The following is a 57,671-nucleotide window of genomic DNA, read 5'->3' on the forward strand; positions in this document are numbered from 1 at the left end:
TACGAGCTGATCCGTTCCATGGACGGAGCAAGCGAGCTCATGGCTTTGTGCGCGCTTTTGCACCACGAGCGCCTGGATGGGACGGGATATCCGGAGCGCAGGCGAAAGGACGCCATCCCGTTCGAATGCCAGATCATCAGTGTGGCAGACGTATTCGATGCCATCTGCACCGATCGGGTGTACAGGCGAGGCACCTCGCCTTTTGAAGCTGCGTCCGTCCTGTGGGAACAGGCCTGCCTTGGCAAGCTCAATCCTGCCATCGTCTCCCCGTTCATCCATTACATCGTCATGCTGTACGTCGGCTCCCGAGCCGTTTTGAACAGCGGCGAGGATGTAGAGATTATCATGATCCATACTGATGAGCCGATTCGCCCGCTCGTGCGTCGCGGGGAGGAGTATCTCGACCTGCGGCTCCACCGCAGCCTGCACATCCAGAAAATGATCGGCTGAACATAATAATCCCCCTGCACCCGTCAACCGGGCCAGGGGGATTTTCGTTTTCTACAGTTTGACTACATTGGCTGCTTGTGGGCCGCGATCGCCTTCCACAATGTCAAATTCTACGGCCTGGCCTTCTTCCAGCGTACGAAAGCCATCGGACTGAATGGCCGAGAAGTGGACGAACACGTCGTCGCCGTCCTCCCGCTCGATAAATCCAAACCCTTTTTCTGCGTTAAACCATTTAACTTTGCCTTGCATGAAACAGCACAACCCTTTCTTTTGCAAAAAATTAGGATAAGTATCCTGCGTGGTTCGTTTCTAGTTTACCCAAAATCCAGATCCCCATTCCCTTTATTTGGGGGAATATCGTTTCTCCAGGCCTCTGACGACGACGCGCGAGAGGAACAAGGTCAGGACCAGATAGATGGCACCGGCGGTCAGGTACGGAGGATAGCGCTCGAATGTGTTTTTCGCTACGCTGAAAGCCGCATAGCCCAGCTCCGGTGTCGAGATGATCGCCAGCAAGGAAGAATCTTTGAGAAGTGCGATAAACTCGTTCCCCAGCGCAGGAAGCATTCGCATAAACGCTTGGGGAATGACGATCAGCCTCATCCCCATCCCTTTCGTCATGCCCAGCGAGCGAGCCGCCTCCATCTGCCCGGGATCGATCGACTGGATCCCTGCTCGGAAAATTTCCGCGATATACGCCGCTGCGTTCAACGTCAAGGACACAAAGCCGGAAAAGATGGCTTCCGGTACCTTCGCCTCGGGAAAAAACAGCCCCCAGATGCCGGGAATGACGGCAGTATGGATCAGCAGGATTTGCAGAAACAAAGGGGTGCCGCGGAACAGCTCGACGTAAATGGCCGCCGGCACCTTGAAGTAAACCCTGTCCGACATCTTCCCCAGCCCGATGAACAACCCCAGGATGGTCCCGCAGACGACAGCGACAGTGGTCAGGAGAATCGTATTTTGTACGCCTCGAATAAATAATTCCTGATATTGCGAGATAACGCCCCAGTTCAAGCCCATACCTCCTCTCCAGCTGATGTCTGCGCACAAGGAACGGGCACGCCATTAGACGTACCCGCCCTGCGCATTGCCACTGCCCTTATTGACCGAAATACTTGTCGTTGATTTCCTTCAGCTTGCCGTTTTCCTTGATGGTTTTCAGCCCCTGGTTGATTTTGTTCAGCAGTTCGGTATTGCCCTTTTTCACGATGATCCCGTAGTGCTCGACTTCGAAGGTATCGTCTTTTACCAGCTTGAATTTCTTGTCCTTCACTTTTTTCGCGTAGTCTTGCAGCACAGCATTGTCCGCTACGACAGCGTCCACGCGCCCGATAAAGAAGTCGTCGACAGCAGACGGCGTATCGTCATAGCCCTTGAGTCCTTCATATGTGTCTCCAAACGCTTTTTTCACGACCTGCTCGCCGGTCGTCGCAGACTGTACCCCGATCTTCTTGCCCTTCAGCTCAGCCAGCTTGGTGACCGGCGAATCCTCCGGCAGAAGGATCAGCTGATTGGCATCGAAGTAGGAATCGGAGAAATCGTATTTCTGCTTCCGCTCCTCCGTGATCGTCACTGCGGAAATCCCCAAGTCGACATTGCCTTTGTCGAGGCCGTCAAACAGTGGATCCCACCCGGTGTTTTTGACCTCGATCTTGAAGCCGGCGGCATCTGCTACCGCCTGGACTACTTCGATGTCAAAGCCGGTGATTTTGTCCCCCTCCATTTTTTCAAAAGGAGGATAAGCTGCGTCCGTTCCCACTACGAAAACTTTGTCCCCAGCCCCGGCTCCCGATCCAGACCCGCCTCCCGAGGCTTGCTGACCGCCCGAACCACAGGCCGAGACCATCAGTCCGACCCCTACGGTCAACGCTAACGTTGCCAGCCACTTTTTCCCGATCTTCACCTGAAAAACCCCCTTGTTTCTATCTCTGTTTCTTGATTTGTCCCCAGCGATGTCCACATCCCGATCGCCTGTTTCTTGCGTTCTCCACAAGATTATCCACAATATCCACATGGAGTTGTGCACAAGCTGGGCACGACAATTTCCCTCTCGTTTCACGGCCTTTTGATCCGGGACGCGGACCAGTGACCTGCACCGAGGCGAAAAATTGCCTGAAAAAAAGAAAGATTCCTGTCAGATATACTTCTCTCTGATACACAGGAATCCTTCTTTGGAACTAAATTATTTGCAGAAAAATATGAATTATTCTTTTTCCGCTAAAATGATAATCTCAACTCTCCGATTCCGCGAGCGGTTCTCCTCGTTGGAATTATCCACGAGTGGCTTGTATTCGCCCAATCCCGCCACGGTAAATCGCGAGGAAGGTAAAGTGTATTCATCAACCATTTCCCGCATTACCGCAATAGCGCGCCCCGTCGAGAGCTCCCAGTTCGTTTTGTACGGACTGTGGGCGATAGGGACGTCGTCCGTATACCCTTCGATCCGCACCCGGTTGCCAAAGCGCTTGAGCACCCCCGCTACCGTCCCGACGACTTGCTTGCCTTGCGCTCTCAGCTCCGCCGAACCGCTCGCGAACAGGATGCTGACCGGCAGCCGAATTCTCAGCCCTTCTTCGGTCTCTTCAAAATCGAGGTTCAATTCGGCCAATGCGGAGGAAAGCTGTGTCCGTACGGTTTCCATATCGCGCTCAGCCGCATCCGTGTCCACCGACCCGATCGGCGGAGCCGGCTTGGCGGTTGGCACATCGGGCTGCTCGCTCTGTGTCCCCGCCAGCGAGTTTTTCTTCGCCTCCAGCTCATGCACTTCCCGCTGCAGCTCCAGCTTTTGCAGATTCAACAGGTCCAGGCTTTCATGGACTTGCTGCAGCGTCGCCTGCTGCTGTGCCGTTTCTTTTTTGGCCTCTTCCCGCTCGACCTGGATATTGGCCTTCTGCGACGCCGCAATAATCACCACAATGACAAACAACAGCGTTATCAGGTCGCTATAGCTGAGCAGCCAGCTTTTTTCCAGCTCCTTTTCATCGTACAGGCGGTCATCAAGCATAGCGATCCTGCCTTTCAATCGTTCCTTTCACGCTGCCCGCCTCTTTGATCAGCACCAGCTTCTGATCGCCCGGCAGGAACGAGTTCAGTTTTTCGAACAACAGGCGCGGCGTCTCCATCCGCTGCAAGCCGACGCACCCTTCGATAAACAGGCGCTTTTCAAACATTTCCCGGTCATACAGATCCATCAGCCGGTAGTAGCACGGCAGCGCGAACAGGTTGGCCAGGAGCGCTCCGTACAGCGTCGCAACGACGGCTGCACTCAAGCTGTGACCCGTCACCGTAAAGTCGGAGAGCGATTTCAAGACCCCGGTCATCCCGAGCAACGTCCCCACGAGCCCCATCCCCGGCGCCAGCAAGCTGATCAGCCGAAAAAAGCCTGCGGACTGCTGGTAGCGGTACTGCTCGCCTTTCAGCTCGTTTTCCAGGATGAGGCGCAGCTCGTCCTCCGGCACGCCTTCGATCGCCAGAAGGCTGCCGCGCTGGACGAACGAGTCCTTCTCGTTCTGCAGCTCCTTTTCGAGCGCGATATATCCCTGTTCCTTTTGAACGAGCGCATAATAGTAGAAGCGCTTGATCGTCTCCTCGACGTTGCTCTCGCGCCCGTGGATCAACAGCCGGGCGATCTTTTTCAGATCGAGATGCTTGCGCTTGATCGCGTAGGAAATCACGACGGCGAGCGCGACCAGCTCGATGGCTGTCGGGTTCAGCAGATCGGCGAGGCTGCCGTTCAGGTAGACCGCGTGGATGAAGATGAGGAGGACGGCTCCTACCAGGAGGAGAGAGCGGCGTTTTGTGGTCTGAAAAACATTCATAACTATTGGTCAACCCCTGCATGATTAGTAAGTACCCAAACTTTTTACTCTATTCCTACTCCTGATACTATCCGATAACAGAGTTATAGGGAAAGAGGTGAAATCATGAATATCAATCAGCTTCATCAAGCTATCAACCTCAGTTTGCAAAAGCAGGTGCAAGATGCAGCAGCCACCCAGGCTGCGGTAATGCTGCAGGACTTCGCTCAGACGCAATCCAACATCAGAGCTGCTGAAGCGCCTCACCCTACTCTAGGAAAAACCATTGACATCCTTACCTAAAAAAACGGTCGAGAAATCGACCGTTTTTTCATGATTATTTTTTTTGGTCAAAGAATGAGCTGAAGTAGGCAATATTCGAGTAATGGTTATACTTCTTCACCGTATTTTTCGTACTCGTGATACTGCCGATTTTTTCACCCAATGTCTCTTTTCTGCCGTTCATTACCGGCTCCAGACGCTGATCAATGGCATATGCCTTGGCAATGTAGTTTCTCTTCTGGTCCTCAGACAGGGCCGTGCCACGATCGATGAGCTCTGATAGCTGATCCATTGTTTGTTGCCTCTCATCAAGCAAGCGAGACCATTCGTCAGGCTCCGAGTTTTCATCTAAAACGGATGATTCAAGTGCTACCGTTTGATCCAAGATCGTTTGCAACAGGGCTTCCAGTTGGTTGTTCTCCACTCTAGTCACACCCTGCATCTCAACCCTGCTGTTTTGCGAGTTTCATCGCTTCTTTCCAAGTATCCCGGAATTGGATAAACAGATCCTCAACTTCATTCAAGATTTCGGTACTCTTTTTGAGGTTGGCTTCAATTAAACGGCGCATCATGTACTCATACATTGTCATAAATTGCTTCGAGATGGGAATGTCTCTATTCAATGTAATGATGAGTTCATTCAAAATGTCCTGAACACGAATATTGGCTTCGTGAGCTTGAGCAAATTGTCTCTCGCCTATGGAGTTTTTTGCCTGTCTGATAAATTTAATGGCGCCATTATACAGCATTAAGGTAAGTTCAGATGGGGTCGCTGTAGTCACTTGATTGTTTTGATAAGTTTTCGCAGGATTTTGTATCATAGACTCATAGCTCCCTTCTTCTTTTTATTGCATGAGATTCGCAAACCAGCCGCCCTGTGAGTTAAACTTGGAAATGGCAGTTTCCATTGCGGTGTACTGTTTCCAATATCGATTCTCAATTTTTGCCAATCGGTCTTCCCATGTATCAATATCCAAATCCAGCTTTTTTAAATTTAACCCGATTGTACTTGTGTCAGCTGTGGAGCCCGATCCACTGCTGCCCGCCTTTTCAGTAATTTGCTTCATGGAATCGTTAATTTGGCTATAGAGACGCTCAAAAACCCCGGATTGCTGGAATTTTTGTTCGGGAGTAGTTGCAGAGCTGCCCGGTAGTTTCGTCAATAATTGAATAACCTCATCGGGATTCGTGGTTAATGCCTCTCTCAGTTTGTCCTCATCCACGTACAGCTTTCCTTTTTCGTAGTAATTCTTCGTGGTGATACCAATTTTACTCATATTATCGTACTTCGTAAGTCCAGGAACGGACGTATTAAAGCTACTACGCATAGAGGATACTGCAGAACTTAGAATAGAATCTCTCCGGAGAATTCCACTTTTCGCTTTATCTTCCCATTTTGAAATCTGGTCATCTGTCATATCAGAACGCTCTGAATCGATGAGCGGTTGATAACTCTTATAAACATCTTCTGTTAGCTTTTTATTGATCGTGTCAATTACAGAATTGTATTTGTCAATAAATTCTTTGATTGACGAAACCATAGAGTCCACGTCAGTGGTAACTGAAATGCTCACTGGCGAATTGGCAGCAGTTAATTGCTTTGCAGAGAACTGCATATTGTCGTAAGTAAAATTGTTGCTTGAAATTTTGAGGGTAGCTCCGTTGATAATCACTTCCCCCTCAACTAGATCTTTCCCTTTCGAAACACCTGATGCTGCAACTGTCGTGTCAATGGCACCAATACCTAAATTGTTGCTTCCACTCACATTGCCAATGGTGAAGTTACTCGCATCACCGGTCGACGTAGAAGTAAACACAATTTGATTGTTAAAGAAGCTTGCTTTTACTCCGGTCGTTCCGGATTTTTCATTGATGTCACTAATCACTTTTTCCACAGTATCTCCGCTAGAGACTGTAAAACTTGCCTCTTTTCCATCCACTCCGGAGTTAATAGAGAATGAAAAATCGGATCCTACTGTGCTAGAAGTGCTTGAAATGCCGCCTGATGTTTTAAAGACTGCAGAAGCCCCGGTGGCCGGCTCCGCAAGCTTGTTCACAGAAACCGTATAGGAAGAGAAAGAGGGTTTCCCACTCGACTTTACGCTTACGTAGGCATCTGAGCTTGAGGTAACTGCCTTTTTATTCGTATAGAACGATTCATACCGAAGATCACTTGCCTTCGTTCTTAGATCGAGTAACAACGTATTTATTTCTCGATAGGCAGTTTGCTGCCATTCTTGTTTCTGCTTCGTACGCTGCAATTTATAGAGCGGTGCACTTTCGGCTTTCATCAATTCCTTTACAATCTTCTCCGTGTCAAGCCCGGAAGCCATACCGCTAAAGCGGATTTGTGACATAATCGATTCCTCCTATCTCTTTTCATCTAAAAGCAAGCCATTCATCTCGTACATCTTGGCAACAATATCCAGCATTTTTTTCTGCGGGATTTCTCTTACCACTTCATTGGTCACATTATTGAGGACCTGTACATAGTACTCATTGAGTTTTTCGTGAAGTTGGAACTTGAGATGGGTAGAATTTGCATCGAGCCACTTGTTAATAGCCTCAACACTTTTCTCTAATTCTTTCTTCGTAACCGGTTTTTCTCCTGTGTTCTCAACGCTTGTTCGCCCAGTGCCGCCGGGAATTTCAGGACTTTCGGAAACATTTTTCTGTAAGTCGTTCGTGTTCATTCCTCTTCCCACAGTGTTAATTGCGTGATAGACCATTTTCCTTTCCCCCTAGCCGTTTATCCTTACCATTAGTATCGGCATGGCAAGAACATGGGTTTATAAGGAAATCACCAATTAGGGTCACTTTGAATTTCTTGCCCATAACGATAATGGAAACAATGCTGCGGCTTCCCTTCTCCACGCTTCTTTACTTTGGAGATCACCTTTTCTTTCACAAACCTCGTACAGTTTAGGGAAAATGGAATACTTGGTCTGTATCTTCAAGGCCTGGCGATACATGTTTTCGGCATCATCATCTCGACGTGCATTCCTACAAAAGTCTCCCAACAATTCAAGAATTTCTGCGTCGTTTTTTCCCTTTTGTCCGTTTTGGATTAAGAGTTCAATAGCTATTTCACCAAAATTATATTGATAGAGTCTTGTTGCTAACTCTACTTGAACTGTTCGTGACCCGTTTTGGAGGAATCCAATGACATATTCAAAAATATCGAATTCCTGTAACCTCATTAAATGGTTGGCAATATTAAGTAGAAGATTCTCCAAATCCGAGGTTAGAATTTCCTGATTTTCACTTTCTCTAAATACTATCCTGCTCAATACCTGCCATTCTCTAGCTGACAAATTGAAAGTGGGCTTGATTAAATCAAAAAGTTCTTTTTTGGGGAGGAGAAAGCTTAGTAATAGTACGTCGATTTTGTTCTCTTCGTGGATAGAAGCGAGATCGATCCATTCCCGTGCAGCATCACCATAATGCTTTGAGTATAGTTTGGCTGTTGCAATAATATTTCTATCAACTTTGGCTTGGAAACGTTCCAAATAAAAAGCCAGTAATGGATGTCTTGTATTATAAAGAACTTTTAAAAGATTAATCGCATCCTCTGCATTTCTTTGAGGGAAAATCTTTTCTAGTTCGTCTATAATTTGTTGGTCGGTATAATAGGACATCTCAAATACGGAAATAGCAATAGCGAGAGAGGCAAGAGAGTCTTTCCTCATTTCCAGTACTTTAGAAGCGTGGAAGAGTGCATTTTGCTTGTTTCCCTGCTTCAATTCTATATCCGTCAATCTGATGTGAGCCAGATAACTACCTACCCCTTCAATTGTCTGGCCTATTGTCAGATCCCCCAACTCGAGGCATTTTTGATAGACCAGGACCGCATCTGGCAGATACCCCATCTCTTCATAAAGCCTGCCTTGCATAAAATGCAAGTCTGTCACACTAGGGAATGTTTCAATTGCTTCTCGTATCAAAGTAAGGGCATCCTCAAATCTTTTTAAATGCAGGAGTGCTTCTGACATGCTATATAACAAATCGGTTAAATAAACCTTATCTTTACTTAGGTAATATGACTTTTTAAAATACTCAAAGGCCTTTTTGTAATTTTGCTCAACCATGTAGTGGACACCCATGTTATACAAATTATATCCACTTGGATTTGCTTCTACCTCTTTGATTAACAATTTGTAGTTTCGCTCAATTTTATTTTTATCCACCATGACTTCAGTTTTGTAACCTTCATGATGGATGAGCGATTTTCCGACGCCTGATATTAGGCTGGGTTCATCAATGCCTATATGTTCGTGAATTTTCCCGAAATAAGAGAGGCCTATATGATTTTTAAAAAGGCGAATCGCAGGATGATACCTAACTGCACCATTTGAAGCATAGTTTTTGATTTGAAGAGAATAGTAGTCCTTCCCTGATTGAAGATCCGCCTGTAAATCCGCTTGTTCGTCTAAATACTCGTCCGCATCCAACACTAAAATATAATCGCCTGTTGCATGGCCTAGCGCATAATTTCGTGCCGCAGCAAAATCGTGTACCCACTCAAAATGATAAACATTCGCACCGTAATTTTTCGCTATTTCTACCGTAGAATCAGTTGAACCGGTATCGACAATAATCATTTCATCAACCTTAGATCGTGCCATTTCCAAGCACTTACCGAGATACTTTTCTTCATTTTTGACGATCATACAAAGGGAAATAGAATAGCTCTTCATCACAGGTTTCCTTTCATCCATAAGAGGTTCTTAGAATTATTCTTGAAAGGGACTACTATTAATATAATTTTGATGTCCTATTTAATTTAACGACCTTATCCCCTTTGTCTCCTTATTACTTCAAAGGAAATCGTTCTACGTACTCTATGTTTCATTTGTTCTCAGCTCAACCATGTTTTCGCCAAGTATTTGTCTGATTAATGGACTCTCTTGGAACACTTTATTTCTTTGAACGAGTTCAAGAAAAATGGAAGTCGCTTCTTCTACACGTCCGATGGATACATAGTAATTTCCTATTCCGTAATCGTAACTGTCTATGTTTTTTAATGCTTTTATATAATAAATCAACGATTGATACTGTGCCGAGATAGTCAGATGCCAAATACGAAGGAATTCTTCTAAACCGTTGTAGTGTAAAAACAAGAATTCCTCCTTATCAATTTGATTTATATTTTCATCAAATTGAACATCTTCCGGGCTAAATAAGTTATTTGTTAGAACGGATGCAAAAACATAATTTTTAAAAATAAAGGGTAGCTTTGACTTTCTATATGCTTTTTGGATAAGCTCATAAAACTGTCTGGAATCCTCAGTACCATATGAAAGGGCTATCAAAGCTTCTATAATTGGGCTTTCTTGTTTCAAAAGAACTTCCTTCCAATTTTCTCTTAACTCGCTTCTAACCTTTTCTCTATTTTGTAGCTGATTTTGAGTAGTTATTTCTGTAATAAGATGTCTTGCTCTTGTGTCCCATGTATTCTCTTTAATAAACTGCCCAATCTCGGCATTAGAAATCTTCCGATCAATCAGTTCATTTAAATGACCATTAAAACTATCCAGGTTATCACTAATTCTGATAAAGTCGATATTATAAGCAAGTTCGGGCATATTTGTTGCGACTACGGGCAGACCACTTAATACGTATTCATACATTTTTATCGGATCGCAATTCACAATTAAATCCAGATCGTCTTTAAAAGGTATAATTCCAACCCTCATATTCTGCAAATAATTTTTCAATTGGCTGTGTTCTTTAATACCCAAAACAAAAAGGTTTTCCTCTTTTTCGGCCAGCATGCCTTCTTTTACCGGCCCTATTACAACAAATGATTTATTACGATTGGACCTTACTAGATGGTAGAAGAGATCTTCATCAAACCAGCTTTCGACTGCACCAACATAGCACACTCTTGGATGAGGGATGTTTTTTATATCATCCGGAATCACATTCATATCAACATGGCTAAAATCATCGATATTGACTGCATTCTTTGACAGTATTACCCTGTCGTTGTGTAACGATTTGGATAAATACAATGCTGAGCTTGTTGTGGTAATAAGATTTGCTCTTTCCACAAGCTCAGTTTCGTAATGTCTATCTATTTTGCTACTCCAAAATGAGTGCTCAATATCTCCATGATCATCGACGCACTCGTAAATGACTTTAAAATTTCCTGATAGCTTATTAATAGTAGTAATTTGTGACGGAAAATAACAAAGAAAAACGATTTCTTCATTTGAAGAAGTATCAAGTATTTCTTGCAGTATCTCCCTATAATTTCCTAACTGAAAAATATCTTGTTTAAAATACAAGATAGGAGTGTAAATATTCACCAACCCATGCTTCCTGAGGTTTTCTCTGCTAATTACCAACAAATCATTTGTACTAACGTTTGCTTCTTCAACATCATCTCTAACAACAACGGGAGGTTGGATATAATCCACATTGAAACCTTGTCTCATCAATGCCCTTGCCATATGATGAGGCCTTTGGAGCATTTTTCCCCATGGACAAGATGACAGGAGAACAAATCTCATTTTCTTTTCAGAAATATTGCAGCCCAGTTTGAATAGTATACTTTCAATTTCTTTTTTTTCTTGCTCGTCTTTGCTTTGACTATACAAGGTCCGATAAAGGTTTCCCGCAGTAGCGGTCTCACCTTTTCTTTCGTATAGGTAAGCTAAGTTAAAAAGCGTGTCACCATTTTGATCGCCAAGTTCTATACAACGCCATAGTAACTGTTCTGCAGTTTCTAATTGGTTTTGTTCAATTAGCACAATGGATTTCATGTTTAATATATCAACATCATTTTTAATACTGGTCTCATATTCTTCCATCAAAGATAAAGCTTTTTCAAACTCCTTATTTTTTATTAATCCAAGTAATCCGCTCTTAAAATGCTCTTTATATAATTCTATTTCGTTTATAGTATTCATCTATATATTCCGTCCTTTTTCTGTTCCTCTAAATGGATAGGCCTTTTTGAATTTAAAAGGAAGGCTTATTTTTCTCCCACGCTACACAACAAATACCCTTCCATCAGCCTTTTTTCATTGTCCGGAAGTGAATGGTAGAAACTTCGCATAAAACTCGCAGCCAATTGAAACTCTGAAAAGGATCCAAATTGATCCACAGAAACATCAAATCCAACGGAATATTCACTCAGAAAAGCCAACCCTACTTCTTCAAATTGATTTTTTAGCGTTATAACGGGCTGTTCATAACCGTATGGCCAACGGTTTGAACTTTCCAAAATCCATTTCCAACAACGATATAATAAAGATTTGGCATTGGGATTTAATGTGATAACACGTCCGCCTGGTTTACATATTCTTTTCAATTCTCTTAGGATCAAGACCTGATCCTCAAATGAAAAATGCTCCAACACCCCAGAATTAAAAACAACGTCATATGTATCATTTTCAATATCCATTGAGCGAATATCGTTACAATAAAATTTTGCAGGGATATCATGCCGGTCAAACATACGTTTCATCTTCTGAATTGAATTCTCGCTATAGTCGACTAACGTTACGGTTGCACCAAGTTTTGCCAGCTGAAAACTAGAAGTACCTGTCCCTGCCCCCGCTTCAAGAATTTTTGCCCCTTGTATAGGAACGTTCATGTTTTCTATGACAGCATCAACTACGCATTTAAAAAATACGTTTTCGTCAATTTCATTTTCCTTTGCCCACATCTCATCCCAAATTTCTTTTCCGCCATCCCGGCTTACTTGACTCACTTGAAGTCCCTCCCAGGTAATATCAATATAGCGCTTCTGTTGCCACCTATTACAAGAAAGCATGAACGGGGTGGCTGTTTTTTATCTTATCGGAATCCATTCCTATTAAGTGAAGTTAATTTAACGGTTCCTTTATTATTGGTCCTTTGTTACTAGTCATTTTCTATTTTAATTTGATTGAGGGATATTAAGTCTTCTTAACCTAATTGCTGCTGGCCCATAATCGTGTTGGCTTGACATTTTATAACACGCTATCGCGTCCTGAATCTTTCCGACAACTTCATAGAACACTCCTAAATTGTAGTAGGCTAAAAAGCTCCCTGTGCCTATCACGCTGTCATATTTATCTGTTTCCCCAATACTTAAACATTTTCTAAAGGATTCTTCAATCCAATAAATTTGACTAGGGTCGGTTAAACCACCCTTTATCAGATAATTCATAGTAAAAAGTCCACGGGCAAAATGGAAATCCGGATAATCATCGAGGATAGGACTGCATTCTTTAATTACTTGATCACAAACTTTAAAGTGATCCGTTTCAATCAACAAATAAATGTAATCAACTGCAAAAACCGGAAAGTACCCCTCTGATCCATTCAGAAATTTATATGCCTTGTTAAAATAGGTGAAAGCCATTTCTCGTTTTTTTGCACGCTTATATTCTTTCGCCAATTGATAAATGATATATGGATTTTCAGAATCGATCGTGTATTCCTCTTGAAGCAGACTGATATTTCGCTGTGCTTTTTCTTCATTATGAGTAAGATAACCATCGTGATTCACGATGATTGGCAAGCGATAATGCGGCAAATCGGATACAATTTGCTCATGAATCCTGCCAGAATATCGAACATCTCTCGGAAATAATCGCGACACGTATGCAAAGGAACTTTTTTGCTCACCATTATCAATATACTTACTAACTATTTTTAATCTACCAATACCATGATAATTCTCTATAAAATTTCTTATTTCTCCCTTATTTTGTTCAGGCAAGAACTCGTCCGCATCCAGAACTAGGCACCAATCTCCCGTTGCCTGATTTAATGAAAAATTTCGGGCATCAGCAAAACTGTTATTCCATTTATAACTAAATACTTTTGCATCATGCTTTAACGCAATTTCCTTTGTAAGATCTGTTGAACCTGTATCTACAATTACAATTTCATCAATGATATCTTTTACGCTTTTAATACACCTTGCTAAATGCTTCATTTCATTTTTTACAATCATTGCAAGCGATATTTTTTTCACAGAACATCTCCTCACTTACTTTGTAGTTTAGCTACAATCATTTTTGCGCGTTGTGCGGCTGGAAGAAGTTGAGGATGATAAATAGAGCCCTGATCCAATATTGCTGCAGCTTTCGTAATTTCAGAGCGGGAAATATACAACTTACTTAGCTCTGGATAAAATGCAAAAACTTGAGGGTAAGCTTCTGCCCCCATCTCATATACTGCAATTCCTTGTTCAATCTTCCCCTGGGCAAGAAATATTTCCCCTAATTTAAAAATCGCTTTGTAACTCCCCGTTCCGTGATCCGACCAATACTTTATCGTGTCTCCTAACATCAGAGCATGCTCAAACATTTCAATGGCCTGATCATAATCGGACTGACTTTGTAAAAGAAGTCCTTTGATGTACCAAATGTCCGTGTAATCAGGATATAGTGTAATAGCCTCCTGGCATATATTGTGCCCTTCAATAATTTGACTTTCTTCTAAATAACAAACAGCCAAGTTCCTAAGTAGCCTCGAAAAATAAGCGTTGCTTCGGTTTGATAGTTCGTAGCTTCTCTGAAAACAATTCAGTGCTTTCCTTTTATCGCTGTCAACAAGATACTCCATCCCCATGTTGAACCAATGAAATCCATCATTCGGATTTTCTTTTAACTCTTTTTCTAGTAAAGCAACGTTTCTCTCGAATTTACTTTTTCTATTTCTGACCTCTTCAAGGTAGCCATGATGAATGATTTCGGCCTCTATTTGCTTGATCTTGACTTCTCTTCCTTCGAAGAGAACTTGCTCATGAATTTTTCCTTGAAATCGATTTTCCGGGAGATTTCTAAATATCCTCATCACATTTAGCCTTGAAACGTCTGACGGGTTGTCTTCACTTCCTAATAAATTTAACAGTTTTAAGACATAGATGTCTGAGTCGTATGGATGAATCAATTCACCTAGATGCTTTTGGTCAGGCGTCTTTAATTCCTCATCAGCATCTATAAAGAAAATCCAATCTCCAGTTGCTTTGTCGAGGGAGTAATTTCTTGCCGCACTAAAATCATTTATCCAATTAAATTTGTAGACATTGACCTCAAATGCTTTCATAATTTCGAGGGTCCGATCAGTAGAACCTGTGTCTACAACAATAATTTCATCAACTTTCCCTTGAAGGCTGGACAAACATCTTTCGATACATTCTTCCTCATTTTTAACAATTAAGCATGCTGATATCTTGTCCATTTTACCCCTCTTTTCTAATCCGGCATGTAACCTAAAATGACAAAAGAGACCTTTGTCAACCAAAGGTCTCTTTTCTTGACTACAAAATTAGCGGAGCAACTGAAGAACACCTTGAGGAACTTGGTTTGCTTGAGCAAGCATCGCTTGGGAAGCTTGAACCAAAATGTTATTTTTGGTGTAAGCCATTTGTTCTTTCGCCATATCTACGTCACGAATACGGGACTCAGCAGCGGTCAGGTTCTCAGAAGTAATGTTCAGGTTGTTAATGGTGTTTTCCAGACGGTTTTGGTTAGCCCCGAGGTAAGAGCGAGCCGCAGATACGCTGTCAATCAATTTCACAACGTCAGTCAATGCACTGCGAGCACCAGCTTGGGTAGACATATCGATTGCTTGGATAGAAGCAGCGATAGCGGAAATGCTGAAGGATGCTCCCGTAAGATCGAGTTTTTGAGAAGCCTCTTGGCCAACTTGCAGGGAGATAGTAGTGTTGCTACCATCCAACAGATTGATTCCGTTGAATTTCGTGTTGTTTTTGATGTTATCTACTTCATCAGCCAGTGTATTCACTTCATCTTGAACACGAGTCAAATCAGTTGTATTGTAGGTTCCGTTAGCCGCTTGAGTAGCCAATTCTTTAATGCGAACCAGCATATCGTTTACAGTTTGCAAGGAACCTTCAGCTGTTTGGACCAAGGAAATACCATCTTGAGAGTTACGCGCTGCCTGATCCAAACCACGGATTTGTGCTCTCATTTTTTCGGAAATGGAGAGACCAGCAGCATCATCAGCTGCACGGTTGATACGGTAACCAGAGGACAGCTTCTCAATGTTTTTAGACAGGTTGCCAGTGTTTACACCCATTTGACGGTGCGTGTTTTGAGCAGAAATATTGTGGTTAATAATCATCTAGTATTCCTCCTTGATTAGATCGGCCACGTCCATGTGGCTACGAATTAATTGGCTTGGGATTGAGAAACAATCGCGCGCTTGCGTCTCTTACCCTTACACTATTTTTATCGGAGTTACTATTCTATTTGTTTAGTCCTTTTTCTCTAAAAATGGAGTTTTCTTATCAAAATGTGACAAAAAGAAACCTTCCGCTCATTTTACTTTGTCGGAAGGTGTTTCATTCATTAGTTTTTTCATCTCTACCCAGTCAAGCTTCGATTGCGAAGCTACCTCATTCTCTTCCTTAATCGCCAGATAAATTTCTTTCCTGTGCACTTCAACATTACGGGGAGCCTCTATCCCAATGCGTACCTGGTCTCCCTCAACAGAGATAATTTTTATTTCAATTGTGTCGTTGATCATGATCGATTCATTTTTTTTTCGAGAGAGTACTAACACATGAACATCCCCTATCCTTTGGCCGCGGCTTGTTTCGCAAACAACGGTTGACGGATTGAATAGATTTCCTCTTGAAGGATTACTTGCTTACTCATGCGGTTCGACAGATTTATGACGATTGGCGCTTTTAAATTTACGGTTACCTGGTCACTTTCTCTTATCGTCACAATGTTAAATACGGCAACCGATGTTTCCTCATCGATTCTCAGTGCATTTTTAATGGATGGGGAAAGATTGAATTGATAATCCGGAAAAAAAGAAAAAGGGTTTATTACCCAAAAACTTACATTACTGTCTTCAACAGATTGTAGTACATAAAATGGACTATCTTCTTCTTGTATAAGCTGAAAAAACTGCAGTTGAGAAAACCCCGGGATTCCGTCTTCAAAAAACAGTTTGCCCAATTCTATTTGTTGACTTGCATTCATGTTTTCCCCTCACTTACATCATTCGATCAAAATAGCCGCCTACTACTTCAATCTTTAAGCTGTTGTATTGTAACATATACGGTTCGACTTTACCTGGGGTATAAGTATGTTCCGGCGCTTTTGTCACGGGATCCATCCTCATTCCATTTCGCTTTACATCAATTATTGCAGGTTTCAGCTGGATATTGACATCAACACCGTCATCGTTGGACGGAGAAGGTGGGGTATAGCTTCCTTCCAAAACTCGCATTCCCTTTTCTCTACCAATCTCGGCAATCGCATTTTCTTTCGTATAAATTTTCATGAGGCGGTCGCCTTCCTGGCACTTGTCGGATATGGCTTGCAACCATTGCTCTTGAGCGTAAGCCACATTTTTATCGCTAAATTGCATGGAAGTCATAATCCCAATATTGGCTCTGGCTTTACTAGAGTCAATAGTAAGCTCCGTTTTTGCCTGCTCGATACGCAGATCCGCTGGCACCTGACGCAGATTCAACTCTGCATGTGGCTGCTTTATCTCTTGTACTGGCTTTTGGATTTTCAATCCCAACCTTGCAAATGTGCTTTCCATTCGAAGCTGTGGAATCTGCATCAGGCACCCTCCTTATCATCGTTATCTGAGAAAATCAAGCAATGTGGGCTGGATAATACGTGCACCCGCGCCTAGAGCCGCATTGTGTACGCTCTCCTGCTCTTTTAAATTGGTCATAACTTTAGCCATATCTGCATCTTCATTCTTTGACATCAGATCTGAGATACTGACCTCTTGTGTATCCAAACGATCCGCTATCAGTTCAACACGATTTACGCTTGCCCCTAACGCTGACCGTTGGGCAAGCAATTGGTTATATTGTTGGTCGATTTGTATCTGGAACTGTGTTGCCGTCCGACCACTGTTCAATTCATTCAGGATGTTATCAATTACCTTAAACATATTGTTATTGTTATCTGGATAGTTAAAGATATTTTGAGCATTTACGTTTGAAGTCACAAAGATCCCTTGGCTCACCTCTAAATTAATGGGTGAACTGTTTGTACTAACAAAGTCACCCTTCCCGTTATTGGCAGTAGGGTCGTATGGAGCCTTATTGGTATCAGTACCGGAAAAAATATACTTTCCATTAACCTGTTGATTTGCCAACGTTCCCAAATGATTTTTTAACTCTTGGATTTCTGATCCCATTGTTTTCAAGTCTTGAGCGGAAACTGCACCGTCTCCAGAGTAAACCAACAATTCCTTAATACGTTTTATCACATTCCCGACTTCATCCATCGTGCTATCCGTCATATCCATCCAAGACTGCGCTTCATCCACATTTCGCTTATATTGATCATTCTCCATCAAGGAAGAACGGTAAAACATCCCCCGAGCTGCCACAACCGGATCGTCGGAGGGCTTGCTGATTTTTTTCCCCGACGACAGCTGCTGCTGCAGGTTGTCCATATTGCCCATCGATTTATGCAAATTGCGAAGCATATTGTTGTTCAGCATGTTTTGGGTTACGCGTACTGACACGACCTATCCCTCCTATTAGAGGCCAACACGGCCCATGCCGTTGATGACTTTGTCCAAGATTTCGTCCATGCTTGTCATGACGCGGGCGGATGCGCTGTACGCATGCTGGTATTTCACCATTTCCGCCATCTCGTCATCGATGGATACGCCGGAGACCGACTGGCGCTGGTTGTCTACGGTACCGACCAGCATTTCCGCATTCGCCTGGTTGCGTGTCGCTTCCTGGGCATCGACGCCCAATTGGCTAATGGTGTAGCGGTAGTAGTTGTCGAGCGTAGAACTCTCGGCCAGGTCGTTTGGCCCTGTACCTGCTGCGATTACCTTGAATTTGATCGAGGCAATGGCAAGTGCAGCTTCGTTGTTCCCGACAGGAGTGGAGCCGGCTTCCGGCTTCGCGGCAGCGATGGCGTCCAAGCTCTTCAGGATTTCCGGATTGATGGCAATCGTAGCTGCTCCTTTCGGGTAGCCTCCGTTGGCTGTCTGCGTGCTGGAATCTACGAAGAAAGGCAAGCCTTGAGCCGTGCCGTTGTTGATGTCCGCCAGGCTGACGCCGGTACGATGCACATCGTTGATTTCCTTGGTCAGGTTGACAGCCAAAACGTCCAGCCGTTTCAACATGTTCGGCAAAATTTGGTCGCGCGATTCCAAGGTTCCGGCCATGTATCCTGTGGTCGGGGTAAATGCTGCTCCGCCCAATGTGAGCTCGCTCAAGCCCGTTGTCGGGTTTTGCTGGGTGGCAAAAGGCTGGGAGGTCATGCCGTTTACGAAATCCCGGCCTTCGATAGTGACGTTGACCATGCCGTTCGTCGATTGCGTCGCTTTGATGTCGACCAGCTTGGAGAGCTTGTCCAGCAGAACATCCCGTTGATCGTACAAGTCATTCGGCTGATAGCCGTGCGGAACGATATTGGCGATCTGGTTGTTCAAGCTGGCGATCTGTTGTCCCAGTGAATTGATCTCCAGCGCCTTGACGTTGACGACGTTGTCCAGGTCGCTCTGCACTTCCTGCAAATGCTTGTAAGTGGTATTGAAGGTATCGGCGACAGCCTTGCTGCGTTCCCTTACAACCGCACGAGCGGAAGTGTCCGTCGGGTCCTTCGCCAAGTCCTGCCATGCCTGCCACATCTGGTCCATGACCTTTTGCAGGCCGGTATCGGAAGGCTCGTTCATAATGCCCTCCATTTTCTCCAACGTCTCCAGGCGAGCATCCCAGTAGCCTTGACGCTTGTACTCGTTGCGGTATTGAATATCGAGAAACTCTTCGCGCAAGCGCTGAATGCTGTCAGCCTGTACCCCTGTACCGAGCAAGCCTGGCTCGACACTCGTATACATCCCCACGTATGGCAAACCGGTCGTCGTCTCCATGTTCACACGCTGGCGGCTATACCCCTCTGTATTTGCATTGGAAATGTTGTGCCCTGTCGTATTGAGAGCGGACTGTTGCGCAAACAGTCCGCGTTTGCTTACTTCAATGCCATGAAAGGTAGAACGCATGTCTACACCTCTTTACGCTTTTTTATTGAAAAAAGTCCGACTTGCCTGACGATACCCTTCCGAGGTCGGGTTGCCGTAAATGAACTCGTCCTCGGGCGTATCGGTGATCAGGTCGAGCGTCATGTTGACAAAAGAAAGGGATTGCCTAAGCAACTGCTGATTCAGCTCGTTTGCATCTCGCAGTTCGAAAACAATCCGGCTTAGTTCATTTCGGAGGGCAGTCAGCCTTCTCTTCTCTTCCGCACTGATCGTCAACTTGATCAATTCTGCCAGTGTGCCATCCTGCAGGGTGAAGCCTTTTTCGGCTGTCAGCTCTCTCACTACACTCAGACGGGCTGTCTCCGCTGCCGTGATGCCCTTCACCAGCTTTTGCTCCTGGCGGGTAATCGCCACCAGCTCATCGACGTTGCCTTTGATCAGCACGTCTTTCTTTTGCACAGCCAAGGTGTAGAGGGCTTTGTGGAGCTGGATCAAGTTGTCGAGCAGTTCGTAGAGCATCTCCATTTTCGTCATGTTTCTCCCTCGTCTTCCCTAGAGAGCTTGTTTACCGGTTTTTCCAAAAAGACAGGAATTTCTCCGCGATCTTTTCGCTAGGTACCCGGTAGGTCCCTTCCTCTACCTGCTTTTTCAGCAGATCCACTTTCTCCCGTCGCTGCGGGGAATCCGGATCTTCCACTTGCTTCAGCATTTCCATTGCCTCCGGGGAGATGTTGACCTCGTCTTTTCCCATCGCAATCTTTCCTGCCTTGCCTACCTGGGCATTGCCCGTCTTGTTGTAAGCATTCATCATTCCGATTCGATTGGGTTCATGAATCCGCATGTGAAAACCATCCTCTCAAGCCACCGGATGTGAGTATTGTCTGTAACAAAAACCGATGATACTTCTTAGTAGTATCATCGGCAATTTTCAAATCCGGGATTAGGTTTTTTCGGGAAAACTATTCGTCAACATTTTCCTTTCTTCGATAAACTGCGGCAGCCATGTCGACCCCGCCGTCCTGTTTGAGCCGCTCTTCGACTTCGAGCTGCTGCGTAATCTCGTGCTTGAGTCCTTTGATGCACGATTCGCACAGATTTCCCGTCCGGATGATGAAGCCGCAGCTCTCGCACGGATACCCGAGATTCGGGTTCCCGGCCACCGAAATGCGTCCTTCTTTGATAAACTTCGTGATTTGCTTGATGCTGACACCCGTCGCTTCGCTCACCTGATGAATGTTGGATCCGCGATTTTCCCGTTTACGCAAATAACGCGCGCAACGCTCATATTCTTGTTCCACTTCCTGATAGCACTTCTGACAGATGTCGCGAACGGCTTGTACAAAAAGTGCATCACAACGTGAACAGTTTGCCAGTTTGCCCAAAGACATAATGACACCCCTTTAGTCTCCCTACATATTCCAACCGTACCTAGCTCGTTATGTTGTCCATGATAACCCAATTTTTTCTACCTGACTACCGATAGATCGTCAAGGAATAGATGCTGCCCCGCGTCCCTGCATGTTCCCTGATCGTATGTGCGCAAGAGCGCAAAGTCGATCCCGTCGTATAAATATCATCCAGCAATAGGACTCGGTACCAGCCCGAGGCGTTTCCCTTCAGGCTCTCGCCCGCCCAGGAAAAGGCGTCCGCCATGCTGCTCTCACGGGCGGATCGTCCAGCCTGCTTGCTCAGCTTCTCCGTCATTTTCGTCCGGAGCAGCAACGAGCGAACAGGAACCCCAATCCGGTCGCCCAGACGCCGAGCGAGCAGATCTACCTGATTGAATCCTCTCTCCCGCAAACGCTGCTGGTGCAATGGCACCGCCTGTATGCAGTCAAACCGTATCCCTTTGTAGTGACGGTGGACAGCTATCGTCAAAAGCTGGGCGTAAAAGGAAGCCAGTCGTTCTTCCCCGCGATATTTGTACGTGCCAAGCAGATCTTTTCCCCATTCATTATATCGGAGCAAACTGCGGTTGCTTTGAAGCGTTTCCGCCGGTATTTTTTGACAATCCGGACACAACTCACCTGTCTTGCCGTCCCGTCCGCACTGCGGGCAAATCGTATCCCCGATTAGCGGCAGCTTTTCCAGACAAGCTGTGCACAAAGGAAGGGCTTCAACAGATCGGTACATGACGGGGTAGCAGGCTGCGGTGGCTAGACGATGCGCCAGGCCTCGTACGATAGCCTCCCGCATGCGCGAGGCTGCTCGGCCGCCGCATCCGACGCATGAATCTACTCTCATGCCTGCTGCCCCCTTGCGCGAAGCAAATCGGCCAGCTGATTCATCCGCCTGATTTGGCGGACCGCCGCTCGCGGCGAAGCAGCGCGATCCGCCTGCAAATACAGCACGGTGCCTGCCGGATCGTCAGCAGACCTCCCTACCCGTCCGGCGATCTGCACAAGCGATGCCTCATCAAAAACCGGGGCCTCTGCGCCGATCACGGCTACATCGCTCCGCGGGATGGTCACTCCCCGCTCCAGGATCGTGGTCGTCACCATGAGCCGATAGCGTTTTTCCCGGAATGCGCGGACTTTTTCTTCGCGCATCGGATCCGCCGCATGCACCCCCGCCACGGATGGAGCTGCATCCGGAAAAAACGAGGCCAGGTAGTACACGACCCTGTCCACGTCTTCAATGCGAGGGACAAACAAAAACAGCTGACGCTCTGATTCCAGGCAGCGCCGAACGAGCTCCAGGAGCGCTGTGATTGGTCTGCCTGTCCGCAGCCTCTTATGCAGCCCCTGGACTGTGACTACCTGCGGGACAGGCAAAGCATGCCCATGGTAGCGGCCTGGCAGCAGAACATGCGTGGCGGACTTCAGCATCGGTCGCGCGAAGAGCGGGCTGAGCATCCCCGTCGTTTTGACGACCAAGCTCTTCCTCAGATAGCGCGGGGGTGTCGCACTCAGATAGAGCAGCTTCTCTCCCCGCTGCACAGCCCTTGCCACCGCTCTGTAGAGCATCGGGTTGTTGTGATAGGGAAAAGCGTCCGCCTCGTCGAGTACAACCAGGGGAAACCGCTGATAGTACCGCATGACCTGATGGGTAGTCGCGATGGTGATCTGCGCATCTTCCCACTTCTCGGGGCTGGAGCCGTGCACCGCGATGACGCGGGCGTGAGGAAAAACGCGCTGAATGCGCGGAGCCAGCTCCAGCACCACATCTTTGCGGGGAGTCGCGATCAGAACTCGCCCGCCTGCAGACAAAGCCTCTGCTATTGACGGGAATAACAGCTCCGTTTTCCCAGCGCCACACACCGCCCAGATCAAAAATTGAGACAAGCCGGGACGTCCGGCGGCGACAAACCTTCTCGCCTGTTCTGCCGCTACCGCTTGCGCTGGGGAGTAGCTGCCGTTCCAGTCCAGGGTGGCAGCCAGACGCGCCTCTACTTGTTCTCCTGCCGAAAGCAGGGGAGCCGGTACCAAAAGGTATGGCGTGCAGCACTTGCTCCTGCCCATTCCGAGACAAGCGGTGCAATAGGCGCAGCCTTGCCCGCACGTATGGCAGACGGTCAGCTCCATCGTCCTCCGACCGCTGCCGCAGCGCTCGCAAAACAGGTCGAGCCTCCTGCGCCAGCCTTTCGCAACGGAAAGACATACTCCGGGCCGCCACTCTGCCCTCTCCCCCAGCACCATCCGCTGCAGCATCGCCATTAAATCAGGCTCTTCTATCGCTACGTCCTGTTTTCCCAACAACGTCACAAGCTCTTCCCAGAGAAGAGCGCGACCCGCAAGAAGCTCCCGAATCGACGTGTCTGCAGTGGGACTATCGGCAAGCGGGGCTGACTCCGGCCAAAGCTCACCCGATCGACAGGCACGTACAGCCCCTTCCCCGTCTTCCCAGGTAAACCAGGTGCGACCAAGCGGCTTTGCAGAGCCGGCCTCGCACGCATATAGCGCGTTCGCCTCCCGCACCCTCGCTACCGCCAGCTGCCTCAGCTCTGACAGCCCCTCTTCGCTCCACGGCTGCGAAGACGCCCGCCGCTCCTGCAGGCGCGCATTCACTGCTTCCCTGAGTGAAAAGACGAGTGCGAGCGAGGGGCTCCTCCCGATGACGTGCAAACGGCAGCCTTCCCGCTCCCGCCAAAATGATTGGTCTACCGCAAAACAAGGCGTGACGTAGGCCTGCGCCGGCATAGCCGTCGTTTCGCCGGTTTTGATATACAGCAAATACTCTCGCACGCGCGATCCCTCCCGGACGTGTTCTCTTGCCCTCAGTGTGCAAAAAGAAAGGGAGGTCCCGCAAATATTTCACCTGCTGTTAGAAAACCTGGCTACGCCATGCCTTTTGGCGAAGCCGCGGTACCCAAAGGGCACAAGTCTCGCTATCTCACTGTGTTCGAAGTCTCGCTATGTACCCAAAGGGCACAAGTCTCGCTATCTCACTGTGTTCGAAGTCTCGCTATGTTGCCCTTATACTGGATAGGAATTTTATCAATTCCTATCTGTGCAAAGAAAAAAGAGCGCCAGATGATCGCGCTCTTCCTCATTTTGGATCCTCGAAAGACGCGCTCAAGACGGCGCTCCTTTCGTTTCTTGCCGCAAGTCGATGACAATCCCGGGGGGTTCCGGCTCATCCTGACTCTCTTCCCGGAAAGGAAGGAAGTACGGATCGCGTTCATAGACACTCGCTATTTTTCTCGTGTCATCGGTGGAGCCTGAATCGACCAACGATATGCGAATAGGCTTGCCACTCCAATAAGAACGGAACAGCAGTCGCCGCACGACCGCCTCCAGTACTTGTTCGGAATCGCGGACCAACAACCGGTAATGCTCTAGCGGCGGTTCGGCGCTGCTGCTCATCCGATCTGCCCATTTGTCAGCCAGCATCACGAGTAAAGAGGAGCAGCCATATGCCGCAAGCAGCCATACAAGGATCTCTTCCATCACGGTCATACCTCCTCTAGTAACAAGGTATGCCGGACAGCTTGGCCACGGTGCACTTCTGCTGCCTCTGTTTCTGCGGATGCGGATAGGCTAGCGCCCAAGTATCACGGATGGACGGCAGTGCACCCAGCAGCTACAATTTCACCCAACCGTTTTTGATGGAGATGACTACCGCCTGGGTGCGGTCTTGCACATTCAGCTTTTGCAAAATGCTGCTGACGTGATTTTTGACGGTCTTTTCACTGATGAACAAGAATTCGCCGATCGCCCGGTTGCTCTTCCCCTCCGCCATCAGCTGCAGCACTTCCCGTTCCCGACGAGTGAGCGACTCGATCACTTTCGGATCGATCGTCTGCGAATCGTCGATCGAGAAACTGCGCTCCGCCGCTCCTTCCTGCTCGCTCAACCGGCGGAATTCCTCGATCAGCTTGCCCGTTACCTTCGGATGGATGTAAGCGCCACCACTCGCCACTACACGGACCGCATCTACCAGGTCGCTTGTCCCCATCTCTTTGAGCAAATATCCCGATGCCCCGGAACGCAGCGTGCGATAGACGTACCCTTCATCGTCGTGAATGGAAAGCATGATTACCCGTGTAGTCGGGCTGACGGAAATGACATTCTCAGCCGCGGAGACACCATTGATGTTCGGCATGTTGATATCCATTAACATCACGTCCGGCTTGTGCTCTTCAGCCAGGGTAGCAGCCTCGCCGCCATCCGCACCTTCTCCGACCACCTTGAAATCCTCTTCCATTTCTAAAATACGCTTAACGCCTTCACGGAACAATTGATGGTCGTCCACAATTACAATGCGGAGCTCTTGCTGTCTCTTATCCATGATTCATCCCCCTGTACACGGTCTGTGTTTTTTCACATTTTTAGCGGTATTTGGAAAATAACTTTCGTCCCTTCATTCGGCGCAGATTGTACTTCCACACTGCCCTCCAGCAGCTGAACGCGTTCCTTCATGCCCAGCAAACCGAAGGACCCGCCGCCCATCATTCGTTGTTCCAAATCAAATCCGACGCCATCGTCTTTCACCACGAGGCTCAGCGAATCCTGGACGAACTCGAGCTTTACTTGTACGGATGTGGCCCGCGCGTGCTTCTCCACATTGTTCAGGCATTCCTGAACCAACCGGAAAATCGCAGCCTTCACTGAGCTGCGAAGCGGAGGCTCCACTCCAAATACTACCAGATCAATGGAAGACTCGATCCGATCTTCACAAGTTTGTATGTACTTCTGCAAAGTCGGTACCAGTCCCAAATCGTCCAGAGCCATCGGGCGCAAGTCGAAGATGATCCTTCTGACGTCGGCCAAACTCAAGCGTACCATTTCCTTCAATTCGTGCAATTCCATTTGCGCTTCCAGAATGCGCTCATTTTTCAACATTCTTTCGACGATCTCCGAACGCAGGACGACGTTCGCCATGGACTGCGCCGGGCCATCGTGGATTTCCCGCGCGACCCGCTTGCGCTCTTCTTCCTGCGCCTGGATGATTTTCAGCCCCATGAGCTGATGCTGCTTGGCGGACTCCAACGCTTCGCCGATCTTGCTCAGATCGCCGGTCAAGTACCCCAGCACGACACTCATTTGGGACACCAGCTTTTCGGCACGCTCAATTGTCACTTCCAGCGTGCGGAGTTGACGCTCCAGATCGTTTCGCCTGCGCTTCAGGTTGTTTTCCCGCTCCCGGTATATGGACAGCTCCACCTGAATGCGGCTCGCTTCTTCGTAGGCGACCCGGATGTCTTCTTCGGTGTACTGGTGAAAATTTCGGCTCACCAACACAAGGCGGTTGCGGGACTTGCGATATGCCAGCTCCAGCGCATCCACCTTTTGTATGACTTTTGAGATTTCTTCCCGCAGCTCGTGCAGATCGAGCTTGAGGGAATTTCCTTGCTGTCTTGCGTTTTCTGCTATATCAAATATTTGATCTTTGCTTGTCTCCACTGTTTCAATCGTTCGTTTAATGACTCCATCGAGCACGCTTATGTCAATCGCTTTGTTCATGATTGCTCTCCTTCAAACTCGTTTTTCGCTTTCGTGAACAGCTGATGGAGGCTTGTTTCATCCACACTTGGGAGACCCACGTCGTATCGCGGGATGGTAAACGGGTCTGTGCCCCTTTTTACCACTCCTGGTGTGGAAGTAAATACAAAGCGGTAGCCGGCTTGCCGGGCAGTCTCCCTTACAATGGTATTGGTGTAGCCAAATGGCAGTGAAATCGCGTCCACCTGGTGACCCGTCCATTCGCCAAGACCGACACGGGACATGTTGAAGTCCACGTACAGGCGGTCTCTGTATTCCTGTTCAACTTCCAACCGTTGCAAATCCTCCCGAAATACCGGAGCCGTTTCAGGCCCCAGCTCTCCCCATTCATTTCTCTCTTCCGCGTCGTGCAGGCTGTATGTATGGGAACCAAAGGCAGCCAGCCCTGTTCCAGCCATTTCGGCTACCTCCTGACGAGTAAGCGGTGTTGTCATGTTTTCTGGTTTTCGATCCATCCCGTCGCGCAGCCGGTCCGCAATTATAAAATTAACGGACGGATAGCCGTAGCGCCGGAGGATCGGAAACGCGTCTGTGTAGTAGCTTTCATAACCATCATCAAAAGTTATGAAAACGGCGTTGGCGGTGGATAGATCACCTGTTTGCAAAAATCCGGTGAATTCATCCAGAGTGATCGGATTGAATCCATTCTCATGCAAAAAGGACATATGCCGAGCAAAAAGCTCAGGCTTTATGGCGTATGGTTGCTTGGATTTCTCTGACACATGGTGATACATGAGTACCACCACTTGATGGCTATACCATATTTTCGGTTTTCTCGTTGCATTTTTTAAGGGTGTGACGTTTGTCTCAGCAGCCTGCTCTTCCCTTGTGCTTATAGACGTATCAACATGGGGAAAAGGTTGCAGTTCCGGTTCATTCTTTTTTGTCTCGAGAGCATTTCCTATGTATCCAATGATTAGTACAGCTAGCAAAAAGGTAACAAATACAGTAAGGGAGAGACTCCTATTATTCAAAAAAACCCCTCCCTGCTCCCCTTTGCCTCTCCCTGGAGGAAAACCCTTGTTGATGCCCGGCCCATTCAAAGATGAACGGCCCGCATCCAAAGGAACGTTTTCCTGCTGAATCAGGAGAAGTATCCACGATGTTTATACTTTTGACTCAATAATGATTCGACATCGTCCAACAAAATCCTTTGCAGGAGCGATCCCCAATAAATGGCTGAGGAAGCTGGATCAACAAAAAGAGCCTAGCGTCTAGACTAGGCTCTTATCTTGACCGATTCTTATTTCGCCAAAGAGGCAGCATCTTGTTTCAAGGCTTCTGCCTTGTCTGTTTGCTCCCAAGGAACATTCAGGTCATTGCGGCCGAAGTGACCGTACGCTGCTGTTTGTTTGTAAATCGGACGACGCAGGTCAAGCTGCTTGATGATGCCGGCAGGACGCAGGTCGAAGTGTTTGCGAACCAGTTTCACCAGATCTTCCTCGGAAACGGTTCCGGTGCCAAATGTATCTACCGCGATGGAAACAGGTTGAGCTACCCCGATTGCATAAGCCACTTGGACTTCGCATTTGTCAGCCAGGCCTGCAGCCACGATGTTTTTCGCTACATAGCGCGCTGCGTACGCGCCGGAACGGTCCACTTTGGTCGGATCTTTACCGGAGAACGCGCCACCGCCATGGCGAGCATAACCGCCGTACGTATCCACGATGATTTTGCGGCCGGTGAGTCCAGCATCCCCTTGAGGTCCGCCGATAACGAAGCGGCCGGTCGGGTTGATGAAGTATTTGGTGTCAGCATCGAGCAACTCAGCCGGAACGACCGGTTTGATCACATGCTCCATCAAGTCTTGCTTGATTTGCTCCAGAGTGGTCTCAGGAGCGTGTTGGGTGGAAATAACGATCGTGTCGATACGAACCGGCTTATCGCCATCGTATTCAACGGTTACTTGTGTTTTGCCGTCCGGGCGCAGGTACGGCAGGGTGTCGTTTTTGCGCACCTCGGTCAGGCGGCGAGCCAATTGGTGTGCCATGCTGATCGGCAGCGGCATCAGCTCAGGTGTTTCGTTGCAAGCAAAGCCAAACATCAGGCCTTGGTCGCCGGCGCCGATCGCTTCGATCTCAGCGTCGGTCATTTGGCCTTCGCGCGCTTCCAGGGCTTGGTCTACACCGAGTGCAATGTCAGCGGACTGTTCGCCGATAGCGGTGATTACGCCGCACGTATCCGCATCAAAACCAAATTTCGCACGGTCGTAGCCGATGCCGCGAATGGTTTCGCGAACCAGCTTTTGGATGTCTACGTACGTGTTTGTGGTGATTTCACCGGCAACCAGCACGAGTCCTGTCGTTACGGATGTTTCGCAAGCGACGCGGGCGTTTGGATCTTTGGACAGGATGGCATCGAGAATCGAATCGGAAATTTGGTCACAAATTTTATCCGGATGACCTTCTGTTACGGATTCAGATGTGAACAGACGACGACCTTTTTGCAAAGCCATGAGAAAATTACCTCCTTTGACCTCATACAAATAGTGTGGTAGCCGAGTCAGGATTTTATCGACGTAAACGCAATAAAAAAACCTTTTCCAACATGTAGGAGGAAAAGGTTTGAGCGCTTTTTGCTTCCTTCATCCTCTTATCGGCCAGAACAGATGTCCGTTCTGCTGGTTAGCACCGCCTCTAATCGGTTGCCGGGCTTCATGGGGCCAGTCCCTCCGCCTGCTCTGGATAAGAGTATCCATTACGGATTATAGAATAATTGTTTTTTTCTGTGGTGTCAATAGACTTTTACCGAAGCTCGTACTTGCCGCGTACCATGACGTGGGAAACCCCTTTGTAACCGGCAGCGGGACGCAATCCGCGATTGTCGGAACGGGCAATCAGGAGCAAGTGATTGGCCCCGACGATCGCACCGCCTTTAAGGTCCACGCCTGCCGTCAAATCAGTCAGGCCGTCCCCTTTATTTCCCGCTACGGCTTGAACGGTACCCGTACGGACGATAAACTCGGTTCCTTCAAAGCCGTACAGCGTCTGCCCGGGATTCAGCTCCACGACTTTCAGCGTGCTTGCCCCTCCGCCGCCACCTGCAGCCTGAATCTGCTGGTCTACGTAGCTCTTCGTCACTACTGGGTCATCGACGGAGCCAGGGACTCCCCCCACTCCGTCCGCCATCGCCTGCGTGGCGAAGATGGCCATGCCCCCGATTGCTGCTGCCAGAAAGCCTTTTGTGACTGATTTCATTGTCGTCATCCTCCCCAGTTTTGCCGTAAACACTTGAATGTTCTGATTGGCTAAAATTTGTATGCTTTCGCAAGAAGTACCACAACTTCCGCCCGGGTAGCGATTCCTTGCGGCTTGAATGAGGAACCGTAGCCATGCAGCCAGTCTCTGGAAGTGAGTGCTTCGATCGCAGGCGAAGCCCAGTGGCTGGTAGGCACATCCCGGTAGCTGGAGGTACTGCGTTTATACAGCAGCACGTTTTGGGCGCGGGCGATCATCGAGGCCATTTCGGCACGGGTAATGGCCCGATCGGGTTTCATTTCCTTGTTCGGGTATCCTTTGATGATCCCGACTTGATAGGCGATGCCCAAATTGTTGTATGCCCAGTGTTTTTTGGACATGTCGCGGAAGGTCGTTTTCCCTGTGTACGAAGCCGGGACAGGCAGTCCGCTCGACCGCATCGCCGAAATGAGCATGGTCGCGAACTGGGCGCGAGTCACCGCCTGATCCGGCTTGAATGTGGCGTCCTTGAATCCATTCACGATACCCCTCGAGCTGAGACGGACGATTTCGGAACGGGCCCAATGGCTGCTGATATCCCGGTATCCGCCGATCAACACCTGCTGGTTGACCGTCAAGCGATACAAATCGTATTTAAACGGAACCCCGCTGTTGAGCCGAATGTAATATTTTCCTGGTTTGAGCCGCGCACTCAAAATTTCCTTTCCTTGGTCGGACAGCTCCGCCACTTCATTCGTGGACGCCAAGGCGTAGTTGAAGTTGTTTGCGCTGTACAAAGCGATCCTCACGCCCGAAGCCACAGGGATGAAAGGAGCGCGAATCGTGACGTACGATTCGCTGCTGACTGTAAATTGGAACCAGTCAGTATCCGTCGCAGTCGGCAAAGTGCCTGTCATCAGGTTGCCGCCCGCCAAATTCGACGCCTGGCGATATGTATCGTTCGGCTCATTTACATCTTTTTTCACCGGCGTAAAGTTGAGGTCGAGCTGGTACTCGCCGTTTACCGCGTTTTGCTCGTACTCGCTCACCCGCAGGAAGTACTTGCCGGGTGATACTTCTTTTTGCGCGCGTTCTGTCGGATCGTCGCGGTCACCGTTGTCGTACAGTGGATCCCAGGTCGTGCTTTTTCCCTGTTCCTTGCCGATTGCCAGCACCGGATCCATGCGCTTGTTGTCCGGGGTCACAGTAACCGTCAGATGGCCGTACTCGCGGACGTAGTAAGAAAACCAGTCCTGATCGCCTTCTGCATGGAAGTTGCCGGTCACGCTGATCTGATTGCCCACCAGCGGCCGAGCAGTGCCCATCGTGTCGTTCGGTTCGCTGCGGTCCGGATTGATCGTAAATCGGCTGGTCAACACGTAGGAAAAGGAATTCACGCCACCGTTTCGCACCAGCTTGATGTCCAGCTTCCCCGCCTTCGCCGAGACCGTGACCGTATCGCCATTCCCGATGTAGTGCGTGACAGGCGTCCGATTGTCGGAATAAAAGGTGGCGGCCATGGGAGATGCTACCGTTGAGGTAACGGAAGCTGTCAGGCTCACTTTTCCGTCGTACGGGACATCCATCCGGAACCAGTCAACCGTATCATTTGGCCCCAGGTTCCCGCGAATTTGCGATTCGATGGGGAAAGCCTTGGCCTTGGACCGCAGGTTGTTCGGTTCCAGAAAGTCGTAGGAGATCGGAGTTTTGACCGCTTTATCCACATCCAGCAATCCATAGCCTGTCGTTCTGTCCCAGCCGCTCTGGCCCAGATCTGTCGCGGTCTGGTAGAGCAGCTGGCGGACATCGATCGGCTTTAGCTTGGGGTACTTCGCCATGATCAGGGCGGCGGCACCGGCGACTTGCGGAGCAGCAGCCGACGTCCCGCTAAACGATCCATACGTGCCCCCCAGCTTCGTCGTATAGACGTTCAAGCCTGGCGCCATCAGATTCAACTCCGGCCCGGAGTTGGACTCGTAAATCGGCTGGTTGTTGCTCCTGACCCCGCCTACTGCGATCACAGTCGGATAGGCGGCTGGATAAGCGACGCGGTTGCCTTCATTGCCGCTCGCCGCGATCAAGACAGCTCCTGCCGCTTCCGCACGGTTGACGGCGTTGGTCAACGCGCGCGAATAGGACATGCTGGAAACCGACATCAGAATGACCTTCGCGCCCTTGTCCAGCGCCGTGTTGATCCCTTTCGCCACGAGATCGAGATCAGCCACCGCCCGCTTGTCCAGCACTTTGATGGGGAGTACCTTGGCATTCCACAGGACCCCTGAGACCCCGATTCCATTGTTCCCTTTCGCAGCCAGGACCCCGATCACTTCCGTACCGTGACCGTTGTCATCCTGGGCTGATTTGCCCGGGGATACCAGATTGATGCCGGGCAACAGGTTGTCCTTCAAATCGGGATGATTGTAGTCGGCTCCCGAATCCAGCACCGCAATGATATTGGAAGTATTGCTGTTTACTGTGTTCCATGCCTTGTTCGCTTTAATTTGCGTCAAATGCTGCTGATTATCGAAATAACGGTCATTTGATTCATCTGCAGCCATCGCCGGTCCGACATCCGCAATCGTCATCGTGAACGCCATCGCGATCGCGACTGCTGCTAATATCGCTTTTTTCATAAAAAACCTCTATTGTGGCCCGTTCAAAAATAAACGAACGCGTTTTGATAGAACATTCCTTCCTGCTCACTCGTCCCCGTCCGCCCAAACTTCATGGAATTCAGGCACGTCCCTTCTTCCCCTTAGCATAGCGGAATGGACAGGGGACACGCAAGTACACTCAGCCAATATTTGGAATGTTCGCTCGGATCGGTAACCGCCTTTCCGAGTTGCCCGTAAGAAAATGTCTAACAAAGTACGTTACGTAACAGCGAAGCGATTTACTGGAAGGTCGTCACGAGAAGGTTATGCTTTCTGATTCAGTTAGAAAAACCCTTTTCACCGTGGGGCAAAAAGGGTCTCTTTGTTATTGCAACAAACCGTTGTTGCTCTCCACTACTCGATTGCGATTCGATGAACGTTGCTTTTTTTGCCGGGCTTTTGGAATGACCGCGACCAGCTTGCTCAGATCCACCTCTTCCTTCTTGATGGAAGTGGAAGGAATATCAAAAGCCCACACACGGAAGCTGTTCGCTTCTACCTTCATGTTTTCCAGCGTGAACTGAACGCGCGCGACAGTCTCTCCCTGCTCGTCGTTGACGATGATCGGCACTTCCGTAAATTCGAGGCGTTTCTCCAGACCATTGCGGAAAGCCACCACGACACGGATTCCGCCATTTTCGGCCGCCATGAGGTCCAGCACTTGCAGATCGACTTCTCCCGGCTCTACCGGAGTCAACTGTTCGGCCTTTTCCTTGTACTTGTCAGCCTCTTCGGAGGAAAGCACGCCTGCCAGGTCATTATGCGTATCGGCTTTTTTTACAGACGGCTTTTGGTATGTCAGGAACAGCGGAACTTCCTTCTCAGGCAGCTTGTTGAATTCATGCCAGTGAAAAATAAATTCGTAAGGTCGGCTGGCCAGGTCGCCAATCGGACCGGAGGAAATCAGGTTGAACGTCTTCTTGGCCACCACTTCGCCTTCCGCAGTTACCAGCGTCAACGGGAGCTTTTGCAAAAGCACGCTGCGACTGGTTGCATTGCGAATGTAAGTCAGAATCACGTACCCTTCTTCGGTTACTTGCGTAAAGAACGGCACGACTCCGATCTCATCGCGCACGACCGCAGGCAGCTCGTCATGAATGTACTGCAGCAGTTCCGCTTCCGTCTCATCCAGGCGATTTTCCCACGGACCATTCAAAATCAGCTCGAGCTCTCCGGAAGGGATGCGCGTGGAGGACTGCTCGGGATGGTCGATCCCCGAAACCCCCAGGTAAAACTCTTTATGCAAATGCTCGTGGATATCTTCACGTACTTGTTCCAAGCTCTCTTTGGAACCAAACCAGTTTTCCAACAACCAACTCATAATTCGGCCTCCTCAACCCTGCTGTAAGAGAATATGCCTATCGGGAGGTGCTATTTTACTTCAAGCACCCATCTACGCAGGTTCGCATTTGGTTTTTTCACTGCCTGTGGCGGGAATACAACCACCCATGGGCGAATGGAACCCGGTTTCACCTGGATACTGCTGGCATCCACGGAACCTCTCGCCACTACATCCCCATCCTGATCCGAGATCGTAATGTGCAGCTTGTCGGGACTGTACATCTCCTTCGCACCGTTGCGGAACAATAGTCCCGCGACCAGCCTGCCGTCATTGGCCATTGCAATGTCAAAGCCCGTTACTTCTACGGTGTCTACCGGAATAGGCGGCAAGGAATGGGCCAATGCCTCCAGACGGTCTTTTTGGCGCTCCGTCATGCGCTTTTCCATCTCGGCGTCGATTTCCAGAAATTTAGGCCAGACATGCGTGCTCTTCCCGGCTTTCATGACGACTTTCCAGCGCTTGAACGTAAAGTTGTCATGCAGGAAGCTTTCTTCCGGGAACAGGATCTCCCACGGACGGCTCGATCTCGCAGGAATGGCTCCCATCTCGGACAAGTCGACTCTCATCCGTGCAAACGGCTTGTCGTCGAGATAAATAGCCAAGCGAACATGTTTAAAACGTACCGGCTTATCCAGCGAGTTGCGGAAGAACATCGTCACAGTCAGGCCATTTGGCTGCGGAATCATGCTGAAACCGGTCACGCTGACCATGCCTTTGGGCATATCCGGCAATTCAGCCTGCAGGAAACGCAACGTATACTTTTTCTGGGCATCCAGCTCCTGCTCCCAGATCGGGTGGAGGGACAGCTCCGTATGTACCCTCGCGCTTGCTGTGCCTTCCTCCGCATGTCCTTCTTTCTCGAAATCCGCTTCGGCGTCACTTAATTCATGGACGTCGAGCGCCACTTCTTCTTGCAGTTGCTTTTTCAGTTCCTCTTCATCTTTTCCAAACCAGTTTTTCAAAAACGAAAACATGTGTTACCTCCTCACACGTCCGGACACGACCGAAGCTATCTTATTATCATAAACAATAATGCGAGAGGGGGCAAATGCCCTGCTCGTCGCCATCATTCTCAACCTTGCGGGACACTGACCTTCCAACGGGAAAAATCGGGCTCATCTTTTTGAATGCTTTCCGGCGGGAAGATAAATAGCCACGGCTTGCTCGTATTCGCATTCACCGTCAGACTTCCCAGCTCGAACAAACCTTGGGCCACGATCTCGCCCGTCGCATCATGGAGTACCAGTGGGAGCTTCTCAAACGAAAGCGATTGGGTCGAGCCGTTGCGAATCAGCAGCATCACATTCAGAGACCCATCCTGGTCGCGGCGGACTTGCACGCTCTGGATGTTTACCTCTCCTTCTTTAATAGAAGGCAGTCGCTTTGCCAGCTCAATCAGCGAGTTCTTTTGCTCATCCGACAGCGTCTTGATCCACGACTCTTCCAGCTCCAGCTGCTGCGGCAGCACCATTTTCTTTTGCGCCATCTCAAAAGCGACTTTCCAATTCACCAGCAGGACATCGACTTGCAGAAAGTGCTCCCGCTCAAATACAAACGACCACGGTCTTGCGGATCGCGGCGGAATTTCCCCTATTTCGGACAAGTCAAAGACCTGGCGGGTAAACAACTGCTGATCCCCGAACAATACCACCAGCGTCGTCTCTCCCAGACGTACAGGGCGATCCGAGCTATTTCGGATAAATGCCGTCACTTCGACCCCGGCATCGTGCGGAACGAGCGAGGTGCCCGCTAATGAAATATGGCCTTCTTGAAGCGGCTCCAATTCCTGCGCCATAAAGGACAGCGCGTATTTCTCCTGGCTGCTCAGCTTTGATTCCCACGTTTCATGCAGGGAGAGTGCCGTCACGACACCCGCTTGTGTTTTTGATTCCTGAAGCGATTCCTGATGTGACTGTTCGGTATCAGTAGCGGGCAGAATAGACTCTTCCTGCACGTGCTGCCTGACCTCATCACGTGTTGGCGTATTCCCCAATAAATTTTTCAAGAAGGATAGCATACCGTCTCTCCCAACTTTTCTCTACCTATAATATAGAGTTCCTGTTCGTCATTCACTATAGCACAGTGGCATTCGTTTGCAACATCGAAAACTTGGCATCTTTCCCGTGCTGTTTCTCGCGTCCGTTCGGGAAAGTTGTTCCCTGCGGCCGCCTTCTCCCCGCGGGTAATATTTGTTAGGATACCTGCAAGCTCAAGCCATGTCAAGGAATGGAAGCGCCATTGTAATATGTAACCTTTTTCCATATGCGCAATAGGTTTACATAAATGCTCTCTATTGTTAAAATAAGCATTGGTAAACGAATGTTCTTGGGAATGAATATGCCAGCTGACCTCCTCAGCTGGCCCTTTTTTACCGGTCTCATAAGGAAACGCCAGACTAGCTGCTGCTGTCTGGCGTTTTTACCGTAATAGAGATTCGTACCGCTTTCTTGCCGTACTTCGCGGTAATCGTGGCGATGCCTTTTGCTACTGCCGAAATTTCCCCCGCGTCGTTCACGCTCGCTACCTTTTCGTTTGACGTCGTCCAAACGATTCCGTCCGCGACCTGCTCTTTCGATTTGTCGCTGTAGGTCGCCTCAATCGTCGGGGTGAAAGTCTCGCCGGCCCGCAGCGTTACTTTCGCCGCATCGGCCTGGAGCTGCTTCAGGCGGGTGTCCACGCTGACTTTTACAGATTTGCCTCCGTAGGACAATGTCACAGTCGCCAATCCAAAGCCCGCAGCAGAGATCCGCCCCTCCTGATAGGCCGCGACACCTTTATCCGACGAGGTCCAGGTGATCTGCTCCGCGTCCACCGCTTCCCGCGTCTGGTCTCCGTATGTGGCCACAAGCTCGATGGGATATGTCATGCCTGGCTTGAGCGCTATAGATGTCTTGGCAGCCGTCAGCCGTGTCACTGTTATGTCTACCGGAACGGACACTGTCTTGCCTCCATAGCTGGCCGTAATCGTGGTCTTCCCGAAGCCTGCCGCCGTGACGATTCCGTTTTCCACTGTAGCGATTTTATTGTTTTTCGATTTCCATTCGACGTCTGCGGCAGCTACCTCCGACTTGGTGCCGTCAGAAAGAGAGGCGGTCAAGGTAATCGTCCCCGTCCCTTCGGGGTGCAGGGACAGCTTGCTCTTGTTCGCCTTCAGGCTTTTTACGCTGACAGGAGCTGGGGAGGCAGCCTTCTTGCTTCCCACAGCCTGATAGGCATTGACCAGCCCATATCCGTACAGGTCATCCCTGCCGATCTTGCCCAGGTCCGTCGCGGTATCCTGCAGCCGACGTGTCAGCTCGGCTACGGTCATGTCCGGCTCGCTTGCCTTGAGCAGCGCCGCCACCCCGGAGACGAACGGTGTCGCCTGGGAGGTCCCGCTCCCGAAGGCGTACCGTCCTCCCGGATACGTACTCAGGATGTCCACACCGGGAGCTGCCAGATCCACACTGGAGCCGTAGTTCGAGAAGCTGGCCAGCTTTCGCTTCGAGTCTACCGCGCTTACTGTGACGACACCGGAGATCGAAGCCGGGACGTATCGCTCGACGTCTGCGCTGTCATTGCCTGCCGCCGCCACGACCAGGGCCCCTTTGTCCATGGCGTACTGCACCGCCTCTGTCAGCAGCTTCGGCTTTCCATTCACTGCCTCGTCCCACTCGCCTCCCAGGCTTAGGTTGATCACGTCGGCTCCTAGATCGGCCGCATCCATGATGGCTGTCGCGATGTTGTACATGTCACCCTCGCCCTTTTGGTTCAGCACCTTCATCGGAAGGATCGAAACGTTCCGGTCCCCGGCCACTCCGGCAATGCCGGCGGAATCGAGCTTGGCCGCAATAATTCCCGCTACATGAGTGCCGTGCCCCTCGTCATCCCGGGCGTCGTTGTCATCGTTGACATAGTCGTAGTCACGTTTGGTATCGACCCTTCCTGCCAGATCGGGATGCCGGTAATCGACCCCGGTATCCAGCACGGCGACGACGACATCATGGTCCCCACTCGCTGCATCCCACGCTGCGGGAGCCTGAATCTGATCCAATCCCCACTGCTCTGGATAATACTCGTCGTCAATGGAGGTGTCGGCTGCATACATACGGATGTTCGGCTCGATGTATTCGACATTCGGATCCGCCGCCAGCGACTCCAAGGTCTTGTCCTCCGCGCCTTTATTCATCCGGAGCAGCACATGCCGGTCGCCTTGCTCCGAGAGGGAAGCCCCACCGCTCTCTGCGCGCAGCATCGTGGCGTTTTTGGTTGCGCCTTTGCGGAACTTGACGATGTACTCTCCTGTGTCGCTCTTCTTGATCTGCTCTCTGACAGCGGTCTTGTCTGAATCGGCAGCGTACGTGACGGTCCATCCGGCTTGCAGGGATACGCTGCAGACTGCAAGCGCCACCAGCATTTTTCCGCATAGGGTTTTGGCAGGGATTCCTCTCATGTCTCCTTCTCCTTCTCTGCTCTACTCTCTTTCTAGTTCCCTACCCGTTTTCGGCTCGGGGAAAACCAGCGGGAAACAGTTCGGAGCGTGTGCTTCTCCTTCGGGTGAGTCCAGTGTACGGTCGGCGACTTAGAATTGCTTTTGAAGCAAGCAGATCGTCGTTGTTATTGATAAAAAACCCCTCAGAATCTCATCTGAGGGTCTCAAAAAGGAATGCACTGGAATACGTTCTACCCATGTTCGGAGTAAAGAAGTAAACCCTACGATGAACTAGTCATTACTCACAGCGCCGATTGATCACTCACCAGTCGTTGGCAGTTCATCAGGGTTATCCGCAGCAGTCGTCGGATCGCCACCGTCACCATTTTCAGTTGTCGGTGCTGTTTCAACCTCAGCTGGATCTGCCCCTGACCCAGGTTCCGTTCCATTTGTATCGGTATCATCGATGATGATAATGTCCCCTTTGTCCTGATAGGTTACGTTTGCCTTTAGCTGTTCCCCAATGAATCGGAGCGGCAGGAATACGCGGCCCTGCCTGATTACGGGAGCGGTCTCCATTTTCACCGTCGTTCCGTTCACCACTGCTTCGTTTTTATCCGGGGAAAGCGTGATAACCGTATCGCCACGAACTACTTCTACTGTGCGAGCTTCTGCGTTCCAGTTGACTTTCGCTTTCAAGGCCATGCTGATCGCACGTACAGGGACGAGAGCACGCCCCTTGTCCACATATGGCCGGGCCTCCATCTCCACCTCTGTGCCGTTGACGAACGTGCTCAGCCCCTCTTCTCCCGTTTGCTCATACAGTTCGCCCAGCTTTGTAAATTGCTCGGTGTCTCCCGGTTTATAAAAACGGTCCAGCAGCTCCTTTTGAACCTCCAGAGCCTGCTTCAGTTCCGACTGCTGTTCCAAAAGAGTCGTTAGCTCCTCGTACTTTGCCTTTAGTTCCTCTGTGATCTCCGTAGCATTTTTCAACTGCTGACGAAGCTCGATCAGTTCCTTCTTGGTTTTTACCGCCTGCCGAACAGCCTCTTTCTTTGTAACCGGCTGAGTACCATCCGGCGTTGCCGGTTCCGAAGTGGCTTCACCGCCATCAGTAGCCGTGCCTTCCTCCGGCGTGGATGTCTCATCAGGTGAAGCGTTTTTCTCCGGCTTTTCTGTTTCGTCTCGTTTACCAGGTTCATCCGTCTTTCCCGGTTTCTCTGGTTTCTCTGGCTTCTCCGGTTTCTCCGGCTTGTCCGGCTTCTCCGGTTTCTCTGGCTTCTCTGGCTTCTCCGGTTTCTCCGGCTTGTCCTGTTTCTCAGGCTTCTCCGGCTTTCCGCTACCTTTTCCATCTGCTTTCATCGTTTTTTCCGCATGGACGACCCCTGCCATCGGGGTGGCAGCTAACAGTGTGAGGACAAGGCTGGAAAACAACCATTTTTTTATCATCGATGATTCCTCCTAGGAGTACTTTAGTAGGTTTATCGGCAATTGACACCTGATGATTCATATCCCAAAAGTAGGAGGTTACCAGAAAATGCCCTGTTAACCTAGTTTGCCTGCAGAGCGGGCTGTCAAATTCGAACCGAATCCTATCGAAGTTAACGGCTTTTCATGATATTCTCGTCCCACGCCTCTTCAGATGGACTCACGATACGCTCCATGCGGGAGAACTGCCTGGCAAATTCATCCGCCGTCAATGGTTGACTGAAGTAGTAGCCCTGTGCTTCGTTGCAATGATATTTTTGCAGAAACGCCAGATGATCCTCCGACTCTACCCCCTCGGCGTTTACCTCCAGATTCAGCTGTTGTGTCATGACGATAATCGTCTTTACAATGGTAGCGTCATTCGAATCGGTCGTACAATTCCGCACAAACGATTGATCGATCTTGATTTTCGTGATCGGCGCTTCCTTCAAATAATGAAGGGAACTGAATCCGGTCCCGAAATCGTCCAGGCTTATTTTAATCCCCAGGCTCCTCAGCTCGTTTAAAATCTTCAACGCATGTTCGCTGTCCATCATGATGCTTTCCGTAATCTCAAGTTCCAGATAGGCCGGATCCAGCCCCGACTCTTCCAAAATCCCTTGAATCTTTTCCAGTAAATAGGGCTGATACAGTTGCCGGACGGACAGGTTGACAGAGATTTCAAACGCGGGCAGTCCCGCCTTTTGCCAAGCCACCGCCTGCATGCATGCCGTTCGCAGCACCCATTCCCCGATCGGGATAATCAACCCCGTCTTTTCCGCCAAGGGGATAAAATCCGCTGGCGATATGAACCCTTTTTGCGGATGCTTCCACCGAATCAATGCCTCCACTCCGCTGACTTTCCCCGAAGCCAAATCGAGCTTTGGCTGGTAATTGAGCAAAAACTCGTCCCGTTCCAGCGCTTTTCGCAAATTCGTCTCGATTTTCAATGACTCCAAGTCATTTTTCGCCTGAGTCATTTGGTAAAACTGAAAATTGTTCTTGCCGCTTCTCTTCACCAGATTCATGGCTGCATCCGCCCTGCGAATGAGCTCCTCGCTTTCCCCTTCTCCGTCCGATGGATAACAACTGATCCCGATACTGGGCGTGGTGTACAATTCATACTCATCGACGTAAAAAGGATCGGCAAAGCAGTCAAGCAAGCGTCGGGCAAACGCCGCTGCCTCTTGCCTGCTCATGCGGGGAATCGAAATCAAAAATTCATCTCCCGCACCCCGCGCCAAATTCCCTTCACGCTGGACGTACTCCTTGAGCCTTTCCGCCACCGCCTTGATCATCCGGTCGCCGATCTCATGTCCCAGTGCGTCATTTATCAATTTAAAATGGTCCAAATCCATCAAAAAGAGAACAATCGGAGATCCGTCTGCTAACAAAGTGCCCAACTGATTGCAAAAATGATACCGATTCTTAAGCCCCGTCAAGGAGTCATGGTAGGCCATATAGGCAATGGTATCTTCCGCTTTCTTGCGATCCGTCACATCGATGACGGTCCCGATAATCGCAGGCCTTCCTTCGTAGTTCGTAGTCGAGCCGTGAATTTCCACGTAAAATTCCGTTTGATCCTTCTTTTTCGCCCGATATTGGCAGTGCGTAAAGGGGCATCCCTCTTTTTCGTGTTTGTTCAAATTCCCGCTCATCAAAGCATGATCTTCTTCGCAGATGAAGTCTAGTATATTCAGCTGGACGATCTCTGCTTCCGTGACGCCAAACATGTCGGTCAGCTTCTGATTGGCATACACGATCTTTCCATCCTGTATGATGTAGGTGCCTACCAAGGCGTCTTCGGCCAGGCTCCGATACTTCGCTTCGGTTTCTTCCAGTGCTTTCTGCGCCTTTTTTTGGGACGTAATATCTGTCAGGATCCCGTACACGCCGACGACTCGGTCCTCCACGATAATGGGGATATTCGTAATGCTGACCTCAAATCGCTCCCCCATTTTACTGTAAATCGCCGATTCGTATGTCGCGGGTTCGCCCTGCAAAGCACGTTGGAACTGTTCGATCGTATTTGGCAGATACTCTGGGACAATATAAGGAATAAATGATTGATGCAACAGTTCCCCTTCTGTATACCCATACGATTCGATGACTTTATTCGCGTGCAAAAAATTCCCGTCCGTATCCAAGGTCAATACCATGTTGGGATTTTCCTGATAGAGAGACTGATAGTATTGCTCATTGGTTTTTAACTGCAAGGATTGATTCGTAATTCTGTCCTTTATTTTCGCCCCAAGCAAAACAAGCAGCAACAGCCCAATCGTCAAAATGCCCAAGCTTTCCGCCATCGCTGTCGTATCCATGCTCAATTGAAAAACACCGGTTCCGGGAAGTGTAGTCGATATCGTGGCCGCTGCCATAGCCGTGTAGTGCAGGCCCAGGACGGAGGCCCCCATGGTCACCCCGCTTCTCAGCTTTACCCGCTTGCAATCGTGACTGCTGCATGTACGGACCCACCTCAGGGCAAGGTACGTCCCCGGCATGGCGATTCCAATCGACAAGAGCACTAACGGTATATTGTAACGCATCACGATCTGGTCATAAAAAGCCTCCATGCCGAAAAAGTGCATCGCTCCGATGCTCAGTCCCATGATCAAACTGCTGCTTACGACGGCGTTCTCTTCTTGACTAAAACGGTAAAACGCCACGTAAGTCCCAGCTGCCCCCGTAAGCAAGGAAGCCCATACCAATAGGAGATTCACCTTCAATTGGTTAAAGGGATGGTAGGAAAGGGTTCCCACGAAGTGCATGCACGAGATTCCAAACGTCACCATCAACGAAATTCCGAGTATCCATATACTTCCGATACGTGGTTGAGCGAGTTTTCTGCGGAGGTAGAGGTCAAATGCTGCATACAATGTCCCCATTGCAACCATTACGGACAAACCAACAAGAATGAGATTATAGGAGTGTATCATCGTATCATCGTGTCACCTCACACCGATCCCGGATATTGCTCTAGCTGTACGCGGAAGGAAAACATCCACAGATACTCTGTTCCCCGATGCGGACCGTTGCAAACATTCCTGCTGTGCTGTTCGCGTTTGAACGAGGATCGCGATGCCCATCCTGTTCGTCTGACCGGTTTGTCTGTCTATGAATAGCTCACGTACAGACTGTTAATAGAGAAGAAATAGTATTGGAGAAATGCAAAAAGGACTGCCCGGTTGGTATGAGCAATCCTGGTACTCTTTCTACCTTTGGCATCCGAAGTGAAAAGCTTGTAATACTGGCTGTAAGTTCTCGTCCCTTCTTATCCGCTGGCTGGGTTCTTTCGCATCTGGCCATAGCTCGCTTTTAAGGGGCACAAAAGATGCAAAAATTTAGTTAAGCAAGGAAAAAGGCCTCCCTCAGGGAAGCCTTATTGACCCAATGCTATGGGGTAGTAACAGTAGCAGTTACTGCAGTTCGTCCACGCACCAGGCTTTTTGCACGAAGGTAGTAAGTGCCGACTGGAAGATTAGGTTTACTTGTGAAACTAAAGGTACCATCTCCTTCAAATACAGCACTTCCCCAGATCGTGGCTGTACCATCTGGTTCAGGTTTAATAAGCTTATAATTTACGTAAGCCGGATTGATATTTGAGCTTTGTGTTACAACAAACGACATCGTTCCGGATGTATTCATGTAGATAAACGCTGAATCAGCATACTCGCCATTACCAAGTTGGGTTACTCTTAAAACTTCTGTTGTGGTAGAAGCAGGAGAAACAGCATTTGTAGTGGTTGGGGAACTAGCGGCCAGAACATCGGATGGAATCACAAAAGTTGCCGTTAGTAAGGATAAGAGTACGTACTTAGCTAATTTTTTCATTTCTACCATCTCCTAATATTGGATTCCACCATATTTTAGTTTAAATAACCATATTATTACAATATTTTTCACTCCGAAATATCTATTTTTTTCCATTGTCATTATTATAAGAACGTAACCCCCGCTTGTTTACTAGGATTCGTCAGTACCTCTAAGCCAAATGTAATAGCCGTATAACTCCATTATCCACTATACCTGTAGCTGAGGGAGGAATACCGCTAATCTCGTCTTATACCCTTATCTTCAAAAAGGAATTCTTTTTAACCTACACCGTGCCGACCGACTTTCATAGGGCACGGCGTGCGATCAACTACTTAAGAAGTGCTCATTTACTATAGGCTCTGTGAGCATGAATAACTTTGAGATGATAAGGGCTTTGAGTCGGAGCTCATCTTTTCTACCGTTTCCTTTTTGCAGAAAATTCAAAAATACTAGCTCTTCCAAATTTTATGGTATTATGTATAAAATGGAAAATGGAGGTAATCAAAAATGTCATTCAAGAAGCTAACGCTCGCTACTGCACTCGTAAGCACTTTAGTATCACCTGGAGTAACTGCTTTTGCCCAATCCAAGCATTCGATTGAACCTGCCGTTACCAAGGAGAAAGTCGGCCAACTAGAGATTGTTGAAAAAGTGTGGGATACACCAGTCAATTATGATTTTCAGGTCATCACGAAAGAAAATAGCAAATCAATCATGAAGCCTTACCGATTGGATTACAACGGAACAGACTACGAAGAAACCAAAACGCAAAAATACAAATCCAAAAGTTTCGAAGCGGAAGTAACCAATCGAAGCAATTTAACCGATACGGTTACACGGTCTGTTTCCAGGAAAACCTTCTTAACAGGCAAGGTAGGTACGTCAGGCGAAGGCAAATTCAATATGGGGCTGATCGAAGCGAAGGTAGGGTTCAACGCCGAGGTTTCCTTTGGAACAGAGACCACTACAACCACTACTTACACCTGGAACATCCCTGCCAGAAGCGTGACCACGATCGAATATGGATCAAAAGCCGTTGACACAAAAGGGTATATCACCAAATACATCGATGGGAAGGCGGTAAAGTCCACACGTGTCTATGCTGACTACTCGTATAAAGAATACGCCGACAAAGACCCACAACCGTTGTAATCAACCCGTAAAAATCAAAACTGCGCTAACCATTTGGACAACGTGCTCCCTTCTCCTCTTTGCTCTGACTGGATGTCAATCGGAGCCTACTCCAGTGAACAAAAGCGGTACCTTAAACCAAGAAACAGTACCAGCGACAACCAAGGCGACCAAGTCCTATAAATCGATTACGGATTACTCTACCGAGATCAATGGACAGCACATGAAGAACTCTGTCTTGGAAATAAAGAGAGATGGCAATTTGGCAAGCCTGAGCATCAAAATATGGTTGTCCCCTGAACTGCGAGAAAAAATGATGGATACAGAAAGTCCCGTCTATTTTACTTTCGGCGATGTGATGGGGAGTGAAAAAATCGCCCAGTTGCTTGTGGAGTCTCCTCCCGTTGTTCCGTTTGACCCAAGCAGTACGGACGGAACGTATACCCTCTCTCAGCAAATCAAGCTGAAGGAGAAACTGACAAGCGATGAAGAAAAAGCGCTTTTTTCTCCTGAGAATTATGAATTCCAGCTCTTGAACGAAGACAAATTAGCTGTGTACACGATTATTGGCTTGGAGCTATCCACGATCCAACAGCCTTAGCCCATTAGACGCTTTGTCTTCTTAAGAACCAAGGCTGCCCGAGCTTATGTCGAAATACCTTAATTGAAGTTGCCTAAAAAAAACCCTTAGGTTTGTTTCTCCCTAAGGGTTTTTCCATTTTATCGATATTAAGGCAATTTTTAGACAAACTCATTGATTTCGCTTGTTCCATATTCGTTTTTTTTCCATTCATTTGTTTTCCGTATGCTCCAAATTCCTTTTTTCTACAAATGATGGGTAATTCTCAATCAAAAAAGCGAGCAATACCAATACCTGAAGAGTTTTCTGTCAATTCGCAAGAGAAGTTAAGGTTTGTGCTACTTCCGAATTCAGCCAAAAAGATCTGGTATCGAAAATCGATGCTCAAATCATTGAAGCATCTGGCGATTACAAAGATCTGATTGGTAAAGTTGTTGCTACGAAAAATGTATTCTTTAAACTGGAAATTGGAACAGATCCAACGGTTGAAAAACCAGTTGTAACGAAAGCTGAGTCCAACCAGGCTGATCGTATCACTCTCTACTACGATAAAGATGCAAAAGTGGCAGACTTTGTAAAATACGACGAAGATACCAAGAAATTCGTTGTTGATGCAGATGGGAATGCTGTGCTGAATGATGGTGTAACTGTAAAGGTTACCCAACTGGATGAGACGGGTAAAGAAATTCCTAAACAGGTTCGCGGTTTCAAACCGGTGTCCGGAAACAGCAAAGCTCTTGAACTGGTACTCCACACTAGAGATGCTGCTGGAAATCTGATTAAGGACAATCAACTGGAAGATAACAAAGCTGTTCATGTTGAGATCACTCAACCAAGCAGCAATGGTGAGAAAAAAGCTCAAGCAGATTTCATCTTGACTGACGCTCGTAAACCTGAAGCTACATCCGTAGTAGCGCAAGGCTTGAAAACTGTCGTTGTAAAATTCTCTGAGTCTGTCGCCGAAGCCGATATCCAACTTGATGGTGACCTGACAAAGATTGCAAATGTTAAGTTCAACGATTTCAACCAAGCTACACTTGAAGATGAGAGAGATACTGTAACAGTCACTACAGTTGACTACCTCACTGCAGGTATTCACTCTGTACAACTCTCTAATATCAAAGACTATGCTGGGTTGACTGATCCGAAAAATATTTCTACTAACCAAACCCTGGACTTTGCTGTAGAAGCGGATCCTTCAGTACCAAATGCAACAGTATCCGTTGAGTCTCCTGAGCAATTCCGCATTGCCTTTAATAAAGAAGTGAACGACTTCGATCTGAGTGATGTCAGACTGCAAAAACTTGTTAAAGGTCAAAACGGCGCTGCTGATCAATGGGTAGATGCTCACAATGAACACCTTGTTCTTGAGCAGGCTACCAAACCTAAGTCCGAGTATGTACTCGAGTTGACTAAGGACTGGACTAAGATTTATGACACATCCAAAAACAACACCAACTACTACAACGATCAATATCGGTTGGTAATTGCTAAAGAATCCGTTACTAATCCAGCTAACGGTAAAAAGAATGCAGAAATCATTCTGCCTCTCAACTTTAGCGGTTCTGCTCTGAACACACCTGACACAGCAAGCCCTGTGATTTCCGGCTTCGAGGTTGTCAAAGCAGCTGATGCGATTAAGCACTTTGTTGTCAGCATGAATGAGCCAGTTAAGTTGCCTAATGCTGCTACAAAAGACAATGCTGGTAATACCGCTGCTCAACTTCAAAACCCAAATGAAAATGATGCAGACACAGGCGTTCCAAACCCAATCATTGAATTCTTGGGTAAAGACAAGGATGGAAATGCTGTAACTATCAAAGGTAAAGTTGTTGAGTACACCGGAGATGATAAATCCGATAAGAAATTTATTGTCAACGTAGCTGATGATCAACGCAAACTTGAGGATATTGTAAAAGCTGGCGGAGACAAGAACTGGACACTTGTAGTTCGCTCCATCTCCGATGATGTAGGTAACACTGCTGCATCCTTGACCTACAACTTCAAGGTTGATTTGGCTGCTGCTACAGAAGTGTTCATGGTAAAAGGTTCTTACCAAGATGGACCTTACAACGGAGTAAAAGGTTATCTGAACGGTAAAGGAAAAGATACCATTGTTCTCGACTTTACGGCTGACGTACAGTACACAGGAACAATCGAGAACGCAGTTAACCCGTCCAACTACCTGTTAGATGGTGTGAAATTGCCAGAGGATACAAAACTCACTGTAAGTGATTCCGACAATATTCCAGGCGTCGATATTGTAACCATCACATTGCCGGATGGAACACTTTCCGCGAATCACAACAATGTAATTACACTCTCTAAGAGCCTGAAATCTACGAAAGGTACTAAACTGACTGGAGAGTACGAAATCAGCTTCAAAGCAGGGCTTGGTGTTGAGCCTGCCGATGCAGACGCAGCCAAAGCAGTAGATAACCAAATCGCGGCACTGCCTGCAACTATCACTCTTGCAGATGAGCAGAAAGTAGTAGATGCTCGAGCAGAGTTTGACAAACTGTCCGATGCTCAAAAAGCATTGGTGAAAAACATAGCAACCTTGGAAGCTGCCGAGAAGACAATTGCTGATCTGAAGAAAGCGGAAGGGGACGCTGCTGCTAACCTGAAAGCTGCTCAAGATGCCGTAAAAGCTATGGAAACAGCAGTAGATGCAGATCTGACAAGTGAAGCTAATCTGGTTGCAGCCGAAAAAGCTGTGGCAGACGCTGAAGCAGCAGTTGCAAAAGTAGCAGCTGGCTCCGATAAAGAATATCTGGCTGCGAAAGTAACCGTTGCGAAGAAAACTGTCGCGGATGCTCGCACTAAATTCAACGGTGATGCTGCAGCTGCACTCAAAGCTGCACAAGACGCTGTAGAAGCTCTGGAAACAGCTGCGAAAGCTGACCTGACTGTTGAAAATAACCTGACTGCTGCAGAAGACGCTCTTGATGATGCAAAAGCAAAAGTTGCTAAGGTTGCTGCTGGTGCAGACAAAACAGCTCTGGAAGAAAAAGTAGCAGCTGCTGAAAAAACAGTAACGGATGCACGTAAAGCTTTTGACGATTTGGCTGCTGCAAAAACAGCACTGAACAATGCTATCGAAGCTGCACAAAGCAAGTATGATGCCGCAAATGAAGGTACAAACCCTGGGGATTATGCTACAGGTTCCAAAGCAGAGTTCAAAACAGCTATCGATGCAGCTAAATCTGTACTCGATGATGCAGCCTCGACCAAAGGCCAATTGGACAAAGCGAAAGAAGATCTGGCAACCGCTGAAGCAACCTTTGATGGAAAGAAAATCTCTTAATAAAATCACGAAACGTTACTTCCTAAACTCATCTGAGTGAAAGAAGTGGAGAAAACCCCTTTGACAATGCAACATACCGTCTGAGGGGTTTCTCTCTAACTGCCCTGTCGAATTGATTGGTGCAATTCCAATCCATGAGAACAGCCTAACTACTCATGTGCTTAATCCTCCTGCACGGAAGGCAGTCCTATACCAACTGTTCCCGTGAAGTCAGGTGAAGTCGTACTTGCTGGGATGCAAGGCGGGGCTCCTTAAAAGCTGGCTATGGTCAGGCGACGAATCCATGTTGACCCAATACGAGATAGCTTTTGCCAGGTAAAACAAGCGCTAGGGGTTTGGCAATAGCCGCTGTGTGTTCGATCGCACAGACGAAACAGGGACAATTCGGGCTGTTAAACCTGTTTTTCTCGGATTGTATAGTGGGGACCTACGGTCAGCAAAAAAAGGGATAGACAAGGTGGAACGTTTGAAGTCTTATCAGAAGAGGTGGGATAGCACCAACGAGGCTGATAAGATGGCGGCGGGTTCGTAGTAGTGAGGATGGCTTGCCGATTGTACTCGGAGTGGCAACACAACCGGGGAGGAGAAAACTGGCCGGAGCGAAGGAACCCAGTCAGCGGATAAGGATTATGAGAACTTGCAATGGGCGTTGTAAATTCTCCAAACAAAAAGGATTGCAGATACGCTTTATCTGCAATCCTTTTTTCCTTATTTATTTGATCTATCTGTTCATCTTGAGTGGTTGCTTCCGAGCAATACTTCCACTTCCCGCTCATATCCGTATCGCCGAAAGAAATCAATCAATGCGATTGCGAATATATCCCGTTGACTGATGTTTTTTTCCTTACTGTACTCTCGAACCAATTGATCCAGTGTATTTGCCATATGTACGGACTTCGTGATGAAGATACCAGGGACAACGTATCTGGGAACTTGCCCGGCCCCCGAGCCAGGCAGAATGAGATCGACCAGTTTATCTCTATGTCTTTGGAGCATGTCCAAAAGTGGCAAAAACTGTTCCATTTGTGCAATCTCTGAACGACTCCATTTGGTATTCACATGCATTGCACTATTTCCATCATCTGTTTGCATGTCGTCACTATGCTCAGCATGCGTATCGTCTTCCATAACGAGGCCATGGACCTTTTGGTAGTTCCCAACCTCTGATGACCATTTATAACCTTTTGCTTTCATGAAAGCAGCCAGTTCTCGATGATCGGAAAAGCCAAGTCTTTTGGCAATGGTTTTCGCATCTGTATCTCCCTTTTGAAACATGGAGATGATTAGTGAAACATTGGAGGACGTGCTTGCCTCTTGGTCAATGTTCAGCTTTTCCAGACGGCTTTGTGCAGGAACATAATTTTTCTTGCTCGAATCCCAGCAATAGTTTTTTCTCCGCATATAGATGTCGAGCGTCTTGTAATTTTTGTAGCCGAATTCCTTGGCGATCTCATCTCTCGTCTTGCCTTTGACGAAGGCTCGTTGTATTTCCTTTGCTCTGTCCTCTTCGGTATACTTCTTTTGGTTTATTGACTCCATACATTGCACTCCTACACGAATGAATTTCTCTCTCTATTTTGGTTTAAAGATTATTCACAGCTTCTGTTAATTGATCCATGTCCGTATGCGTATAGATACTGGTCACTTTTAGCGAGGAATGCCCCAGCAATTTTTGAATTTGAACCAAATTAACGTCCTTCTTCACCAGTTGACTAGCAAAGCTGTGGCGGAGAATGTGCGCTGTAATCTTTTTATTCCAGCCCAGTTTTTGTGCGGCGTCTGCCAAACCTCTATTGACATAGACAGGGGACAGCTTACCCGTTTTTTTAGTGCAAAAAAATAAGTTGGAGTGGACAGAAGGACGTTTGTTCTCAACGTAGGACTCAAGCAATGGAATCAAGCGGTTTGAGATCGGAATCAAGCGGTCTTTGTTTCCTTTACCTGCTCTGACATGGATGACTTTGCGCACAAGATCAACGTCGTCCAATGTCAAATTCAAACATTCGGAGATCCGCATTCCCGTCATATATAGGACAAATACAACCAGACGGATTAAATCATGGTCGATTGCATTTGCCAGTTGGTCTACTTCTTCATCAGACAGGTACGTTCTTTCTTTTTGCTGCACGCTTATTTTCTCAACGGACAGCGCTATGTTTCTCATGACTAGTTCCTTCTTGTATGCGTACGTAAAAAAGGAACGGAGCGTATGTAGATTTCTTGATCGGCTGGCAGGAGCGTATCCCCGTTTTTCCTTGAGATAATAAAGAAAATCCTCGATATCGCTGGTGACTAATTCATCGATGTAGCACTCGCAATTATACTTGTACTCCAGGTACCTCTGAAACGATTCCAGATCTTTACTGTATCCACTGATTGTCTCGGTACTGCGATCAATGGATGACAAATACTGCAAAAAACTTTGGATAGCATTTTTAAGCAACATTCTCTAGATTCACCTTTTTCTTATACATTGCCAATCCGTTAGGATAATAACTATCCTGTAACGAATAAAAGACCTTTCCCTAAAAGTATGGGCTTCTACAGGTAATGAAAAACACATCGAAATAAAAAAGCATAATAGATATCTACGACTAGAATATTCTTTTGAACAGGTACCAGTTTCAGTAGAATGATTAAGAATATGGAAGCATTTTCTACCTCGATGGGTAATTTTAACACTAGTGATAAGGGTTTTCAACGTCTATATAGATAGGACTTTTTTCACGCTTTTTAATCGTTATAAAATTTGACTGTTGTTCTAGGTCATTAAACCCATAACAAATGATATCGAGTTATTGTTGGTCTCTTTTTTGTTTTTTTATTATATTTAATGGTAATTTAATAATAATTAACCAATATGGTTACTAACGCTAAATTCTTTGTAAGTAGTTCAATATTTATGAAATAACATTCCGGAATGAGTTCTTATTTTATCAACGGAATCAAATCAATGCGAACGTCGTTAGTTAGATCATCGATTATGTAACAGCTACTTATAAATCATTACACTTACATTTCGTGAACATTTTCCTAGGTATAATTGTTTACTTATTCAACAACGATTTGGTTACAAAATAAGTAACAATTTAGATGCAGTTTCCTTCTTCGATCCTGATCGTTCTCCGTTTTCACTTTTATCCTAATCAGCAAGGTACAAGAGCAACAAACCGTGTTTAGGGGGCGCCATACAAAATACTGATTTTCCCGTTACTTCTGCTTTTCCCTGTCCTTTCTGGACATACCCAGACAGGCACTTTTTATGTCGCATATAGTCCTGTTATGTGCTTCCCCCAAACTCCGAGTAAAATTAACGGTAGGTACGGAGATATTGAAACAGAGCAAGGGCCATTCACAGTGGGCTTTTAATAATGTCTTTTAGGAGGAGTCGTATTATATCTGTAGCTGTCGGAGGCCTTCCCGAAACTTCTTTTCAGACCTTTCCTTACTTTTTGATCAGATTCACTAGATCCGCTCGAAATCTGATATAAAAACGGTTTTTGCTCGGGAAACAGAAAAGCATGGTACCCTTCCTGAACAGGACTCATTTTTATAGCTCCCTTTCTGCAGTAATGCTACCGCCTGTTCCTTGTCCTAACGGCTGATGTTGAGTGGGCCATCGTCTGGATTTGAGCGTGGCCTGCCAGCTTACTAACCGTTGTGGGTGGCACACCTTTTGAGCAGTAGGGAACAAAAGGTGTGGCGAAATTTATGGGGGTACGGTCTGAAACCGATCTGCCCCCTCCAAGCCTTTCAGGAGCGTGTTTACGGCATCCTTGTGCAGCTTCTCGGCTCGTTCACTGAGCAGAGGTAGGATTTGCCCTGTGCTTATTTAACTGTCGTTCTGACCGGATATACTCTTTTTATTGATCGTTGACACCGCATACTTGTTTTCCATGAGGTGGTTTTAGTAGATGGAAACGAAGAAACGTTTTAAAACGATTGGCTACTCATGCCCATTCCCTTTAGGCACACACTCATCGCCGACGTATAACCCTATGGTTTTGGGCGCAATCCCATTTTCGCCAAGGTACTGCTCAAACCGCTCGATCGAGTTCATTTTCGTTTACCTTCCTAAAACACAAAAGACCTTTAACCAGTTTATTGGCTTAGTGCGGTGCTACTCGTTGCCTCCAGATGTAAACTTGCGAATAGCGTCCCAGCTCTCTACCTCATCGTTGCTCCATACCTGGCGGACGTTCTCATGCGGTAGTGCTCGCTGATGATGTTCTTCTGAAGCTTCCAGCCTCTTTTCTTGTAAGGGAGTACAGGGTAAAATTAACTCCTAATGCCTTGGTTGGTAGATTCGGAAAAAGCATGTACAACAACTCCTCTCATTCTTGATTCAAGGAAATAATATATGTTTGAGTTTTGAGTTGTTACGTTTGTCAGGAAGGAATTGTCATGATGGAGTCGAATGCAGAGTTTGGAGGGAGAAAACATGGGTTTGGATTTGAGAGTTGACACAGGAGACTTGAATCTGTTGGCTCTAAAACTGGGTATCTGGATCGTTCAGATGATCTTAGTGTTAATCGTTGTTGAGCGGTTCGTTCCAAGGTTTTTAGCTGGAAATGCGAGGGCAGCTGTGGGCCTTGTAGGAATCTACCTGTTTGCAATGTGGTTGAGCTAAAAACAAGCTAACAAAAGCTAGACGGCTGGGAGCTTCCAGCGGTCTTTGTCTTTTGGACTAACTGTAGTTTTTATATTCTTCAGTGAGTATCAAATATGATTCAATGCAGACTCTTATTGAGTAGCAAGGGATGCAATTTAGATTCACTGGTCTTGAGCGTTTTGCAGTGAGAATGTGCAGCGTATTACAGAGAGGATTTGCAGCGTAAAGACAAGCTAATGATGATGGAAACGGATCAGCCGAAAGAGCTATATAAAGTGATATAGAGGACCAGCGGTAACCAAAACGGTGCAAATCCAAGCTCAGCTCTCGGATAGACTGACTGGATTCGTGAACAATACCGGTTACACAGTAAAGATGTCATGAATAAGGCTGTGGAGGATTTTTGAAGAAGTATGGAGGATAGGGGGCGTTTAGGCTCTTTATTTAAAATAAAGAGCCTACCACATCTCTGTGATAGGCTCTACGGTAATACATATCACCGAAAGACTATAGACATTAACTTCTACAGGCTTACAGCAATATCAGATGTGATGTTAGCAGCATTGTTATTAGTGTCAGTTACATCGATGTCATCTTGAGCTTTCAAAGTTACACCGTTGGAAAAATCTTGCTCGGTCAAAGCAACTCCATCAATTGTAACAACGATCTCTTTCGCTCCACCACCAGCAGTAGAGATAGTACCAGTTGTAACTTTAGCGCCTTTAATGTAAAGGTCAAAGTCCTCAGGGTTAGTAGAACCAGCAGCAACTGCTTCGTTGAAAGTAAGTGTAATTACTGTTTGTGATTCATCTGTTCCTAAAGTACCTGCATCGTCAGGTGTAATGCTAGTAACTGCAACACTAGCAATTGTTGGACGAACGTTTTCTACCAAGTATTCTTTAGCAGTAAATTCATCCATTGCTACACCATCTGCACTCTTAACACCGCTAACTTTAACAGTGCGCAGACCAGTGTAAGTATTAGAATCAGCAGCCAAAGTTAGTTCTACAACGTTACCTGCCAACAAAGTTGCATCCGCTACAGTTGCACCAGTTACAACATAGTTAGCTTTATTCGTTGCAGTAGCACCATCAACTGCTTTATCGAACTTAACTTGAACTGTGTTGTTGTCAACTACCTTGATACCATTGCTTGCAACTTTAGGAGTAGACTCTCCAGAATCATAAGTAGTGTCAATTCCTGGTTTTGCAGTATCAGCATCAGTGCCACGAGTGAAAGCGAATGCTTTCGCTGCAGCTACGTTATCGTTACCAGCTGTATCTGTTACCAGAGCTGCTGGCATATCAACAGTGTAAGAAGCACCCTCAGTCAAAGTAGTAGAGACAGAGTCAGCAACTTTGTTAAGTTCAATCGTAAACTGATTAGCTTTTCCTGTAACAGGAGTAAGATCAGCAGGATCGAATGTAAGGTTTACAGAAGATGTAACAAAGTTGGAAACCTTTTTCGCAGCAGCTGTTACCGTGGTAGTTGGTTTTACTGTTACATCTTCACTGAACGTCAATGTCAAAACTTCTTTGCCATCTTTATTTTTGGAAACAGTGGCAGTAGAAAGTGTTGGCAATACGGAATCAGTTGTGAAGTTTACGATTTTGCTGAATGCAGCGTTATCTTCACCAGACAGATCAGTGAAAGAGGTAGCTGCGATAGATACAGTGACAAGACCTTGTTGAGCATTAGTCAATGTAACAACGTATTTGGTTTTGTCCGTGGCATCTTGAGTCAGAGTTCCAGTAGAAGTAGTCAGAGCTTGGCCACCTACTGAAATATCAGTTACAGCCAGTCCTTCGATCTCTTCACTGAACTTCAATTCGAACTTTTTAGCGTTAACAACAGTAACAGCGGATACTGTAGGAGCAACACCATCTTTTGCACCTTTTTGAACTTTAGCAGTTACAGGATTTGGACTTACCAAGTTACCACCGAAGTCCAACGCACCTACAAATGTTACAGTGATCTCTTTACCGGAAGGAATACCTGCATCAGAAAGATCCAATTCAACAGATTTTCCATCGATTGAAGGTCTTACCAAGCTAGACAGATCAGTTCCATCAGCCAATTTTGCAGTAAGAGCACCAAAATCATCGATTGGCTCAGAGAAGTTTACTTTAACTGTAGACGCATTAACTGTTTCTGTACCAACCAAGGTTGGAGCTACAGTATCTTCATAAGTAACTTTTTCGTTGTAGGCAGCAATGATGTTTATGGCAGGATAAAAGTGCAGAGAATTGCGGCGGAAAACTGCAGAGTTCCACCGCAATTCTGAGGCCATGAAAAAGGCACTTGCCAACATCCCCCTACAAAATCTACCCTTGGATTTGGCGAAAATCTGAGGGAGTGAGAGGAATGTTGAAAGTGCCACAACAACAGTATATCCGATTTTTGCGAGAAGTCGAAGGGTGTTCGATTCAGGAAATTGCGGAACGTGTCCAGGTGAATTGGCGAACCGCCAAGAAATATGCGGATCGCGACGATTGGAATGAACCGGTATGCAAGCGAAAAGGCCGCCATCCGGTGTTGGGACCGTACTTAGAGATTATTGACACATGGCTGGAGGATGATGAGCGTCTTCCACGCAAGCAACGCCATACAGCCGTCCGCATGTTTCAGCGGTTACGGGATGAGTACGGCTTCCCTGGCGGGCAGCGAACGGTATCCGAATATGTCTCCAAACGGAAGAAAGCCATGGCAGCCGAACGAGCCGAACATTTTGAGCGTTTGGAGCATCCAGGTGGAGAAGCTCAGGCTGACTTCGGGACGGTGTACGTGGTCAAGTCGGGAGAACTGGTGGAGCGGAAAGTATTGACCCTGTCGTTTCCGTACAGCAATGCCGCCTTTGTGTTCCCGGTTCCGAAAGAAAACACGGAATGCTTTCTGGAGGCCTTAGGGCGGCTATTTCAGCAAATGGGAGGGGTTCCTCGCAAGATTTGGTTTGACAACTTGTCCGCTGCTGTTGTGTCCATCCAGCAAGGCGGAAAACGAGAGTGTACGGAAGCGTTTCGGCGTTTCTGCGCCCATTACCGCTTTGAGCCCCTGTTTTGCAATCCATACAGCGGCCATGAGAAAGGCCATGTGGAAAACAAAGTGGGGTATGGACGCCGGAACTGGTGTGTTCCGCCACCGGTTATCGATACGCCGGAACAACTGGAGACGTATTTGGCGGAAGCTGCCCGTGCGGATATGCAGCGCCCTCACTATGTGAAAAAGCAAACCATTGCCGAGTTGTGGGAGCAAGAAAAATGCAAGCTGCTGACGCTGCCGACGACACCGCTGGAGATTTTCCGGCTGGAGACGTGCCACCTGAACAAATACGCTGAGCTGTCGTTTGACGCGGCTCTCTTCCCGTTGCCGCAGTGTCGGGCCATGCAGCCGGTTTTGGTGAAAGTCAAGTGGGATGTGCTGGAGGTGTTAACGGCAGACGGGACATATACCCCGATTGTGACATTGCCTCGTCCCTATACGGAGAAAGTCATTTCAGTAGATTGGAAGGCGGTATTGAAGAGATATGAAAAACGCCCGCGGGCGGTGATGTATTCTTCCTTTACCAACATGATGCCTCAGGCGCTCCAAACGTTTTTGACGGTGGAAGACATGAATGCACGAAAAGCACGAATTCGCCTGCTCCATCGATTGCTCGACACCTATACGTTGGAGGAAATCGGGCAAGTACTGGGAGAATTGTCGCATCAGCAAGAGCATCTGGCTGTTGCCTTGGAGCATGCCCTTTACGCGATAAAACACCCTGTTTTCCGCCCGGAACCGTTTTCAGAGTCGCATACACCCCCTGCCCTTCACGGGCAGATACCCATGCTGGATGAGTACGACCGGATCCTGGGGGTGAGGGTGGAATGAGAGAAGAGCTGGCAAAGGTGTGCAAAACTTTGCATTTGGCGCATGTGATGGAAACCTATGAACAGGTGCCGTTTGAAGATCGGGAGAGCTTCTTGCTGGGAGTCTTGCGGATGGAGATTCAACGGCGGGAGGAGACAAAGCTGAAGCGACTGATAAAGAAAGCCGCGTTTCCCCAACTGAAGACACTGGAAGATTACGCTTTTGAGGCAGTCACCTTACCGGAAACATGTACAAAGGAGGGATTGATCGACCTACGTTTTTTGGAGCGCAAGGAAAATGTGCTGATGCTGGGAAAAGTGGGCACGGGGAAGACCCATCTGGCAACAGCGCTTGGCGTAGAGGCGTGCCGAAGGGGATATGCCGTTCGATTCTTCCGTGTTCCCGATCTGGTTGCGCTCTTGCAGGAAAAACACGCGAATGGGGCACTGATGCGGTTTCAAAAAGAACTGGCAGACTGTGAGTTGTTGATTTTGGACGAGGTTGGGTTTGTTCCCTTTCACCAAACGGGGGCTGAGCTGTTGTTTCATGTTATCTCGGCCTGCTATGAGAGAAACAGTGTGATTGTGACGTCGAATTTGGAGTTTGGGCAGTGGAATACGGTGTTTGGAGATACGCGATTGACGGCAGCCCTTGTGGATCGCCTCGTCCACCACGCCCATATTCTGGCGTTTACCGGAGAAAGCTACCGACTGCGCCATGCTCTATCCAGCATGAAGTCTTCCTAAATTCTTTTGTATTGATGTTGGCAGTGTTCTGCATAAATTGGCCGCCAAACTCTGCATTTTTGAGTTGCAAAATACAAATGAACTCGCCCTCAGACGATTTAACGGAATCTTTCTTCACTGAGAACAGATAAGTACCTTCCCAAGTTCCAGTTCCAAGA

General features: G+C 47.7%; 51 protein-coding genes and 1 riboswitch (2 of these 52 only partly in view). Of the genes, 8 read left to right on the forward strand and 43 right to left on the reverse strand.

Translation table 11 applies throughout. The annotated features are described in order from the left end of the window. Positions 1-450: the final stretch of an HD-GYP domain-containing protein gene (locus RGB73_RS27920; protein ID WP_310766537.1), read on the forward strand. It extends 603 nt beyond the left edge of the window; only the last 450 of its 1,053 coding nucleotides appear in the window; its start codon lies off the left edge, out of view; its stop codon occupies positions 448-450. A gap of 51 nt (positions 451-501) precedes the next feature. Here the strand turns inward: RGB73_RS27920 and RGB73_RS27925 are convergent, their stop codons facing one another. From RGB73_RS27925 to RGB73_RS27945, 5 genes are all read right to left on the reverse strand, one after another. Next, positions 502-699, reverse strand: a complete 198-nt coding sequence (locus tag RGB73_RS27925) for a cold shock domain-containing protein (protein WP_122906207.1) — start codon at positions 697-699, stop codon at positions 502-504. A gap of 93 nt (positions 700-792) precedes the next feature. Further along, on the reverse strand, positions 793-1,473 hold the full coding sequence (locus RGB73_RS27930; protein ID WP_310766541.1) for an amino acid ABC transporter permease: 681 nt from the start codon (positions 1,471-1,473) through the stop codon (positions 793-795). 79 nt (positions 1,474-1,552) lie between these two features. After that, the gene (locus tag RGB73_RS27935; RefSeq protein ID WP_310766543.1) at positions 1,553-2,356 is read right to left on the reverse strand and encodes a basic amino acid ABC transporter substrate-binding protein; all 804 of its coding nucleotides are present in this window, start codon (positions 2,354-2,356) and stop codon (positions 1,553-1,555) included. A 300-nt stretch (positions 2,357-2,656) separates the two neighbouring features. Continuing rightward, positions 2,657-3,457: an OmpA/MotB family protein gene (locus RGB73_RS27940; protein WP_310766546.1), complete on the reverse strand. Its 801-nt coding sequence runs from the start codon at positions 3,455-3,457 to the stop codon at positions 2,657-2,659. Beyond that, on the reverse strand, positions 3,450-4,271 hold the full coding sequence (locus tag RGB73_RS27945) for a motility protein A (RefSeq protein WP_310766548.1): 822 nt from the start codon (positions 4,269-4,271) through the stop codon (positions 3,450-3,452). The genes RGB73_RS27940 and RGB73_RS27945 overlap by 8 nt, the downstream gene beginning before the upstream one ends. Before the next feature lie 105 nt (positions 4,272-4,376). Here RGB73_RS27945 and RGB73_RS27950 point away from each other — a divergent pair, with 105 nt between their 5' ends. Further along, positions 4,377-4,553 carry a putative motility protein gene (locus RGB73_RS27950; RefSeq protein WP_310766549.1) on the forward strand — a complete coding sequence of 59 codons (177 nt, stop codon included), beginning with the start codon at positions 4,377-4,379 and terminating at the stop codon, positions 4,551-4,553. A 34-nt stretch (positions 4,554-4,587) separates the two neighbouring features. Here the strand turns inward: RGB73_RS27950 and RGB73_RS27955 are convergent, their stop codons facing one another. The 34 genes from RGB73_RS27955 to RGB73_RS28120 all read right to left on the reverse strand — a co-directional run bounded on the left by RGB73_RS27955 (position 4,588) and on the right by RGB73_RS28120 (position 43,306). Beyond that, positions 4,588-4,956, reverse strand: a complete 369-nt coding sequence (locus RGB73_RS27955) for a flagellar protein FliT (protein WP_310766551.1) — start codon at positions 4,954-4,956, stop codon at positions 4,588-4,590. Positions 4,957-4,975: 19 nt separating this feature from the next. Beyond that, positions 4,976-5,353 carry a flagellar export chaperone FliS gene (gene fliS / locus RGB73_RS27960; RefSeq protein ID WP_310766554.1) on the reverse strand — a complete coding sequence of 126 codons (378 nt, stop codon included), beginning with the start codon at positions 5,351-5,353 and terminating at the stop codon, positions 4,976-4,978. Positions 5,354-5,377: 24 nt separating this feature from the next. Then, positions 5,378-6,889, reverse strand: a complete 1,512-nt coding sequence (gene fliD / locus RGB73_RS27965; RefSeq protein ID WP_310766556.1) for a flagellar filament capping protein FliD — start codon at positions 6,887-6,889, stop codon at positions 5,378-5,380. 12 nt (positions 6,890-6,901) lie between these two features. After that, a complete protein-coding gene (gene flaG, locus RGB73_RS27970) occupies positions 6,902-7,261 on the reverse strand; it encodes a flagellar protein FlaG (RefSeq protein ID WP_310766558.1) in 360 nt (119 codons plus the stop codon). Between the two features lie 84 nt (positions 7,262-7,345). Beyond that, complete coding sequence (locus tag RGB73_RS27975; protein WP_310766561.1) at positions 7,346-9,229, reverse strand: glycosyltransferase; 1,884 nt, start codon at positions 9,227-9,229, stop codon at positions 7,346-7,348. A gap of 144 nt (positions 9,230-9,373) precedes the next feature. Then, positions 9,374-11,446 carry a glycosyltransferase gene (locus RGB73_RS27980; RefSeq protein ID WP_310766564.1) on the reverse strand — a complete coding sequence of 691 codons (2,073 nt, stop codon included), beginning with the start codon at positions 11,444-11,446 and terminating at the stop codon, positions 9,374-9,376. Positions 11,447-11,511: 65 nt separating this feature from the next. Next, positions 11,512-12,252 carry a class I SAM-dependent methyltransferase gene (locus tag RGB73_RS27985; protein WP_310766567.1) on the reverse strand — a complete coding sequence of 247 codons (741 nt, stop codon included), beginning with the start codon at positions 12,250-12,252 and terminating at the stop codon, positions 11,512-11,514. Positions 12,253-12,420: 168 nt separating this feature from the next. Beyond that, positions 12,421-13,506, reverse strand: coding sequence for a glycosyltransferase family 2 protein (locus RGB73_RS27990; protein ID WP_310766570.1), 1,086 nt, complete (start codon positions 13,504-13,506; stop codon positions 12,421-12,423). Between the two features lie 11 nt (positions 13,507-13,517). Then, positions 13,518-14,717 carry a glycosyltransferase gene (locus RGB73_RS27995; RefSeq protein WP_310766573.1) on the reverse strand — a complete coding sequence of 400 codons (1,200 nt, stop codon included), beginning with the start codon at positions 14,715-14,717 and terminating at the stop codon, positions 13,518-13,520. Positions 14,718-14,804: 87 nt separating this feature from the next. After that, the gene (locus RGB73_RS28000) at positions 14,805-15,623 is read right to left on the reverse strand and encodes a flagellin N-terminal helical domain-containing protein (RefSeq protein ID WP_310766576.1); all 819 of its coding nucleotides are present in this window, start codon (positions 15,621-15,623) and stop codon (positions 14,805-14,807) included. A gap of 195 nt (positions 15,624-15,818) precedes the next feature. Then, positions 15,819-16,064 (reverse strand): carbon storage regulator CsrA, encoded by a 246-nt coding sequence (gene csrA, locus RGB73_RS28005; protein WP_310766578.1) that lies wholly within the window; start codon positions 16,062-16,064, stop codon positions 15,819-15,821. Positions 16,065-16,075: 11 nt separating this feature from the next. Further along, complete coding sequence (gene fliW, locus RGB73_RS28010; protein WP_310766580.1) at positions 16,076-16,492, reverse strand: flagellar assembly protein FliW; 417 nt, start codon at positions 16,490-16,492, stop codon at positions 16,076-16,078. Between the two features lie 13 nt (positions 16,493-16,505). Then, entirely contained in the window at positions 16,506-17,084 is a 579-nt protein-coding gene (locus RGB73_RS28015) for a DUF6470 family protein (RefSeq protein ID WP_310766583.1), read from the reverse strand. Positions 17,085-17,105: 21 nt separating this feature from the next. Further along, complete coding sequence (flgL, locus tag RGB73_RS28020; RefSeq protein ID WP_310766586.1) at positions 17,106-18,008, reverse strand: flagellar hook-associated protein FlgL; 903 nt, start codon at positions 18,006-18,008, stop codon at positions 17,106-17,108. Between the two features lie 15 nt (positions 18,009-18,023). Further along, complete coding sequence (gene flgK / locus RGB73_RS28025) at positions 18,024-19,502, reverse strand: flagellar hook-associated protein FlgK (RefSeq protein WP_310766588.1); 1,479 nt, start codon at positions 19,500-19,502, stop codon at positions 18,024-18,026. A gap of 12 nt (positions 19,503-19,514) precedes the next feature. Further along, positions 19,515-20,006, reverse strand: coding sequence for a flagellar protein FlgN (locus tag RGB73_RS28030; protein ID WP_310774581.1), 492 nt, complete (start codon positions 20,004-20,006; stop codon positions 19,515-19,517). Positions 20,007-20,046: 40 nt separating this feature from the next. Then, positions 20,047-20,322, reverse strand: coding sequence for a flagellar biosynthesis anti-sigma factor FlgM (gene flgM, locus RGB73_RS28035; RefSeq protein WP_310766591.1), 276 nt, complete (start codon positions 20,320-20,322; stop codon positions 20,047-20,049). Between the two features lie 118 nt (positions 20,323-20,440). Further along, on the reverse strand, positions 20,441-20,869 hold the full coding sequence (locus tag RGB73_RS28040; protein WP_310766594.1) for a TIGR03826 family flagellar region protein: 429 nt from the start codon (positions 20,867-20,869) through the stop codon (positions 20,441-20,443). Positions 20,870-20,954: 85 nt separating this feature from the next. Continuing rightward, on the reverse strand, positions 20,955-21,725 hold the full coding sequence (locus RGB73_RS28045; protein ID WP_310766597.1) for a ComFC family protein: 771 nt from the start codon (positions 21,723-21,725) through the stop codon (positions 20,955-20,957). Beyond that, positions 21,722-23,665, reverse strand: coding sequence for an ATP-dependent helicase ComFA (locus tag RGB73_RS28050; RefSeq protein WP_310766600.1), 1,944 nt, complete (start codon positions 23,663-23,665; stop codon positions 21,722-21,724). The genes RGB73_RS28045 and RGB73_RS28050 overlap by 4 nt, the downstream gene beginning before the upstream one ends. 330 nt (positions 23,666-23,995) lie before the next feature. Continuing rightward, entirely contained in the window at positions 23,996-24,370 is a 375-nt protein-coding gene (locus RGB73_RS28055) for a glycosyltransferase family protein (protein ID WP_310774583.1), read from the reverse strand. A gap of 133 nt (positions 24,371-24,503) precedes the next feature. Then, positions 24,504-25,211 (reverse strand): response regulator, encoded by a 708-nt coding sequence (locus RGB73_RS28060; RefSeq protein ID WP_310766603.1) that lies wholly within the window; start codon positions 25,209-25,211, stop codon positions 24,504-24,506. A gap of 32 nt (positions 25,212-25,243) precedes the next feature. Next, positions 25,244-26,386 carry a sensor histidine kinase gene (locus tag RGB73_RS28065; protein WP_310766605.1) on the reverse strand — a complete coding sequence of 381 codons (1,143 nt, stop codon included), beginning with the start codon at positions 26,384-26,386 and terminating at the stop codon, positions 25,244-25,246. After that, positions 26,383-27,489: a polysaccharide deacetylase family protein gene (locus RGB73_RS28070; protein ID WP_310766607.1), complete on the reverse strand. Its 1,107-nt coding sequence runs from the start codon at positions 27,487-27,489 to the stop codon at positions 26,383-26,385. Before RGB73_RS28070 ends, RGB73_RS28065 begins: the two co-directional genes overlap by 4 nt. A 179-nt stretch (positions 27,490-27,668) precedes the next feature. Continuing rightward, entirely contained in the window at positions 27,669-28,880 is a 1,212-nt protein-coding gene (metK, locus tag RGB73_RS28075) for a methionine adenosyltransferase (protein WP_310766609.1), read from the reverse strand. Between the two features lie 134 nt (positions 28,881-29,014). Beyond that, a riboswitch (SAM riboswitch) is annotated at positions 29,015-29,116 on the reverse strand. A gap of 53 nt (positions 29,117-29,169) precedes the next feature. Continuing rightward, positions 29,170-29,622, reverse strand: a complete 453-nt coding sequence (locus RGB73_RS28080; protein WP_310766611.1) for a hypothetical protein — start codon at positions 29,620-29,622, stop codon at positions 29,170-29,172. Between the two features lie 50 nt (positions 29,623-29,672). After that, the gene (locus tag RGB73_RS28085; protein ID WP_310766612.1) at positions 29,673-32,234 is read right to left on the reverse strand and encodes a S8 family serine peptidase; all 2,562 of its coding nucleotides are present in this window, start codon (positions 32,232-32,234) and stop codon (positions 29,673-29,675) included. A 346-nt stretch (positions 32,235-32,580) separates the two neighbouring features. Further along, entirely contained in the window at positions 32,581-33,576 is a 996-nt protein-coding gene (locus RGB73_RS28090) for an SLAP domain-containing protein (protein ID WP_310766614.1), read from the reverse strand. A 50-nt stretch (positions 33,577-33,626) separates the two neighbouring features. Then, positions 33,627-34,571, reverse strand: a complete 945-nt coding sequence (locus RGB73_RS28095) for an SLAP domain-containing protein (RefSeq protein WP_310766616.1) — start codon at positions 34,569-34,571, stop codon at positions 33,627-33,629. Between the two features lie 98 nt (positions 34,572-34,669). Then, positions 34,670-35,614 carry an accessory Sec system S-layer assembly protein gene (locus tag RGB73_RS28100; protein ID WP_310766618.1) on the reverse strand — a complete coding sequence of 315 codons (945 nt, stop codon included), beginning with the start codon at positions 35,612-35,614 and terminating at the stop codon, positions 34,670-34,672. Between the two features lie 378 nt (positions 35,615-35,992). Continuing rightward, on the reverse strand, positions 35,993-38,029 hold the full coding sequence (locus RGB73_RS28105) for a S8 family serine peptidase (RefSeq protein WP_310766620.1): 2,037 nt from the start codon (positions 38,027-38,029) through the stop codon (positions 35,993-35,995). 297 nt (positions 38,030-38,326) lie between these two features. Next, the gene (locus RGB73_RS28110) at positions 38,327-39,457 is read right to left on the reverse strand and encodes a copper amine oxidase N-terminal domain-containing protein (protein WP_310766621.1); all 1,131 of its coding nucleotides are present in this window, start codon (positions 39,455-39,457) and stop codon (positions 38,327-38,329) included. Between the two features lie 152 nt (positions 39,458-39,609). Next, the gene (locus tag RGB73_RS28115) at positions 39,610-42,243 is read right to left on the reverse strand and encodes an EAL domain-containing protein (RefSeq protein WP_310766622.1); all 2,634 of its coding nucleotides are present in this window, start codon (positions 42,241-42,243) and stop codon (positions 39,610-39,612) included. 625 nt (positions 42,244-42,868) lie between these two features. Next, the gene (locus tag RGB73_RS28120) at positions 42,869-43,306 is read right to left on the reverse strand and encodes a hypothetical protein (RefSeq protein ID WP_310766624.1); all 438 of its coding nucleotides are present in this window, start codon (positions 43,304-43,306) and stop codon (positions 42,869-42,871) included. A gap of 489 nt (positions 43,307-43,795) precedes the next feature. Here RGB73_RS28120 and RGB73_RS28125 point away from each other — a divergent pair, with 489 nt between their 5' ends. The 3 genes from RGB73_RS28125 (at position 43,796) to RGB73_RS28135 (ending at position 48,306) form a co-directional block, all read left to right on the forward strand. Next, on the forward strand, positions 43,796-44,440 hold the full coding sequence (locus RGB73_RS28125) for a hypothetical protein (RefSeq protein ID WP_310766625.1): 645 nt from the start codon (positions 43,796-43,798) through the stop codon (positions 44,438-44,440). A 94-nt stretch (positions 44,441-44,534) separates the two neighbouring features. Beyond that, entirely contained in the window at positions 44,535-45,020 is a 486-nt protein-coding gene (locus tag RGB73_RS28130) for a hypothetical protein (RefSeq protein ID WP_310766627.1), read from the forward strand. A gap of 541 nt (positions 45,021-45,561) precedes the next feature. Continuing rightward, complete coding sequence (locus RGB73_RS28135) at positions 45,562-48,306, forward strand: sugar-binding domain protein (protein WP_310766629.1); 2,745 nt, start codon at positions 45,562-45,564, stop codon at positions 48,304-48,306. A gap of 729 nt (positions 48,307-49,035) precedes the next feature. Here RGB73_RS28135 and RGB73_RS28140 read toward each other — a convergent pair. Both RGB73_RS28140 and RGB73_RS28145 read right to left on the reverse strand, forming a co-directional pair. Continuing rightward, a complete protein-coding gene (locus RGB73_RS28140; protein WP_310766631.1) occupies positions 49,036-49,845 on the reverse strand; it encodes a hypothetical protein in 810 nt (269 codons plus the stop codon). Positions 49,846-49,888: 43 nt separating this feature from the next. Continuing rightward, positions 49,889-50,752 carry a tyrosine-type recombinase/integrase gene (locus RGB73_RS28145; RefSeq protein ID WP_310766633.1) on the reverse strand — a complete coding sequence of 288 codons (864 nt, stop codon included), beginning with the start codon at positions 50,750-50,752 and terminating at the stop codon, positions 49,889-49,891. A 1,995-nt stretch (positions 50,753-52,747) separates the two neighbouring features. On the opposite strand from RGB73_RS28145, the gene RGB73_RS28150 reads away from it, so the two are divergent. Beyond that, positions 52,748-52,936: a hypothetical protein gene (locus tag RGB73_RS28150; protein WP_310766634.1), complete on the forward strand. Its 189-nt coding sequence runs from the start codon at positions 52,748-52,750 to the stop codon at positions 52,934-52,936. A gap of 505 nt (positions 52,937-53,441) precedes the next feature. Here RGB73_RS28150 and RGB73_RS28155 read toward each other — a convergent pair. Continuing rightward, positions 53,442-55,229, reverse strand: coding sequence for a hypothetical protein (locus RGB73_RS28155; protein ID WP_310766636.1), 1,788 nt, complete (start codon positions 55,227-55,229; stop codon positions 53,442-53,444). Positions 55,230-55,282: 53 nt separating this feature from the next. On the opposite strand from RGB73_RS28155, the gene istA reads away from it, so the two are divergent. Further along, entirely contained in the window at positions 55,283-56,788 is a 1,506-nt protein-coding gene (istA, locus tag RGB73_RS28160; protein WP_024985199.1) for an IS21 family transposase, read from the forward strand. Then, the gene (gene istB / locus RGB73_RS28165; protein WP_023555238.1) at positions 56,785-57,513 is read left to right on the forward strand and encodes an IS21-like element helper ATPase IstB; all 729 of its coding nucleotides are present in this window, start codon (positions 56,785-56,787) and stop codon (positions 57,511-57,513) included. The genes istA and istB overlap by 4 nt, the downstream gene beginning before the upstream one ends. Here istB and RGB73_RS28170 read toward each other — a convergent pair. After that, positions 57,458-57,671 carry the 3' portion of a hypothetical protein gene (locus RGB73_RS28170; RefSeq protein ID WP_310766637.1) on the reverse strand. The gene runs 587 nt beyond the window's last position, so the window shows 214 of its 801 coding nt (coding positions 588-801); its start codon lies beyond the right edge, outside the window; the stop codon is at positions 57,458-57,460. The genes istB and RGB73_RS28170 overlap by 56 nt on opposite strands.

This window comes from Brevibacillus brevis (assembly GCF_031583145.1).
GTDB lineage: Bacteria > Bacillota > Bacilli > Brevibacillales > Brevibacillaceae > Brevibacillus > Brevibacillus brevis_E.

What these genes read in the sequence shown, in the direction of transcription:
- flgK (WP_310766588.1), bottom strand. Translation starts at nt 19,502, where the DNA reads ATGCGTTCTACCTTTCATGGCATTGAAGTAAGCAAACGCGGACTGTTT.
- RGB73_RS28085 (WP_310766612.1), bottom strand. Translation starts at nt 32,234, where the DNA reads ATGAAAAAAGCGATATTAGCAGCAGTCGCGATCGCGATGGCGTTCACG.
- RGB73_RS27930 (WP_310766541.1), bottom strand. Translation starts at nt 1,473, where the DNA reads ATGGGCTTGAACTGGGGCGTTATCTCGCAATATCAGGAATTATTTATT.
- metK (WP_310766609.1), bottom strand. Translation starts at nt 28,880, where the DNA reads ATGGCTTTGCAAAAAGGTCGTCGTCTGTTCACATCTGAATCCGTAACA.
- RGB73_RS28105 (WP_310766620.1), bottom strand. Translation starts at nt 38,029, where the DNA reads ATGAGAGGAATCCCTGCCAAAACCCTATGCGGAAAAATGCTGGTGGCG.
- RGB73_RS28150 (WP_310766634.1), top strand. Translation starts at nt 52,748, where the DNA reads ATGGGTTTGGATTTGAGAGTTGACACAGGAGACTTGAATCTGTTGGCT.
- RGB73_RS28080 (WP_310766611.1), bottom strand. Translation starts at nt 29,622, where the DNA reads ATGAAATCAGTCACAAAAGGCTTTCTGGCAGCAGCAATCGGGGGCATG.
- RGB73_RS28140 (WP_310766631.1), bottom strand. Translation starts at nt 49,845, where the DNA reads ATGGAGTCAATAAACCAAAAGAAGTATACCGAAGAGGACAGAGCAAAG.
- RGB73_RS28155 (WP_310766636.1), bottom strand. Translation starts at nt 55,229, where the DNA reads ATGTTGGCAAGTGCCTTTTTCATGGCCTCAGAATTGCGGTGGAACTCT.
- RGB73_RS27940 (WP_310766546.1), bottom strand. Translation starts at nt 3,457, where the DNA reads ATGCTTGATGACCGCCTGTACGATGAAAAGGAGCTGGAAAAAAGCTGG.
- RGB73_RS28065 (WP_310766605.1), bottom strand. Translation starts at nt 26,386, where the DNA reads ATGAACAAAGCGATTGACATAAGCGTGCTCGATGGAGTCATTAAACGA.
- RGB73_RS27980 (WP_310766564.1), bottom strand. Translation starts at nt 11,446, where the DNA reads ATGAATACTATAAACGAAATAGAATTATATAAAGAGCATTTTAAGAGC.
- fliD (WP_310766556.1), bottom strand. Translation starts at nt 6,889, where the DNA reads ATGTCACAAATCCGCTTTAGCGGTATGGCTTCCGGGCTTGACACGGAG.
- RGB73_RS28110 (WP_310766621.1), bottom strand. Translation starts at nt 39,457, where the DNA reads ATGATAAAAAAATGGTTGTTTTCCAGCCTTGTCCTCACACTGTTAGCT.
- RGB73_RS28045 (WP_310766597.1), bottom strand. Translation starts at nt 21,725, where the DNA reads ATGAGAGTAGATTCATGCGTCGGATGCGGCGGCCGAGCAGCCTCGCGC.
- RGB73_RS28125 (WP_310766625.1), top strand. Translation starts at nt 43,796, where the DNA reads ATGTCATTCAAGAAGCTAACGCTCGCTACTGCACTCGTAAGCACTTTA.
- RGB73_RS28100 (WP_310766618.1), bottom strand. Translation starts at nt 35,614, where the DNA reads ATGCTATCCTTCTTGAAAAATTTATTGGGGAATACGCCAACACGTGAT.
- RGB73_RS28030 (WP_310774581.1), bottom strand. Translation starts at nt 20,006, where the DNA reads ATGGAGATGCTCTACGAACTGCTCGACAACTTGATCCAGCTCCACAAA.
- RGB73_RS28090 (WP_310766614.1), bottom strand. Translation starts at nt 33,576, where the DNA reads ATGAGTTGGTTGTTGGAAAACTGGTTTGGTTCCAAAGAGAGCTTGGAA.
- RGB73_RS28115 (WP_310766622.1), bottom strand. Translation starts at nt 42,243, where the DNA reads ATGCACTTCGTGGGAACCCTTTCCTACCATCCCTTTAACCAATTGAAG.
- flgM (WP_310766591.1), bottom strand. Translation starts at nt 20,322, where the DNA reads ATGCGGATTCATGAACCCAATCGAATCGGAATGATGAATGCTTACAAC.
- RGB73_RS27925 (WP_122906207.1), bottom strand. Translation starts at nt 699, where the DNA reads ATGCAAGGCAAAGTTAAATGGTTTAACGCAGAAAAAGGGTTTGGATTT.
- RGB73_RS27975 (WP_310766561.1), bottom strand. Translation starts at nt 9,229, where the DNA reads ATGAAGAGCTATTCTATTTCCCTTTGTATGATCGTCAAAAATGAAGAA.
- fliW (WP_310766580.1), bottom strand. Translation starts at nt 16,492, where the DNA reads ATGAATGCAAGTCAACAAATAGAATTGGGCAAACTGTTTTTTGAAGAC.
- RGB73_RS28120 (WP_310766624.1), bottom strand. Translation starts at nt 43,306, where the DNA reads ATGAAAAAATTAGCTAAGTACGTACTCTTATCCTTACTAACGGCAACT.
- istB (WP_023555238.1), top strand. Translation starts at nt 56,785, where the DNA reads ATGAGAGAAGAGCTGGCAAAGGTGTGCAAAACTTTGCATTTGGCGCAT.
- RGB73_RS28055 (WP_310774583.1), bottom strand. Translation starts at nt 24,370, where the DNA reads ATGGAAGAGATCCTTGTATGGCTGCTTGCGGCATATGGCTGCTCCTCT.
- RGB73_RS28095 (WP_310766616.1), bottom strand. Translation starts at nt 34,571, where the DNA reads ATGTTTTCGTTTTTGAAAAACTGGTTTGGAAAAGATGAAGAGGAACTG.
- fliS (WP_310766554.1), bottom strand. Translation starts at nt 5,353, where the DNA reads ATGATACAAAATCCTGCGAAAACTTATCAAAACAATCAAGTGACTACA.
- RGB73_RS27945 (WP_310766548.1), bottom strand. Translation starts at nt 4,271, where the DNA reads ATGAATGTTTTTCAGACCACAAAACGCCGCTCTCTCCTCCTGGTAGGA.
- RGB73_RS28000 (WP_310766576.1), bottom strand. Translation starts at nt 15,623, where the DNA reads ATGATTATTAACCACAATATTTCTGCTCAAAACACGCACCGTCAAATG.
- RGB73_RS27995 (WP_310766573.1), bottom strand. Translation starts at nt 14,717, where the DNA reads ATGGACAAGATATCAGCATGCTTAATTGTTAAAAATGAGGAAGAATGT.
- istA (WP_024985199.1), top strand. Translation starts at nt 55,283, where the DNA reads ATGTTGAAAGTGCCACAACAACAGTATATCCGATTTTTGCGAGAAGTC.
- RGB73_RS28060 (WP_310766603.1), bottom strand. Translation starts at nt 25,211, where the DNA reads ATGGATAAGAGACAGCAAGAGCTCCGCATTGTAATTGTGGACGACCAT.
- RGB73_RS27950 (WP_310766549.1), top strand. Translation starts at nt 4,377, where the DNA reads ATGAATATCAATCAGCTTCATCAAGCTATCAACCTCAGTTTGCAAAAG.
- RGB73_RS28015 (WP_310766583.1), bottom strand. Translation starts at nt 17,084, where the DNA reads ATGCAGATTCCACAGCTTCGAATGGAAAGCACATTTGCAAGGTTGGGA.
- RGB73_RS28145 (WP_310766633.1), bottom strand. Translation starts at nt 50,752, where the DNA reads ATGTTGCTTAAAAATGCTATCCAAAGTTTTTTGCAGTATTTGTCATCC.
- flaG (WP_310766558.1), bottom strand. Translation starts at nt 7,261, where the DNA reads ATGGTCTATCACGCAATTAACACTGTGGGAAGAGGAATGAACACGAAC.
- RGB73_RS28040 (WP_310766594.1), bottom strand. Translation starts at nt 20,869, where the DNA reads ATGTCTTTGGGCAAACTGGCAAACTGTTCACGTTGTGATGCACTTTTT.